Genomic DNA, 57,671 nt, shown 5'->3' on the forward strand with positions numbered 1-57,671 from the left:
GCAGCAGGATCGCGTTGATATCGGGTCCGGTAACGTTATCGGCTACGATTTTGCCAGCACCAGCGGCTACGGCATAGTATCGGCCAACATCAGCTGGGCCATCGACAAAGACTGGCAATTGGCCGTCGGAGTCGATAACCTGTTTGACAAAGTGTATGCCGAACATGTGAGCGGCAGCGGTGCTACCATTGCTGGCTACCAACAAACCGAGCGGGTCAATGAGCCAGGCCGGGTGTTGTGGTTACAATCCAACGTATATTTTTGAAGCCATTTAACGAAGTAACTCATGCTGACCTTTTTAGCGGCCCTGTACCGTCGACACAGTACCTTACTCCTTGTTGCGGCCATGCTCATCGATATTGCTATCGGCAACTATGTGATTGCCATGAGCGGCGGTATCAGCAACCCTTTTTCGACGTTATTGCTGATTTATGTGGTGTTAGCCGTACTGTTGCTGGAGTGGTTGCCGTCACTGATCGTTCTGGCCGCCAGCATGCTGGCTCAGGTTGCTCAGTTATGGGCTCATCAATGGTTAAACCTGACCCTGGATCAACATCACGGTATGGGGCCAGAATTCGTCGCTCATGCACAAGGCATGGTGATCAGTTTTGTTATCGCGGCACTGATTATCTGGGCATCCAGCCTGTGGCTGAAAACACGCTGGCAACAGTCCCGTCATTTGTTGCAAAAATTGCGCGAACGCCAGTTGCGCGACGAACAACTGTTAACCATCGGTTCTGCGGCCGCGCAGCTGACTCACGATCTGGCAACACCGGTGCAAACGCTGCAGCTGTTGCATGAAGAATTCCGTGAACAGGCACCCCATCTCGACTGGTCGTTAGCCGACCATGAGTTGAACCGGATAAGTCATTCCTTAAAGCAATGGCGGCAGGCGTCTGATGATGTGCGCCAGCGCCGTCGACATCACTTCACAATCAGAGACTTTATCAACCAGATCAACCAGTTACTTCGCGTCATCACGCCCGAGTCAAACATTACCTGGCAGGTCCGTGACGACACTCAAAATCAGCCATTAGTCTGTGACAGAACGTTAATTCCGGCGATCGCCAACCTTATTAATAATGCCATTGAAGCGTCAGCGGAGCCTGGCATTGACGTCACCGTATGCACCGAAAAGAACACCGTGCATTGGACCATCATCAACACGGTCGATCCCTCACATCCGCTGGCAAAAAACTTAGGGATAGCATTACAGGCAAGCAACAAAGGCAGTGGCGTGGCTGCCGTAATCAGTCACGCCACGATTGAACGCCATGGCGGTCAGGTTTGGTGGCGTTGTGCCAATGATCTTGCCTACACCGAAATTTTCTTACCGCTCGGCACCTCGACACCCCGTGAGTACCCACATGACGATTAAGCACTCAATACTGCTCATTGATGATGACTCAAGCTTCTGCCAGGTGTTAAGCCGACGGCTCGAACACCACGGTTATTCAGTCGATGTAATACACAGTGGTGAAGAATCACTTACCGCAACCACGGGCCCTTACGATGTCATCCTCCTGGATATGATGTTAGGCAATGAGAACGGCATCGAATTCATTGAGCCGCTTATGACTAAACACCAGCCGCAACAACTTATCGTACTGACCGGTTACGCCAGTATCGCGACAACCGTCGAAGCGATCAAACGCGGTGCCACGGATTATTTGGCCAAGCCGGTAAGTAGTCGCGAGATCATCGAACGGCTGGAAGGCAAGCCCCAGAATCTGCCCGACGATCCACAGCCCTTGTCTCCCGCACAAGTGGAGTGGGAGTATATTCAACGTGTGCTGCAACAAAATCAGGGCAATATCTCAAAAACTGCAAGAGAACTGGGTATGCATCGCCGTACCTTACAACGCAAACTCGCCAAGAAACGCCCTAACACATAAAAAAAACCGCCAGCGGAAAACCCGTGGCGGTTAGAGCATCTTCCCTAATGCATGCCCTTAATTTTAACTCGAGAGCAACGAGCTGGACTTGTTTCGTCTATGGCGTTTCTTAAAAGGTGTAACGTAAACCGACCATCGCAACGTAAGGGTCGATCTGCACGTCAACGCTTTCAATGGTATTACCGTTTAAGCGCACATCACCGGTGGTATCAATGTCAATCTTGCTGACCATAAAATGCACACCCCAGTCATTGTTAACTTTAACGTTTACGCCGGCCTGAAGCGCCAGTCCCCAACTGTTTTCAAGCGCTAAATCGACGCTATCATCAGTGCTGGCCACGCCAGTAGCAACCAGCAAGTTCTTCACTTCCGGAGAAACCTGGTCATCAAAGAAGGTCGTATAGTTGGCACCGACACCGACAAAAGGCTTGAACATGTCGCTGCCAATATCAAAGTGATACTGAGCCAGCAAGGTTGGCGGTAAATGTTTGGTGTCACCGATTTTTACACCCGCTAAAGAGCCGGTGCCGGTGATATCGTGACTGAAAGGTGTGGCAGCGACGAGTTCGATGACCCAGTTGCTGTCCAGCGCGTAATCAAAAGTTAAACCCAACTGAGTATTGGTATTAACGCCAACGCCGGTACTGTTAGCATCGAGTCCAGCAACACTTTCGACAACATTGAGCGCACCACTGCTATCATCTGGCATTACGCTGATGGCACCAACATTGACCGAAAAGTCGTTCGCCAGCGCCGAACCACTCAATAGCCCGAACAATACACCTAGAGATAAAATCGAACGCTTCATGGGTAACTCCTTGTGGTTGAATACCCATGAAGCTTATAAGGTTTTGCGTTTGATCAATTTGATCTAGATCATTTTTATCGGCGGTTATACTTCAGCGTTGTGATAAATATTTTGTACATCATCACAATCGTTCAGCATATCCATTAAGCGCTCAAACATTGGCATGTCTTCTTCGCCAATTTGCGTTGTGACGTGTGGCAGGAATTGAATCTCATCGGTGTCGAAATCGATATCTGCAAAAGCACCCGTTAGTGCCTGACGAGCCGCAGCGTACTCAGTATGCGGCGCAAACACCGTCACGACGCCATCCTCGAATTCAACGTCTGTAACATCGACGTCGGCTTCCATCAATGCTTCCAGCACCTCGTCTTCGCTGTCGTGTTTAAACGAGAAAATCGCACAGTGCTCAAAGGAGTGCATCACACTGCCTTGTTCACCGATTTTGCACTTACTTTTGGTAAAACAGTTTCGGACTTCACCAAAGGTGCGGTTCGGGTTATCGGTCAGACATTCTACGATAACCATACAGTTACCCGGGCCGTAGCCTTCATAGCGCGCCGGAGAAAAGTCTTCACCGGCACCACCTTGTGCTTTATCAAGCGCCTTTTCGATAACGTGCGATGGCACCTGATCTTTTTTCGCCCGGTCAATTAAGCTGCGCAACGCCAGATTCGCTTCTGGATCCGTTCCGCCCTGTTTACCACAGACATAAATTTCACGACCGTAGCGACTATAAACTTTGCTTTTAGCAGCTGCGGTTTTAGCAATCGATTCTTTTCGGTTTTGAAATGCGCGACCCATAACGTGTGTCTCTTTAATTTTTATTCACAGCAAAAAAGAGCCTGAATTTTACACATGCTGAGGTATTCGGTCTATTAAAAACACCCAGTGGCTTATGTCCGTTGTGCAATCCAAGCCTGTAGTTGAGTCGCTGACATCGCTCCGGCCTGTCGGGCAATTTCCTGGCCATCTTTTATCAGTAGCGTCGTTGGAATACTGCGCACCGCATATTGTTGTGCCAGATGGGGTTCGGTTTCGGTACTGATTTTTAAAAACTGAGCGGTGAACGGCAGTTGCTTTGCCGCTTGTTCAAAATGCGGCGCGTATTGTTTACAGGGTCCGCACCAACTTGCCCAAAAATCGACAACTAAGGGCATGTCTGCCGTTTGGTGTGCACGAAACTCATCGCTATTAACAACGATGGGTTCGCCCGTAAACAGCGGTGATTTACATTGTCCGCAGACCGCGCCGGCCTGAATTTTTGTTCGTACTACTCGGTTTTTCTTGTGACATGCGGGACATGCCACGATCATACTGTCTGACATTAAGACGCGTTTCCTTTTGCTTTATCGGTCGATACACCGAGCAATTTGTAGAGCAGGCAGAATTTAAAAACGGCCGTGGCCAAAATAATAGCGCCTAAAATCCACCAGAAATTGCCCGCCATTACCGACCAAACGATAATGGCGATACCCACAATCGCTCGTAAAATACGATCAATACCACCAACATTTGCCATAATAAAGCTCCTTGATCAAAACGTGACCCATAAAGTCTGTCTTTAACGTAAGTGTAGTACGCATTTTTAAGTCGGGTAAAAATTATCGCATGATAAATTTAGATTTTTCTCAACGCGTTGTCATAAACACCCAACAGCAGCCGTGGAGCCCCAGTCCAGCCCCTGGTGTTCGCCGCAAGCTATTGGAGCGCGAAGAAGCTGAGCGCGGCCGTGCGACCAGCATTGTTGAATACGCCGCCGGCGCGTCATTTAAGACCCATCAGCACCCGCTGGGTGAGGAAATCCTGGTACTGGACGGTGTGTTCTCCGATGAACACGGTGATTATCCCGCCGGAACCTATTTGCGCAACCCGCCCGGCAGTGCTCATGCTCCGTTTAGCCGAGAGGGTTGTAGGTTGTTGGTAAAACTGCATCAGTTTCGACCGGACGATGGAACCTCGGTACGGGTAGATACCCACAACAGCGAATGGCTTCCTGGTCAGGGCGGACTTGAAGTGATGCCACTCCACAGTCATGGAACCGAGCACGTTGCGCTGGTTAAATGGCCAACGAACGAAGTGTTCAAACCCCATCGCCACTTGGGCGGTGAGGAAATTTTCGTGCTGTCAGGAGAATTTTGTGACGAGCATGGCCGTTACCCTGCCGGCACCTGGATCCGTAGCCCACACTTGAGCACCCATCATCCGTTTGTCGAGGAGGAAACCATTATCTGGGTGAAAACGGGACACTTACCCATAGATCGGTAGCACCTGATGAGTAGGCTTTAAAGCGACATTTCGATGGATTGTGCGTATAATACGCGGCCAATTGCCCAAAGCCTGATTGGCCTGCTTCAGATAAAGTTGAGTGTTTTAGTCAGGTATTTTATAATAGAGGGCATTCGCAAGTTAGTAAGGTGGTCATCATGAGCGAACAAATTGATCAGGCGCTTAAGCGCAAATACGATGCTGGCTTCGTATCTGAAATCGAGTCAGAGACGTTTCCGCCTGGGTTAGATGAAGACGTCATCCGCCGTCTGTCGGCGATGAAAGACGAACCAGAGTGGATGACAGAGTGGCGCCTGCAGGCGTATCGCAAATGGCTGAAAATGGAAGAGCCCGACTGGGCCCATGTCGACTATCCGAAAGTCGACTACCAGTCCATTTCTTATTATTCAGCGCCGAAAAGCATGAAGGATAAACCCAAATCCCTGGATGAGGTTGATCCTGAATTGCTGCGTACCTACGAAAAACTTGGTATTCCTCTGCATGAGCAGGAAATGTTGGCCGGCGTGGCCGTTGATGCTGTGTTCGACTCGGTTTCTGTGGTCACCACCTTCCGCGAGAAACTGGAAGAAGCCGGCGTTATTTTCTGCCCGATTTCGGAAGCGATTAAGAAATACCCTGAGCTGGTTAAAAAGTACTTAGGCACTGTTGTACCTAAAGGTGACAACTACTTTGCGGCACTCAACAGCGCGGTCTTTACCGATGGTTCCTTTGTGTACATTCCTAAGGGTGTACGCTGTCCGATGGAACTATCCACTTATTTCCGAATTAACGAGCAGAACACTGGCCAGTTTGAGCGTACGCTGATTGTTGCCGAGGAAGGCAGCTACGTCAGCTACCTTGAAGGTTGTACTGCACCTCAGCGCGACGAAAACCAATTGCACGCCGCGGTGGTCGAGCTGGTTGCGTTGGATGACGCTGAGATCAAATACTCGACGGTTCAAAACTGGTATCCGGGTGACGAAGACGGTAAAGGCGGTATCTACAACTTTGTGACTAAGCGTGGTCTTTGTGAGAAAAACGCCAAAATCTCCTGGACTCAAGTAGAAACGGGATCGGCCGTAACCTGGAAATACCCAAGTTGCATCTTGAAAGGTGACAACAGCGTCGGTGAATTCTACTCGGTTGCGCTGACTCGCGGTAAACAACAAGCCGATACCGGCACCAAAATGATTCACTTGGGCAAAAACACCAAGTCGACCATTATTTCGAAAGGTATTTCTGCCGGACGCAGTAATAATGCCTACCGCGGTTTGGTACGAATGGGCCCGGGCGCAGAAGGCGCTCGTAACTTTACCGAATGTGACTCACTGTTGATTGGTGATCAGTGTGGCGCTCACACATTCCCGTATATTGAAAGCAGCAACCCAACCGCGATCGTCGAACACGAGGCAACCACCTCGAAAGTGAGCGACGACCAATTATTCTTATGTCAGCAACGAGGCCTGGACCCTGAAAAAGCCGTCTCAATGATTGTCAATGGCTTCTGTAAAGAGGTGTTCCGTGAACTACCTATGGAGTTTGCCGTAGAAGCCGGTAAGTTGCTCGAAATCAGTCTTGAAGGTTCAGTGGGGTAAAACATGTTATCAATTAAAGACTTGCACGCACGTGTAGAAGATACAACGATTCTTAAAGGGCTTAACCTGGACATTAAACCAGGCGAAGTACATGCAATTATGGGCCCTAACGGTGCGGGCAAAAGTACGCTTGGCTATGTTTTGTCAGGCCGTGAAGGCTACGATGTAGAAAGCGGCAGCGCAGACTTTGACGGCAAAGACTTGTTCGATATGGAAGTTGAAGAGCGCGCACAGGCTGGCTTATTCCTGGCTTTCCAATACCCTGTTGAAATTCCTGGCGTCAGCAATATGGAATTCATGAAAGAGTCGGTTAACGCCATGCGTGAAGCACGCGGTGAAGCGGCGCTCAGTTCAGCAGAATTTCTGAAAAAAGCAAAAGAAGCCTGTAAGCAAGTAGAACTGCCTCTGGATTTCCTGAAACGGGGTGTCAACGAAGGCTTTTCAGGCGGCGAGAAGAAACGCAATGAGATCATGCAAATGATCATGCTGGAACCTAAGTTGGCCATTTTGGACGAATCCGACTCCGGTCTGGACGTCGACGCTCTGCAAGTCGTCGCCAAAGGGGTGAACAGCCAACGTGACGGTAAGCGCAGCTTTATCGTTGTCACCCACTACCAACGTCTGCTGGACTATATCGAACCAGATTATGTGCACATCCTGTCAAAAGGCAAGATCGTGAAAAGTGGTGGTCCGGAGCTGGCTAAAGAAGTCGAAGCCTCTGGTTATGCATGGTTAAAAGAGGGAGAAAGCGCATGAGTCAATGGTTAGCCCACGTTATTGAGCGTGCTGCCAACGTTGACGACTGGCTGTCTCCGGTACGCGCCAATGCGCTTGCCGAGCTGAAGCAAAAACAATGGCCAGGACGTCGCACCGAGGCATGGCGCTACACGTCACTGCACAAAGTCGCCGATCTGGCGCTGAAAACCAGCAGCCAGGCGGTCGCTGAAGCGCCTCAGGTCAATGGCTTGAACAGTATCGATTTAGTCTTTGTAGACGGACGCTTGAGCACCGATATTGCGCACTTGCAGTTGCCGGAAGGCATCCGCATTGCGGCTTTGGATGCCAAGAGTGACGCGGCAGAAGCTTTGTTTGCGAACATCAAGCCAGCGCACCACTTATTCGGTTTAGTGAATGATGTACTGGCGCAACAAGGTATCGTTATCGATGTCGCGGAAGGCGCTCAGGTTGAGCAGCCGATTCGAATCGTCAATGTCTCCACTAACGGTATCGAATCGCATCAGCGTACGCTGGTACGTGTTGGTCAGGGTGCTAAAGCAACCATAATTGAACACGGTGTCGGTAACGAGCAAAGTCTCAATACCGTATTTGCCGAGTACGACATCGCTGATCGAGCCAGTCTCGAGCATTATCGTCTGGCGCTGCAGGAAGACCAGGCCATCCACGTTGGCGGTAGCCATTTCCGGCTACATAATGAATCAAAGCTGAACAGCACGCTGGTCGGTTACGGTTCACAACTGACGCGTCTGGACGTTGATATTGAGCATGCCGGCGAGCATGCCTTTGCCAAATTCAATAATATTTACTTACTGGCGCCGCACGAGCATTTTGATTTGCACAGCACCATTGAGCACGCTCAGCCGAATGGCACCACCGAAGAAAATGCCCGTGGCATCATCGGTGATAAAGCCAAAGCCGTGTTCAACGGTCGTATTCACATTCACCGCCACGCCCAGAAAACGTTGGCGGAACTCAACAACCGCAACCTACTGTTGTCACGCGGCGCACAGATTAACACCAAACCAGAGCTGGAAATCTATGCCGATGACGTACAGTGCGCACATGGCGCAACGGTTGCCGAAATCGACGAAGAAGCCCTTTACTATATGCTGACGCGCGGTATCGATAAACAGCAGGCACTGGTGATGCTCAACTTCGGCTTCGTACAGGAACTGCTGTTCCAAATGCCGAATAAAGCTCTGGCCGACTGGTTACAGCCGATTTTGCGGCAGCGTTTTGAGCGCATGATGGAGCAAAAATGACCTTAAACGTTGCCCAAATCCGTGACCAATTCCCGATACTGAAGCGTCAGGTTAATGGCCAGCCATTGGTTTATCTGGACAATGCCGCAACCACCCAGAAACCGCAGGCTGTTATCGATGCACTGGTGGACTATTACACGCAGTGCAACTCGAACGTACACCGCGGTGCTCACTATTTATCGGATGAAGCAACCAAGCGCTACGAAGCCGCTCGCAAAACCGTTGCCGCGTATATTAATGCCGGTCGCAGCGAAGAGGTTATCTGGACCAGTGGTACAACCGAGGGCATTAATCTGGTTGCCAATGGCGTTGCGCAACGTTTAAAAGCCGGCGATGAAGTCCTGGTGACGGAGATGGAGCACCATGCTGACTTAGTCACGTGGCAACAAGCCTGTAAACGCTCTGGAGCGACCTTAAAGGTGGTTCCCATTCACGACAGCGGCGAACTCAACGTCGATGCGTTCCACCAGTTATTAAGTGATAAAACCGCGTTTGTGGCGATGCCTCACGTTTCTAACGCGCTGGGTACCATTAATCCAATTAAAGAATTGACCGCGGCCGCCAAAGCCAAAGGCGCTTTAGTGCTTATCGATGGCGCTCAGGGCGTTGCTCACGGTGCCATCGATGTGCAGGACATTGGTTGCGACTTTTATGCGTTCTCCGGTCACAAGCTGTTTGGCCCAACCGGTATTGGCGTATTATGGGGACGTTACGACGTACTGGCGGAATGGCCGGTGTGGCTGGTTGGCGGTGAGATGATTGCTACGGTGAGTTATCAGGATGCAACCTGGGGGGAGTTACCAAACCGCCTCGAGGCCGGCACACCTAACATTGCCGGCGTTATCGGTCTGGCCGCAGCGATTACCTGGTTACAAGGGCTAAACGCCAAAGATATCTGGGCCCATGAGCAAGCATTGCTAAAGCGTGCTACCGAGCTTGCCGAACAAACTCAGGGCTTGCGCATCATTGGCACTGCACCGAACAAAATTGGGGTACTCAGTTTTGTGATTGAGGGTATACACCCTGCCGATATCGGCTTTATTCTGGATAAACAAGGCGTTGCGATCCGCACCGGCGATCATTGTGCACAACCGTTGATGAAACGTCTCGGTGTACCGGGCACGGCACGCGCGTCTTTCTCTATTTACAACACCATGGACGATGTTGAAGCGCTCTTTAAAGCCATCAACAAAGCCCAAATGATGTTGGCTTAACGACGGGAGGATAGTATGTCTGTCGAATCTTTTGTCCCATCTAATGCGTTGGTTTCAATGACTGACCGTGCGGTACGTTACTTTGAGTCACGGTTGAAAGATCAACCGGGGCACCTTGTCCGACTGTCGACTAAAACCAGTGGCTGTACCGGCTACGCTTATGTTTTAGACGCGGTAGATAATGCTCAACAAGGTGATGAGCTGGTAAAAATTAACGACAACATTACCGTTGCCGTGGCAGCTGACGCCATCGACGTGTTACGCAATACCGAAATTGATTACGTCAAAGAAGGCATTAATGGGGTGGTTAAATTCAATAACCCTAATGTTGTCAACGAATGTGGCTGTGGCGAAAGCTTCAGCGTCAGCTAACGGGTAAAGAAGCGTACTCATGCAACAGAAAATGGTAAATACTTTGCGCGAAGTGAAAGCGCGCAAAGTGCCGTCCGGCGAACCAAAAATCATTCCCAAGGGTGAGTTTGTTAACATCACCCAAGATCTGGGTGGCAACTATACCGTCACTTGGCAAGGTAATATGCTGCGTATCGACGGTACCGACGGGGATGCAATAGGCCGCAAGCCGGAGAAACTGGATTTCCCGGAGCCCGCCGATGGTCAGATCTCAGAACAACAAGTCTGGGACGCTCTTGAAACCATATACGATCCCGAAATTCCAATTAATCTGGTCTCGCTTGGGCTCATCTACCGTGTTGCCGTAGATCAGCAAGCTCATCAGGTTAATATCGATATGACCCTGACCGCCCCCGGTTGCGGCATGGGACCGGTATTGGTTGGTGACGTTGAGTACCGTGTATCATTAGTGCCACATGTCGACAAGGTGAACGTTAACCTGGTTTTCGATCCCCCCTGGTCTCGCGACATGATGAGCGAAGAAGCACAACTTGAAGCCGGCGTATTTTTCTAAACAGGAACATAGGCAATCATGAACTTACCAAGTACTGACGAAATTCTTGACGATTTAGCGTTCCTTGATGACTGGGAACAGCGTTACCAATACATTATCGATTTAGGCAAGGCGCTACCGGGCTTACCGGAAGAACAGCACAAAGACGAGTATTTGGTCCGTGGCTGTCAAAGTAATGTTTGGCTGATCAGTGAAGAAAAAGACGGTAAGTTACAGTTTCACGTCGACAGCGATGCGGTCATCGTGCAAGGGCTGTTAACGCTGGTACTAGCGGCGTATCACGACAAGACCGCCGAACAAATCCTGGCGTTCGATATTGATCAGTATTTCAACCAGCTGGATTTGGAAAATCACATTACGCCAACACGAGGTAATGGTTTACGCGCCATCGTCAACAAAATACAAACGATAGCCAAAGCGCATTAGTCGTCTTCTGAACGGATCTGGCGTTTGCCTGTCAGCATGGGTCGTAGCAACTGAATACGGCCCCACCAGCTCACCACAATAACCGCGACCAGATGAATCAACACGCCCGCAAACAAGCTGTGAGCCAACCATTCGTGGATGTTTTCGACCACACTGCTACCAAAAAAACGATCCGTTTCTTCCAGTAAATAGCCGGTAAAACCCTGGCCCAAAAACAGCAACCAGAACACCCATATCAATAGACCGCCCAAGGCGTTATGCCCTTGCCGTTGAGGTAGTTGACGCCGTCGCAAATGCTGGACGTGTTCGGCAATTCGTTTAGGGGTAGGAAAAAAGTCGCTGAGTAATGCCCGCCGAGGCCCGATAACTCCCCACAGTATCCGCAAAATAACCAGGGTTACCGCGCTGTAGCCCACCCACTGGTGAACCGTGTCGCCTGGCTCAAGAATGAAATAGTTAAGCACAAAGGCGATAACAATAAGCCAGTGATAACCTCGAATGAAAGCATCCCAGATAACCACTGACTTACTCATTGGCCTACTCTTTTTCTTCTTTTACAACGCTGCCATCAACGGGGTTGAAATAGATTTCGACCTTTTCGCCAGCTCGGTTTTTGCCATAAATTTCATAACAATTACCCGGCGTTACCTTGAACTCATTGATTTCATAACCCTGCTCTTTTAGCCCGGCTTGAAACTGCTCTTGGTCTATCCATTCGCTTTGCGATGCCGTAGTACAGCGTGTCACCGTTTCCTCTGCGCTGCAGCCGGCCAATAATGATACGGTCGCTGCACCAGCGAAAAGCATAAGTGCTTTCATGACTAAACTCCTGTTATGTTGGCTTCTTGTCACCTTCCCGGGCAGCTTCCATCGCCGCCATCAGGTCAGTCGATAACGAATTTAATTGCCCAGTCGGCTGAGGTAGCATGATGACTTTACTGGACGAATTATCAAATGAACCTAATACATCAACATAGTTAGTAAACTTCAGCAAATCAATGACATCACGAGACGTAATGTCATTATTTTCATTGGTCACCATCGCGATTGAGTCTCGCAGTCCTTCCGCAATGGCTCGCCGTTGTCCGGCAATACCCTCACCCTGCAGGATCTTCGACTCTTTGTCCGCTTCAGCCTGCTTCACTTTGATGATTTTCTCTGCTTCCGCTTTATGTTCCGCCGCACGGCGCTCACGTTCCGCGGCATTAATCTGGTTCATCGAATCTTTCACCGACTGATCCGGATCGATGTCGGTCACCAACGACGCAATGATCTCGAAACCATAACCTTCCATGGTGTCGCGCAACTGCATTTTTACGTCGTTTGAAATGCTGTCTTTGTTATCAAACACAGCGTCCAGATTCTGCTTTGGAATCTGCGCCCGAACCGTATCAAACACGTAAGACTGCATCTGCCATTCCGGGTTTTCCAGTTGATAGAACGCGTTATACACCGCATCAGCAGAGCTTACCCGATATTGAACCGAAACCCTTACCACAACAAAGACGTTGTCGTTGGTTTTCGTTTCCACATCAACGTCCAGCTGTCGCGTGCGCATGGATTGCTTGTGTGCCACTTGCTCGACCAACGGAATAATAAAATTGAGGCCAGGCCTCAACAGTCTGCGGTAACGGCCGAACAGTTCGATAACAAAAATGCTTTGCTGGGGGACAATACGAATCGAGCTCGCCAAAAGTGCGAGCCCGATGATAATGACCACCACCCAAGCGACCGGAAAGTCGAAGGTGTTTTGCATGGTTAATTACTCCTTAGGTAAGGCTTCATAACCCATATGGTAGAGCGTAAATCCGAAAATGTCAGAGTACTGCTCAATCGTTTTCGATACCGGCGTACCCGCTCCGTGACCCGCATTGGTCTCGATCCGGATCAACTGCGGATTATCGCCACCGGCTTTATCTTGCAACTCAGCCGCAAACTTAAAGGAATGCGCAGGCACCACACGATCATCGTGATCACCGGTTGTAATTAAGGTGGCCGGATACGCCACACCCTCTTCTACGTTATGCACCGGCGAGTAGTTTAGTAGATACTCAAACATTTCCGGACTGTCTTCGGCGGTGCCGTAGTCATAAGCCCAACCGGCGCCGGCCGTAAAGGTGTGATAACGCAGCATATCCAGTACCCCAACCGCTGGCAGAGCAACTGCAAACAGTTCTGGACGTTGAGTCATTGCGGCACCCACCAGCAAACCACCATTAGAGCCACCGCGGATCGCCAGTCGCTCAGACGAGGTATAATCTTCGTCGATCAAATACTCAGCAGCTGCAATAAAATCGTCGAAAACGTTTTGCTTCTGCATCTTAGTGCCGGCTTTGTGCCACTCTTTACCATATTCACCACCACCACGCAGGTTAGCAACCGCATACACACCACCCATCTCTAACCAGGCTGCGTTCGCAATGCTGAAGCTCGGTGTCAGGCTAATATTAAAACCACCATAGCCGTAAAGAATGGTTGGATTGCTGCCATCCAGCGTCATTCCCTTTTTGTGCGTGATGATCATAGGCACCTTAGTGCCATCTTTCGAGGTATAGAAAACCTGCTTAGAAACGTATTGGCTGGAGTCAAAGTCTGCACCAGACTCTTGATAAACAACCGACTCGCCACTCTCAGGATCCATTTCATAGATGGTCTGCGGCGTGCTGTAATTGGTAAAGCTGTAATACACTTTTTCCGCGTCTTGCTTTTCACTGAAGCCGCTGGCACTGCCTACACCAGGCAGTTCAATGTCACGCACTTTATTACCGTCGTAATCGTACTGCTCAACTTTAGAAACCGCGTCGACCATATACTCAGCAAAAATATAGCCAGCCCCCGTTGATGGGTTCAGAACATTATCGCTGTGAGCAATGAAATCCTGCCAGTTCTCGGCTGTCGGGTTGCTGGCGTCAACCGTAACAACCCGTCCGTTTGGCGCATCCATATTGGTTTCTAAATACAGCGTCGAGCCGCGACTGGTCAGTACCGAGGTGTCGTAAGCCATATCGCCGTCAACCAAAACAAGCTCGGCATCTGGATCGGAGAGATCTTTGATGTAAAGTGTGTTGCCTGACGTGGAGTTTGCCGCAGATACCACCAGGAAGCGATCATCTTCGGTGACATAACCGCCAACATAACGGTGTTTCTCTTCATCGGTGCCGCCAAAAATTAACACATCATCGGACTGTGGCGTACCCAGTTTATGGTAATAAAGTTTGTGTTGATCGGTTTTAGCAGATAACTCACTGCCTTCAGGTTTATCGTAGCTGGAGTAATAAAAACCGTCATTGCCTTTCCAGGAAATGCCGCTGAATTTTACGTCCACCAAAGGTTCTTCAAGTTGCTCACCGGTTTCGGCATCAATGACAATGATTTTGCGCCAGTCACTGCCACCTTCCGAAATCGAATAGGCCGCTATTGAGCCATCTTCACTGAAGGTCAGTTGCGCTAAGGACGTGGTGCCGTCTTCGCTAAAGGTATTCGGATCCAGGAACACTTCTGCTTCGGCATCTTCGCTCTTCTTACGATAAACAACGTATTGGTTTTGCAGCCCGTCATTCTTGTAAAAATAGATGTAATCGCCTTCAAAACGCGGCGCACTGATTTTTTCGTAATTCCAAAGTTCTGTCAGGCGTTGCTCGATTTTATCGCGAAATGGAATGTCCTCTAAGTGGGCAAAAGTCACCTCGTTTTGCGCTTTAACCCAGGCTTCGGTTTCTTCACTTCGATCATCCTCAAGCCAACGATAAGGGTCTGCTACCTGCTGTTCAAAATAGGTATCAACAACGTCGCCTTTACGTGTTTGCGGATACTGCATCTGCGCGCTCTCTTGTTGTGTTTGCTGTTCTTGCGCCTGGTTTTCGGTCGATGGTTCACTTTGCTGCGGCGAGCAGGCCATTAACACGCCGGCAGCCACTGCTGTTAGGATCATTCTCATTATTATTCTCCTGTTTTTAATTTGTTGCATTAAGTTAACAGAACTAGGCAATAAGAGGAATCTTTGCTAGAACAGTAACGGTTGAATGATAAAAAGATACGATAAATGACTGACCTTGCCGATATCCTTTGTGGTCCCATTGTCCGCGCTCTGGACAGTCAGCGTCTGTTGCTTTGGCTGGTCACCAGCCATAATAAACCCGTTACAGCGACGTTATCAGTCGCACTAAAAGAGGTCATCGAAGAGTCCGTTCAGGTCGGTACCCACGCTTACCTTCGCCGATTAACCTTGATCCCCGAACAAGCCTTTGAAAACAACCAATACATTGAATACGACATCGAAATCGGCGGGCACCAGCTACAGCAATTAGCCCCACACCTTCTGTATGAAGGGGCAAATTGTCCCGGTTGCGTTTATAAGGCTCAGATAGAACGGCTATTGCATGGCTCCTGTCGACGTCCCCACCACCCGGCAGCCGATGGTCTCGTTCGTGTCGACCATGAACTGGCAAGAACCTACCACCAGCCTGAATTACGTCCTGCACTGCTTCTACACAGCGGCGATCAGGTTTATGTCGATGATGTCGCAGGACCAATGTTGCAAGCCATCCATCAAATCATCGAGCGGCTGGAACTATTTGATGAAGTCATCGAAGGGGCCCCGATTGAGTCGTCGTTTGCGTTACGTCAGCATCAAAAAAATTTTTACGGACGCGATGCATTGCTGCCTGACACAGAAGTTAATGCGGCTATCACAAAACGGTTTTTCGGGGGTGTCCGCAAACCGATATTTACATCAAGTAATGCCGCGAACCACCTCATTACACTGAACGAAATGATCGCCATGTACCTGCTGAGCTGGTCTCCTACGCCGTGGAAAATGGTTAACCTTTACGCGCCAGCATCGCTAACCGCAAAACAGCTAAACCGATTCAATCAAGAACTCACCAACATCGACGACTTTAGCTGCAATTTAGCTCAAGTTGCTCGCGCAATGGCGAACATCCCTAACTACATGATTTTTGATGATCACGACATCACCGACGACTGGAACTTATCCGCACTATGGGAAGAAAGCGCCTATCAACATCCTTTTTCAAAGCGTATTGTCGGTAATGCACTGATCGGTTACTTGCTGTGTCAGGCTTGGGGTAACACAACGGACAAGGTTGATGAGTTAATTAAACAGGCTAACAGCATCCGAGTTAATGCTGGTACCTATGATAGCGCAGAGCAAGATGCTCTGATTGAAGAACTTTTGACCTTTGAAGGCTGGGGTTACACGATCGCTCGCACGCCAGCTGTTATTGTATTGGATACCCGCACCCAACGCTGGCGAAGCGAGAAAAGTCGGGCAAAACCTTCCGGTTTAATGGACTGGGAAGCACTGACGTCATTTCAGAGCAAAATCATCGACCACACAGCAGTGATCGTTGTATCACCAGCGCCGATGTTTGGTGTTAAGCTCATTGAAGCGATTCAGGAAGTATTCACCTTGTTCGGCAAGCCGCTATTGGTTGATGCGGAAAACTGGATGGCACACCAAGGCTCCGCAGAAGTAATGCTCAATATTTTCTCTCATCGAAAAACGCCACAACATTTTACAATTCTATCCGGTGATGTGCATTACTCTTTCGTGTATGACGTTGCTCTTAAGCACCGCAAACAAAGTCCGGAAATCTGCCAGATAACCAGTAGTGGTATCAAAAATCAATTTCCCGACTCATTGCTTGAGTGGCTTGACCGCCTTAACCGTTGGTTGTTTGCACCCTACTCACCGCTTAACTGGTTCACCAAACGACGGCGGTTTCGGGTATTCCCTCGTTTACCGAGTGAGCGGAGCGCCGGTGAACGACTATGGAACCAGGCAGGTATCGGCTTTGTCGAATTCAGTGATGATGGTACGCCAAAACACATCAAACAACTTAACGCCACCGGCGGCGAGTGTGCGTTCGAACCATCGCACCGGGCAAAAGGAGCCGAGCCATGAAGCAAACACCCCTCGATGTGCAGCGGCAACAGCGCTACGCTGCTGACCAATGCAACTATCTATTAGCCATTATCACCGATGAGGACGACGCTTCGACAGTCGCCTTGGACGATGGACAGACGGCTTGGCGTTCCACCCTGCGCTATGACGAGTTTGTTCGTAGCGCAACCGGTGAGTATGAGTTTCATGTCATTGATCCGGAGGATGGAGGTGAGCATCACCTCGTCAGCCTGATAGCAGAAGGCGGTCGGGGTGCTGAGTTTTCTGAGTTGGTCATGTTCGGTAAACATTTGATGACCTTTGACGACCGAACTGGGCTGGTGTGTGAAATACGCCGACAAAATCAGTTGGTACCTCGACAAATTTTGATGACCGGTAGCGGTGATGAAAAATTTAAAGGCTTTAAAAGTGAGTGGGCTACCTTGAAAGGCAACGACCTAATCGTCGGTAGCCATGGCAAGAGTCCCGAGCAAGAATGGATTAAAATCATTGGCCGCAATTACGCGTTAACAAGCGTGAACTGGCAGCATAACTACCAGGCTCTGCGCGAAGCCGCAGGAGTCGGTGAACAAGGGTACCTGGTTCATGAAGCCGCGGAGTGGCATCCGCTTTGGCACAAGTGGTTGTTCTTCCCGCGTAAACTATCGCGGCAACCGTTTGACCCGCAACACGACCAAACTCAATGTGGCAACAACCAGCTGTTTATTGTTTCCGAGGACTTTAGCGACATTCGCATCGTGCCGGTGGGTGAAGTCATCGGTGAACGAGGCGTATCATCGTTTAAACTGTTGCCCGGCCACCCCAACGAATGCATTGGACTTAAAAGTGTCGAAGTGGGCAACCGCACCGAGACCTATTTTTTTGCCTTTGACCTGGATGGCAATGTACTGCTATCAGATACCCTGGTCGGCGATTATAAATGTGAAGGAATCGAAATTGTTTAACGATAAAGGGCGACCTTAATCGCCCTTCTTTTGTTCGTAGCGCGCCAGCGTTTCGGCATAGACGTAGCGCACCTCTTTGGTAAAGTTTTCGACCGAATGGGAAGCCGCGCATTTGACCGCCTGCTTCGCCAATTGTTGACGTTTTTCCGGCTGTTGCAACAGCAACTTTACTCGTTCCACCCAAAGTTCCTGCCGTGCAGGTGTTTTGTACCCATTAACCCCATCGACAACCACGTCATCAATACCACTTGAACGCACGGCCACAACCGGCAACCCGGCGGCCATGGCCTCGAGAATAACCATACCCTGAGTTTCTGATTGTGAAGCAAATAAGAACGCATCGCCAAGCTGATACCAGTTGGCCATCTCCTGTGGCGGCACTGAACCGACGAACGTGACCTGCTCGGTTAACCCCAGTTGTTTTGCTTTCTCCTGCAAACGCTGCCGTTGATGACCATCGCCGATCATTAAAAAGCGGAACGGTTGCTCGCTTTGTTGCTTTAATTGCGCCAGCCCCTCCAGCATAAAGTCGATGTTCTTTTCGTTAGAAAGGCGGGCAACACTGACAAATACCGTTTCATCAGTCAGTTTTTGTTGCGCCCGCAATCGCTCGATCAGATCTTCATCACGATGCTGAAAGCGCTCAAACTCAATACCGGTGGGTTGCACATAAATGGTGCTCTTAACACCAATCATGCGCAGGTACTCTTCCGTCGATTGGGTTGGAACAATAACGCTATCGCACTTGTTAGCAAAACGGCGCACCAGAAAATGCGCAATAATGTTACGAAACAGGCTACCCGGCAAAAACACAAAATGCGCGTAATGCTCTAAGCGTGTGTGGTAGGTATAAACGACCGGTATTTTCAGGCGCCGCGCCATGTAAACACCCAATGAACCTATCCAAAAAGGGTGATGGGCATGAATAATATCGGGCTTAAACTGTTTTACTTTTTTACGGACATAACCAGAAAAAATATTGGCAAAGCGGAACTCACTTTTATCACCAAAAGAGAACAACGAGGGCATACGCACAACCAAACGCTCTTTTTTAGAATCCCCGCCGGTTTCACGGTATCTGGGCGCGACCACCAACACCTTGTCTTTTACCTGGCTTAAGCCGTGCCGCAAGCGTTCAATTGAGATAGGAACACCGCCGATAAACGGCAAATAATTATTGGTGAACATCGCCACCCGCAGGGGCTTTTTCAGCCAGGGTTCCGGGTCGATATCATAATTCGGGTAGTACTCTTTGCCGACAAAAACAGCATTGTAGAGCTTAATACTGATGGCCAAAAATAAGCTCACCAGCAAAATAAAATTGATGTAGCCAACATAGAACAGTGAGTGAATAAAAAACCAAAAGCTTTCCAGTTGCTTTAATATCGGATGCTGGCCGACCGGCAGCTCAACCACTTCATGAGAAACGCCTTCTTCAGCGTCAACGGTCACCTTCACAAAGTGATAATAGCTTTCGTCTTGATTCAGCACCAATCCGCCAGCGCCACCGGTTGTGATATACGGCGTTTTTCCTTCGATGTGCTCCCAATACATAGAAATATTGGCCGAAAAGACGCGATCAACCTCGAATTGCGCAAAGGTTGAGAGCAGCGCCTGACGAAACGCTTCGGGTTGCAAATAGTCTTCGTCATCCGCCAGCAAGAACTCTTCTTGTGGTTTAAACAACGGATGACCAATAAACACAAACCGATGTTCCGAGCGATCCGCTCTGAGAATATCGTTTAACCAGCGAAGCTGCCATTGCCAAGGCGTTTTACCGGTACTGTCGAGGAAAATAAAGCGGCTGTCGCCCGCGCTAAAGCTGTAAAAGTGCGGTCCATAGTGGTCGTAAAAGCGAAAGCTACCAAACTCTTCGTACTCGTTTTCACCAAAGGTCAATAAATACGGTTTATTAAGGTGCGACAGGGTACCCTGTAACGCGCGGTATTTATCTTCTCCACCACTACTGACGGCATTGCCGGCGGAAATCACAAAATCGATGTCACTGTCGTTTAACTTTGGAATGATGCGTCGCTCGAAAATGCCGACCGAGTTATTGATATTGCCAACCACAGCAAAGCGATAACGTTTCTGACCCTCGACTTTCGCACTGACGGCAGCCAGTTGCTCGCCATGAACCGCCGAAAACTCTGCCGTTGAAACGTTCAGATAAAGCTTGTACACCACTAAAGCGGCAACAATGACGACATTGATGTAGAACAGTAATTTTAACCAACGACGCTTGTTCATAGGTTTGCCCTCAGTGCCTGTTGAGAGCGTTGCAGTAAATAACGTTGCAAGACCAGCAGTCCAATCACCATGCCCAGATAAATCGTGAGCGCCCGCCAACTAAAGGTCACTAACAACAAGTGTTGCTTCTCAAGTAACTGATTAAAGAAACTGCCAAAAACGCCTTCGGAAATACCCGAAGCACCCGGAGTCGGCGAAAAATACATAATAAAGGTTGTCACCACTAACAAACCCAATGAGGTTAAGTAAGGTACATCATAGCCCAAGCCCCACATCAACAGCGCCGGGAAGCTAAATAATGCCAGCAAAAACAAGCCGGTATGAATCACTGATAACGCGATAGCCCACTTAGAACCGTGTCGATACTCCGAAAAACTGCGGGAAAACTTAAACAACTCACGCATCAGGCGAAAGTTCCAGGCACGCATACGTGTCTCTGATATCGCGCCAACCTTATTCAACAGCCCCACCGTCGCGGTCAACGGGTGCACCAACCACTTCGCACGCCACAACAAGATCACAAAAAAGGCCAAATACAGAAGCGTAAACATTGCTAACGCTGAGCTGATGCCATGATTCCAAGAAGAGCGCTGTAACGGCTCAAGTGTCAGCAAGAACCACGGTGCCAGCGAGAAAATAAACAAGACCGCCAGTACTGTACGAATGGTACTGGCCGCCATCGCTTTGCCCACCGATACACCCTGTTGGTGTAAATACCAAACTTGGGCGAAGCCGCCCCCGGTAGCCATCGGCGTGATATTGGAAAAGAAGATATTGATGAACACCAGCTTTGCCATGACACGGGGTTTTACCCGTACGCCCAGAGCCACTAAGGTGTAATAAAAGCGCAGCCCATCTGCGGCGAAATAAATAACCAGTAGTAGCAGACAAGCGCCAACAAACCCTGGCTTTAGCAGTTGCCCGTCAAAACTGAGGTTGCGACCGGAAAAGTGTTCAAAAACCGTGAAAAAACCGGCCAGTGTCAACCCGACAAAGAGCGCGGCAAACAAACTGAGTCGCTTCCAGGAGATCGGCTGAGGTTGCTGTTTGTCCACTAACGCTCCTTGTCATTAACAGGTTATTTGTAGGCGGGCATTAAAAATACCTCTCGGACACAATTACGAGGGTGCGCATTTAAAGCATACAGCACCGCGTCAGCAACGTCATCGGCATCCAGCTTATCCGGTTTAGGCTCGTCAAAGAACGGGGTATTCACCATTCCCGGAGCAATGGTGGTACAACGACCGTTCCATTCTTTCATTTCCTCCGCGAGATTCTGTGCAAAACCATGCACAAACCACTTGGTCGCACCATAGACCGAGCCCTTTAAGGTGGTGCGCCCGGCAGCAGAACCGGTCATCAAAAAATGTCCTGTGCTCTTGCGCAAATGCGGTAACGTTAACTTAGCGGTATACAGCAGACCGTTGATATTAACATCAACCATCGTTTTCCATTGTTGTGGATCGCCGTCTTCGGTGCCCGGCGTGCTAACTCCGGTGCCGGCATTGGCGAACACCGCATCCAACTGGCCAAAGTGCTTCACGCCCTGCTCGACAACCTCAGCTAATTCATCATAATTACCCGCATCCGCCGCGATGCCCAGTGCGTTATCACCGCCAATCTCATCCACCAATTCGTCCAGCAACGCTTTGCGTCGAGCGGTCAAAATAACACGCATTCCTTCGCTAGCGGCTTTCTTTGCGGTTGCTTTACCAATACCGCTGGACGCGCCTGTGATCAGTAACACTTTTGCCATCATTGACTCCTTCAACGCTTTTCCGATTAAGACTTAAATTCTTGACTCGCATTTTTAATAGCGGTTGCAAGGGACGTCGTTGCCTCATCCAGGCCTTTGCTGATATCAGTCCAAGCGCTTTCACTGGACTGTTTAAGTTTATCTAACTTAGTTTTAGCGACTCCCCGCAGGGCTTCCAATTCGTCGACCTTTTCCTGATACTTAATTCGAGATTCAGCATCCGCCTCCTTAGCCTTGGCTTTCAACCGCTCAATTTCAGCATTCATTTGCTCAATTTTAGCTTCTTGTTTTTGTTCAAAGGCATTTTTGTCCGTCATTCTTTGCTCCTTAACAGGCGTTTTGCTGTCTATTTTTAAGTAACGTGCTTATAAAACGTAGTCGTAAGCGCAGAAAAACGATCAGTAATCGTTCTATTTTTTGGGAAATTTCAGACAGGAAGCCACACAAATATAGAACAAAATCACTTCCATCACGTTCGCAAAAGACAACCATAACCCAGGTGACCCCGCCAGCGGAGGCTGCGATAACACCAACTGAGCGTTGGGATAGCCGTTAATCAGTAACTGCAAACTGCCGGTCATGAGTACATTGCCGCTTAAGCTGATCAACAACCCAACGGCAAGTCCGATACCGGTCGCGGCTAACAACACGCGCAACAGACCTGCGCGGCTACCATTAAGCATCGCTAGAACGCCACCCAAGCCCAGTCCTATTAAGGCGCCCTCGAAGCCCCCGGTGACGTCGCCGGGATGATGACCGAATACCAGTTGTAGCGTATCCAGTGCCGCCATTTTGAACAGCACACCGATGACCAGGCCACCACACAGCCCGCCAATCAGATAACCGAGCTGATGACCGATAAAGCGCTTAGACAACAGTGAGCTGTAACTCACCGCAGCAGCTCCGAGTAACCCGACCAGCGCCGTTAACGCAATCACCACGCTCAAACCAGAAGCGTCGAGCGCAGAGGACGTCGCTGCCCGGCCAGTGGTGGCAAGGCCAATAAACAAGCCGCCAATCAATCCCGCGAGACCGCCGCCTAACGTTGCTACGCCACCCTGCACTACCCAGGAAACCGCTTGCGGCTGATCCGTTTGTACTGGACAGACCCAGCGATAACCATGTTTAGGGACGGTTTCGATATAAATCGGTGAACGCGCATTATCGCCCAACAACTTACGCAAGTTTCGAATGCATTGAGTTAACGCTTCATCCGTGACCGCAATACCCTGCCAGACTTCGTCCATAAACACGGCTTTACTCACCAACTGGCCCGGGTTCCTGAGCAACAACAATAAGGCATCCAGGTAGCGTGGATTAATATCCATAGCTTGCCGGCCTCGGCACAGCCGACGCTCCCGGACATCTAAACTAAAGTCGGCAAAATAGTAGGTATTCACGACATCGTCATCGTTCATGATAATCTCTTAAGTCCCTTCTTGATCGCTCTCAATTATGCGCCCCGCAGGCATGATGAAACAAGCCTGCCGCAATCAGCCATAACAAAGCGAACGCGATGTTCAGCACCACGACGGGCAGTAATAACGGCACAGCACTCAACAGCAAGGCCGTCAGCACCACCGTCATTTGTGCGATAGCGGTAGCAATAAAAAGATTGCGCAACCCGTTAGCTCGCCCTCGTAACAGCAGCGCCGCAATCAACACCATCGCAACCAGCAGAGAATACAGCCCATTAATCGGATTATCTTCCGGACCAATAACCCCAACGGCAAGATTAATCCAGAGCAGTAGCAGTGACGTTAGCGTCGCCATGATAATGCCCAGCCGGTAAGACAGTGAAGCACTTAAGCGAACACCCAGCTCGATCATAAGACCGGTACCTCCAAGCAACACTCCCGCCACGATGAAGTCACTCGGAGTCCAGTCAACACCATCGCTAAACTGCATGGCAATAAGCGGTAACAGCATTAACCCGAGCACTAGACTCCAGCCAGCCACACGCCAGTAATGACGGTTCAATTTCATCATCGAATTCCTTCTGGTTATCCGTTTAAAAGTACGCATCAAAACTAGCTGGCTTTGGCAAAAAACACATGAGCAAAAGATGAGGAAACGCTGATATTTTCATTTTTTGTGTAACCACTGGTGCAAACTTCCTTTGTCATTTGGCGCTAAAACGCGTAGATTACGCGCCTATTTTTTATTCAGGTGCGTAAACGTGATCTCTGCTGCAAACATCACCATGCAATTTGGTGCAAAACCTCTATTCGAAAACATTTCTGTTAAATTTGGCGAAGGCAATCGCTACGGATTGATCGGCGCCAATGGCTGCGGCAAATCAACGTTCATGCGTATCCTCAGTGGCGATCAAGAGCCATCATCGGGCAATGTATCGACCGATCCGAACATGCGGGTGGGTAAGTTACGTCAGGATCAGTTTGCTTATGAGCAATTCAGTGTCGTCGACACCGTCATTATGGGTCATGAGGAGCTTTGGCAAGTTAAATCTGAACGTGACCGCATATACAGCTTGCCGGAAATGAGCGAAGAAGACGGTATGCGAGTTGCCGATCTTGAAGTCGCGTTCGCCGAGATGGATGGCTACACCGCTGAATCTCGTGCCGGAGAACTGCTACTGGGTGTTGGCATCCCGCTGGAATCCCATTTCGGCCTAATGAGCGAATTAGCACCGGGCCTGAAGTTGCGTGTGTTACTCGCGCAAGTACTGTTTTCTGAACCCGACATCATGTTGCTTGATGAGCCGACCAACAACCTCGACATCAACACCATCCGTTGGCTGGAAACCGTGCTCAATGAACGCCAGGCGACAATGATCATCATTTCGCATGATCGCCACTTTCTGAACAGTGTCTGTACCCACATGGCCGACATTGATTATGGCGAGCTTCGAGTTTATCCGGGCAACTACGATCAATACATGTTTGCTGCCACTCAGGCACGTGAACAGCTACTGAACGAAAATGCTCGTAAAAAAGATAAAATTGCCGAACTGCAACAGTTTGTCAGCCGCTTCTCCGCTAACGCATCAAAAGCGAAGCAGGCCACTTCGCGGGCTAAGCAGATCGAAAAAATTCAGTTGGCGGAAGTCAAAGCATCCAGCCGGGTCAGCCCATATATTCGCTTCGAGCAAGAGAAAAAGCTGTACCGGCTAGCGCTGGAAGTGGAAGGCTTAGATAAGTCGTTTGGTGAACTGCAGGTATTGAAAAACCTCAGCGCCATGATTGAAGTCGGTGAAAAAGTGGCTATTCTCGGCGCCAACGGTATCGGTAAAACGACACTGCTTAAATGTCTGGTGGACCAGTACCCGGCCGACGGAGGCCTGATAAAGTGGTCTGAAAACGTCAATATTGGCTACTACGCGCAAGATCATGCCGATTGGTTCAAGGACAATATGACGGTGTTTGACTGGATGAGTCAGTGGAAACAGCCGCACCATGATGAGCAGGCCATACGGGGTGTTCTGGGACGTATGCTGTTTTCTCAGGATGACATCAAAAAGCCCGTTAGCATCTTATCGGGTGGCGAAAAAGGCCGCATGATATTTGGTAAGCTGATTATGCAACGCCCTAACGTACTGGTAATGGACGAACCCACCAACCACTTGGACATGGAATCCATTGAGGCGCTCAACCTGGCGCTGGAAAACTACGACGGGACAGTGCTCTTTGTGAGCCACGACCGCGAGTTTGTGTCGTCACTGGCATCACGCATTATCGAGTTAACGGACAGAGGCATGCGCGATTTTTCCGGCAGTTACGATGATTACCTGAACCAACTGCAAAGCGCTTAAGAAAGTGTTCGTGGTGGCTAACCGCGAACATTTTGCTGTTATTCATTTTTTCGATGGCTTAAATAGATTATTTCGTATTAACGGACGATGGTAACACCGGCTAGTATGTGCCCATACAAAACTAGGAGAGTTAAACGTGTCCGCATTATTTGAGCCATTTGAATTAAAAGATGTTCGTTTACGTAACCGTATCGCCGTGCCGCCGATGTGTCAGTACATGGCGGAAGATGGCGTTGCCAACGACTGGCACCTGAGCCATTACACCAGCTTAGCCCGTGGCGGCGCTGGCTTGGTCATCGTCGAAGCCACCGCCGTTTCAGCGGAAGGACGTATTACACCAAACTGTACCGGGCTCTGGAATAACCAACAGGCTGAGGCTTTCGCTCCTATCGTCCAAAATATCAAAGCCGCAGGGGCCGTTGCCGGCATTCAAATTGGCCATGCAGGCCGCAAAGCCTGTGCTAACCGCCCATGGGAAGGCGACGACCATATTGCCGAAGATGATGCTAAAAGCTGGCAAACCATCTCCCCCTCACCCATAGCATTCGGCGCCAACCTGCCACGCAAACCCAAAGCCATGTCACTGGAGGATATTCAGCGCGTCCAAGCCGATTTCGTCGCCGCCGCTGAACGCGCCCGCGATCTGGGTTTTGAATGGCTTGAGCTGCATTTTGCCCATGGTTATCTGGGACAGAGTTTTTTCTCACCGTACGCCAACCAACGCAATGATCAATACGGCGGCTCATTTGAAAACCGCGCCCGTTTCCTAATCGAAACCGTCCGCGCGGTGAAAAAAGTATGGCCGGATAACCTGCCACTGACCGCTCGCTTTGGGGTCATTGAATTTGACGGCAACGATGAACAGCAACTGCGCGAATCGATTGAGCTAACCAAGCGCTTAAAAGCCGAAGGGCTCGACTTTCTTAACGTCAGCATCAGCTTTTCGACACCACAAGCCAATATCCCCTGGGGGCCTGGTTTCATGGCACCGATCGCTGAACGCATCCGCAAAGCGGCAGATATTCCAGTAGCCTCGGCCTGGGGCATCGACTTGCCACAACTGGCGGAACATACCGTTGCTCAAGGGCAGTTGGATCTGGTTATGGTCGGTCGTGCGCACTTATCAAACCCACACTGGCCGTATGAAACGGCAAAAGCCTTACGGGTTGAAAAGCCATCGTGGGTGCTACCCGCGCCCTATGCACATTGGTTGGAACGTTATTGAAAAAAGCCCGCTGATGCGGGCTTTTTAATTAATTTCCAACCGCAATTGAGCGAACTTCTTTTTTCTTGCCCGGCTGTTTGGACAAGTGAACTTGCAGCAAGCCATTTTTACACTCGGCTTTAATGTGGCTTTCATCGACATAATCTGGCAAACGAAAGCTTCTGGAAAACTGTCCATAACGGCGTTCAACACACAAGTAGTTTTCTTCTTTGTGCTCTTTTTCGTACTTCCGTTCACCACGAATAACCAGAGCACCATTGTCAATCTCCACATGAATGTCTTTATTATTCATACCCGGAACATCCATTTTAAGTATGACTTCCTTGTCGTTCTCAATAATATCTACCGGTGGATTCCAGACTGATTCAACAGGGGCTACAACCTTATCGTTGAATATATCGCTAAAAGCATCAAAAATGGAGCTGCCTCCGTTAAAGGGGTCCCAACGGGCAAGTTGGCTCTGCGAGCGTAACTGGGGGAAAATACTCATTGCTGTATCCTCAAAGATTCGACTGTCAGTAAAAATTTTTAATGTGAACGCGTTTTGCGCCAGTTAAAATTTAGTCGCTGGCTGACATTCGTCATTAGGAAAAAGTCTACATTACGGCTAGGGGTTTGCCGGAGTAATGGCTAAGTATGATGTTCCATCTCCCAAGCCAGAGCACGCCGTATCAACATCATATTGTCCGTTATACCCAGTTTCATTTTGATGTGCTCTTTGTGAGAATCTACTGTTTTTGGGCTCAAATGCAGCTCGCTGGCGATACGTTTGGTGGTGTAGCCCTGCCCCAGCAACATATAAACTTCCAACTCGCGATCTGACAAGGCCCGTTCACACGTCGTTTTACCCACAACCTGCCCGTGTAAATGCGCGCGCAATAAGACATCAGACATTTGTGGACTCAAATACAGCTGACCTTTTAAAACCTGCCGTAAAGCTCGCAGGAAAATGGCGCCACTTGCCGATTTTTGCAGATAACCATTGGCGCCTGCTCTGATCACCCGCTCCGCAAAGAACACTTCATCGTACATCGACATCACCAGGATCGGCAGCGCCAGCGCCTGTGAACGTAGTGTATGAATCAGGTGCAAACCGCTGCCTTGATTAAGACTCAGACCCATTACTAATCCATCTGGATTAAATTTACTAATCAACTGTACAGCGTCTTTTGCCGAATCCGTTTCCGCACAAACACTCATATCAGCCGTTGTGTGGATCAACGCACTAAGGCCCATCCGACAAATCGGATGGGCATCGGCTAGTAACACCGTCTTTAGAGGGTTCATGGCTTTCCGTGCACCAGGTTAATGAGCGACTCTCGTGAGAAAACTATAGACAAGCCCGTCAGAAATTTCCTGATCTTAATTTCAGCAACCCGACTAATGGCAGCGCATGGTTAACCATCTACTCTTTAGTTAATTGACCACTTACCGGAGTACCGTTATGGAAAATCAAAAGCCCAGCTTGCCTCAGGATCAACACCCTCGGGTATGGCGTTTACCCACCGAAGCCAAAAAACTTCGCAGCCCATCACGTTGCAAGCAATGTGGTGTACTCTATCAGGACGGTCGCTGGAGCTGGCATATCCATGGCATCACCGAGCCCGTACTGTCAACGCTGTGCCCTGCATGCCAACTGGTGAATAAGCACCAGGCTACCGGTTTTCTTACCCTTAACGGCGATTACTTTCTTGCACATCAGAACGAGATACTGAGCCTGATCCACCACATCGCCAACTATGAGTGTGAACAGCACCCGCTGAACCGGCTGATCGCGATCGATAAACGCGGTAATGGAATCCGCATCCGTTTTACCGACCGTCATTTACCTAAACAAATTGGCCATGCCATTGAGCAAGCTCATGCGGGAGAGCTTCGTATTAATTATGATGGAACCTTGTGCCGAGTGTCATGGCAACGCAACTAACGATGAGTTCTCGTTGTGTGACGGCTAAAGATGCCAAAAGCTGCGTGTAAAATGGGTAACGGCAATAGAATATAACGGTAAGTTACCCAGCAGCCCATAAATGTTCCAACGATGACGATGAATGCCTCAGCCCAAAGGCCTAACTGCAACGGCAACACCAGGTACGCTAATAAAACAATATAGGTTTGGTGCAGGATATACCAAGGAAATACCGCTCGGCTAAACCGTGCCAGTTTATTCTCCCGATCATTTAGATGGTGATAGCCAAAACCCAGTATTGTTGCCAACATCAGCAGCGTATACACACTGTGCAACGGTATCATCTGATAAGTCTGCATTAACACAAAACACCCCAGCGCCAGCAGCAATAGACTTACCCTGTACTGACTCAAACTGCCCCATACGCTATTCGCGGCGGGACGCCCCAGCCAATAACCAACACAAAAGAAGCTGAAATAATAAGGATGAGCAAAGACATCGTTATACAGCGCGTGAGTTTCCGGAAAATTCGGCTTAACACACATTTTTAGCCAGGTAACAAAAAGCCCCAAGCCAATATAAATAAGCATAAACCGCCACGCTGCCGGAATTTTGAGAATAAATAGAGGCTTGGTTAATACGCCATGAACGAGTTTAATGACAGCCAAAAGCAACACGGTATACATGAACAAATAAGGTAAATACCAAAGATGGTTCCATGTGAAACCAACCTCAGCGCCATCGAAAGCACCCGCGGGCCACGGCTGAAAGGTGAAATACCGCACCAGAAAGCTCAGCAATCCAGGCTCGATGCTGTGATTGGCCACCGCCTGTACATAAGCCTGCAAAGGCACCGTGAAAATCATCGCCATCAGTAGCGGGAACAAAATACGAAAAGCCCGTTGTCGGATAAACCGGCTAAGGTTTCTTTCTGGTGCAGCAAACGCGATAGCGGCGCCACTGATTAAAAATAACAACGGCATCCGCCACGCATTCACAAATTGCATCAGCGTAGCCAGACCCTCCGCAGAATGACTGCTTTTTATGTGCCAACTCCAACCCGGCACGTAAAGCATGCCACAGTGATAAAGAATTAAAATGCCGAAAGCAAGCACCCGTAACGCATCAATATCATAACGACGATTTTTCATCAGAATCTCTCCCTCACTCAAAAAAGCATCATTAGGTTCATCTGCTTACGCCCGAAGTGCCAGTAACCCGTGACAACTTGACAACGGCAGTGACGAAGTGCGGGATTTTGGGATAAACTCGCTATTTGTGGGACGAATTAAGGACGGTTTATGTCTCAGAAAAACGACCTGAACTGGTTTATCACACATAAAAAACGTGTCGAAGTCGCTCTGCTCGCACTTATTTTGTTGGTGAATGCAACCGCCAACAGCTTTGTTGTGCTGATGGAAACATCGTCTTCAGCAATGCAGTCCTGGGAACCCTGGGTTTGGGAGTTCAGCAGTATGTTGGCGCTGGCTGCTTTGCTATTGCCACTGGCCTGGTGGACAGACCGTTTGCCACTGCAATTCCGCCAGCCGGGGCGACAACTGCAGCACCATCTCATCGGCGTCATGGTGTTTACCGCGACTCATATTTTGCTGATGGTTGGAATCCGACAGGCGACCTACCATCTGTTCGATGGTCATTATCAGTTTGACTGGTCTTTTCAAAACCTGCTTTATGAACTTGCCAAAGATTTTCGCATTTATCTGCTTTTTGTAGCGTTGTTCGAACTGTACCGATTTGTCGTTCGGCGCTGGCGCGGTGAAGCGTCGCAACTCAGTAATCCACCGGACGAGACAAGTTCAAGCAGCCGTTACTTACAACAGGTGCTGGTTAAGATGCTCAATCAGGAGTTTTTGATTAGGCTTGAGGATGTATCGTTCATCCGCACGGCTGGCAATTATCAGGAACTTTACGTCAACGGTCGCGCTTATCCTCTGCGCATCACTCAGACGGCCTTGTTACAACAGCTCGATCCACAACGGTTTGTGAAAATAAACCGTAGTGAAATTATCAATTTGCTGCTGGTTAGTGAGTTTCGCCGTCGTCAAGGCAGAGATGCCGAATTACAGCTACAAGACGGTACCACGCTGCAAGTTCATCGCAATTACATCGACACCATACCGGAGTCACTCAGGGTGATTAATCCTGCGGAAGTTTAGTTAATTTTTTGTAAGGTGTCGCGCAAAATGCGCGATCTACCGAGTAATCCCCCAACCTGAGATCCTCTCGAGAATTTATTTGCTACCATCGATGCGTTACTAATAAATCTAACTAAAATAGGCAGTTAAAATATGAAACGACTGGTTACCAGCCTGCTTGTTTCTGCGGCACTCGGCGCATCTGCGTCTGATGGAACCTCAGAACGCCCTTTAATTATGCAGCCCGAACTGAGTCCGGATGGGACGCAAATCGCCTTCAGTTACCAAGGCGATATTTGGACAATGTCCACCTCGGGTAGCAATCTCACTCGTTTAACGATTCACGAAGGCTATGAGAGCTCGCCGAAGTGGTCAAACGACGGCAGCACCATCGCATTCAGTAGCGATCGTTTTGGTAATGACGATGTATTTGTTATGCCAAGCCAGGGCGGCCGCCCTGATCGCTTAACCTACCACAGCGCTCCCGATCGCATTCTCGGGTTTAATAACGATAACCAAGTGTTATTTAATACCCGCCGCTTGTACGCTGAAGTTGAGCGTGAGTGGGAAGTTTACAGTGTCGCGCCAACGGGCGAGGCAACCGAATCGCGTTTTATGGACGCCCTGGGCTTCGATGCCGTTGTCTCTCCTGACGGCAAAAAAATAGCCTTTGTGCGAGGCACTTGCCGGGTAGCGCGCGAGGACTATCGCGGCCCCGCCAACCGCAACATTTGGATTTACGACACCGAAACCGGTGAATACGAGCAGTTAACGGACTTTGATGGCAATGATTTTATGCCTCAATGGTCAGGCAACAACGAGTTGTACTTTATTTCCTCTCGCGCCGGTAAATACAACGTATTCAAGCAAAAGCTCGGATCGAAGCGAGCAAAACAAATTACAAACGAACGTGAATTCGGTGTTGAGCATTTTAGTATTGATCGGCAAGCAAACCACTTAGTGTATCAAGCTGCCGACAGCGTGAAACTGATTGCGGACGGCGACAGTCGAACGATCGACCTATCCATTGCGACGGATTTCCGCTTTGATCCTGTCACCAAAAAGTCAACGACAAACGCACTGGACGAGTACAGCGTGTCGCCCAACGGCGAATTGATTTCTTATGTTGTACGTGGCGATCTGTTCGTTAAGCGCAACGACAAGGACGATAAACGCTCAGTCCGTCTAACAACCGGAGCGGCACGAGACCGCGACGTTACTTGGTTAGACGATAATACGTTGTTGTTCGTTTCTGATCGGGACGGCCAAAACGATATTTTTGCGTTAACGTCGGCGGATGCTGATGAGCCGAATCTGTTTAAGTCGCTCAAGCATTCGGTAACCGCTGTCACACGCACCGATGCACAAGAGCGCGAGCCCGTTGTCTCGCCGGACGGCAACAAGATTGCGTACCGCGAAGGCCGCGGCAAACTGATTGTTGCAGAAGTAACAGACGGCAATTCATTAACTAACCCAACGACCCTGTTAGACGGCTGGGCAACCCCTAGCGACGTCAGTTGGTCACCGGACAGTAACTGGTTAGCCTACGCGAAATCTGACCTGTCATTTAACAGTGAAGTTTTTATCCATGCCGCCGACAACTCGCTAAAACCGGTTAACGTGAGTATGCACCCGAAAGGTGATTACAACCCTGTTTGGTCACCGGATGGCAGCAAGCTTGGCTTCACCTCAATGCGCAACAATGGTGACTACGACATTTGGTTCGCCTGGTTAACCGAGAGCGACTGGCAACGTTCAAACGAAGAATGGAAACGTGACGAGTTTGCCGACAAGAGCGCAGACAGCAAAAAAGACGACGAAACGCCTGCAACTGCGGAACCGCAAGCCGAACCCATGCAGATTGATCTGGATGGCATCTATAAGCGTCTGGTTCAGGTGACACGCTTCGCCGGTAATGAATCGGGGCTAGCGTTTGATAAAGAAGGCGAGCATGTCTATTACACCATTGGTGGAGCCGGTCGTCAGAACTTTAAAATGGACCAGGACCTGTTCAAGATTAAGTGGAACGGCGAAGACAAAAAGCACATCATTAAAGACAACAAGCGTCCTCGCAGTCTGTCCTTGAGCACCGATGGTAAGCACTTGTTTGCGTTAACCGGCAAGGGCACACTGGTTAAAGTCGACACCAAAAAGGACAAGCCGGAAACCCTGGCTACCGTGTCTCAACAAAGCATTGAACATATGGCTGAGCGCGCTCAAATCTTTGATGAAGCCTGGCAAGCCCTGAATGCTGGATTCTATGATCCTGAATTTCATGGCAATGACTGGCAGCAGCTCAAAGAGAAATACCGTCCATTAGCGCTTAAAGCATCAACCAAAGAAGACTTTCAGTACATCTTTAATTTGATGCTGGGTCAGGTCAACGCCAGCCACATGGGTCTGTATCGCGGTGAAAACCAAAAAGAAACCCAAAAGACCCAAACCGGTTTATTGGGTATCGAAGTGGTACCGACCGCTGAAGGGCTGCAGGTTACCTCAGTACTGAACAAGAGCCCGGCCGCCCGTGATGAAAGTCGTCTACAGGTCAATGACATCATCACACACGTCAATCAACGGTCAGTCAAAGACACGAACTTTTACGAGTTACTGAATGACTACGCCAAACAGCGCGTGTTACTCAATATCAAACGTGCAACTGACGACGTGGAAGTGGTGTTATGGCCAACCACCAGTTTGAGTGACGAAAAGTACGACAACTGGGTCGAAACGCGTCGCGCGCTGACCGAAGAATATTCGGACGGACGCTTAGGCTATCTGCATATTCGGGGCATGAACTGGACCAGCTTTGAACGCTTTGAGCGCGAGCTGATGGCCGCCGGTTATGGTAAAGAGGGTATCGTAATTGACGTGCGCTACAACGGTGGTGGCTGGACAACCGACTACCTTATGGCCGTGTTAAACGTGAAACAGCATGCATACACGATTCCTCGTGGCGCGACCGACAACCTGGATAAAGATCAGAAGAAGTTCAGAAACGAGTACCCTTACTCTGAGCGTTTGCCGTTATCGGCATGGACTAAACCGTCCATAGCGATGAGTAATGAAAACAGCTACTCAAACGCTGAAATCTTCTCGCATGCCTATAAGTCATTAGGCATTGGTAAACTGGTTGGTCGCCCGACTTTTGGCGCGGTCATCAGTACCGGTGCTGAACGGCTGGTGGATGGCTCGATCATCAGAATGCCATTTAGAGGCTGGTGGGTTAAAGAGTCCGACGCCAACATGGACTTTACGCCAGCGCAGCCGGATATCGAGGTATTCAATCCACCGGCGTACAAAGCCAAAAAGGTGGATCCACAGTTAGAACGTGCGGTTGATGAGTTGCTGAAGTCGCTATAAGACGTTTTATTTGTGGTTGATTAAGAGGTGGGCTCTGCAAAGGGCTCACCTTTTTTTGTCGTAAAGCACCGCAGTCCTGAAGGGCTACAGCTTAAATCGGGCATAAAGGGGGTTATGATCAGACACGGTATGGGTGTCGATCGCTAAGGTTTCTTGCAACGCAAGACCGCGATAAAAGATGAAATCAAGGGGGTGCTGTCGGTAGGTTTTTATATGATGAGGATCAACCATAATCGCTTGCTTAAGGCCGACGCTGCGACAAAATTGCAGCAAGTGCAAGCGCCGTTGGCGGCTCCAAACGTTAAAATCACCAGCCACAATAAGCGGCCCTTTGTGTCCTAATATCTCTTCTTTGATGATCTCTATTTCCTGAGAAAATTGCTGTGTGCGGACGAAGTTGATCGCATGGACATTAACCACTAATAATGAACCGCCCTCGGCTAGCGCGTGATAAGACAGCATATAACTTTTATGTGTAGCAAACATGCCTTCGCGCTTTCTGCTGAGTCGGGCTTGGGCTTCGGTAAACGCATACTGGCTTGCCGTGAGCACCCCATAAATCGAACGACGTGTTTGCATATTTGGCGCTACAGCATAAGACCAACGCGGCAGCGGCCAGTTATTTTTCGCACTCAGCTTCACTTCCTGGAGTAACAAAAATAAACAGGGGAAGTCCGCTAGAACGCGCGCCAACGTGCGCTGAAAATCGGGTTTTTCGGTAAGTTTTTGCGTATTCCAGCAGAGCACACCAAACTCTTCCCCATGATGAATGGGGTGCTCGTGAATAAATTGTTGAGGAATCATGACTTTGGGTTTAAGCACATTTCCGCCTTTGAAAAACCTGCATTCCGATTATTTTTTGTACGACATAAATTGTATACGTTTCACCAATACGGGTCATTAGTAACAGCCTTCGCCTCCGGTAAAAAAAGTCCAGAGGCTTCAGATAACTGAACAAAAAGTTCACTATAAAAAACTAAAACAAGATAATTAATGCAAAAGTTCACTAAACCGAATTGAATAGCGTAAAAGTATGCTATATTAAACAAATTATCATTCAGGCATAAAAAAAGTTCACTAAAAACAACTAACACTGGTGAAACACATGAAAAGCCACATCACAGAGTTAAAGCAGCAAGTTCATGCGCTTCTGCGTGAGATCGAGCGAATAGAAGCAAAAGAGCTTGAAGAGAAAGAGAGCTTTCCGCTCGCAGAACTGAAAGAACGTGTGACTCAGTACGTGAAAGAAAACGATATTACCATCGACACCTTTTGCGATTTAGCGATGATCAGTAAGACAACACTCTACGCTGCATTTAATTCACCAAGCTCAACGAAGTGCTCAACCATTGAGTCAATTATCGCTGTGTTTGGCAACTATACATTGTATGTTGGCCGCACCGATGCACGTTAATCGTATCGCGACCGTATTCGTCAATGGTGTGAAGGCGGGCATACTCACCGAATATCGTGCGTCGCAGGATTTATCTGCTCGAGAGTCTTATACATTTGCGTATGAATCAGACTACCTAGCAGATGGTTCGCCAATTGGGCATCATCTTCCGCTCACAAAGGCCCGGTATGAGTTTGATGCGTTACCGCCTTTCTTTACCAATTTGCTCTCAGAAGGTTGGTTAAGAACCCACCAAGCACAGAAGGCCCGACTTGATAAAAGCGATGAGTTTGGTTTGTTGTGCGCCAATGGTGAAGAACTGATTGGTGCTGTTTCTGTCGCGCCCGGTGAAGTTGACGATTTACCAAGCCAGCGTTCGGTCCAAATACCAATTTCTAAACCAAGCACTTTAAAGGACAAAGGCGTCACCATTGTTGGCACGTCACGCTCATTCAATGAGTATGCTGTTGATCATGCCAATGGCCATTCCATATCAGGTGTGCAACGAAAGCTAATGATGAAGCTAGAAGGTCACCAGTTAGTGCCGACAGCTCGTGGCGGGCAATACATTGTTAAACCCACTCCCGAAGGCGTGCCACATTGCCCTGAAAACGAATTTTTTGTCATGAGCTTAGCCAAGACGATTGGACTCAAGACGGCTGAGTGTGGCCTTGTCCCCTTTGAAGACGGGGAACTCGCTTATGTAACGAAGCGTTTCGATATTCTCAACAAGGGTGAGCGTTACTTCGTTGAGGATGGCGCTTCGTTATGTTTGGTGCACCCAAAACATAAAGACAGCGAGGCGTTAAGTTATGAAACCGTTTTAAAAAGGCTAAGCGAGACCGCAGGAAACAGCAAAGCGGTGACGCTCAACCTCTTCTTACAAGTCGTTTTTTCATACCTTGTTGCCAACAACGATTTGCACTTGAAGAATTTTTCCTTAATGCGCAAGCCCTTCGGACAAGACTCGACGATGGATATGTTAGCCCCCATCTATGACGTCCTTAGCTTAGCGCCCTATCCCGTATTTGACCACGCTTGCTTCATGTCGATTGGCGTTCTCGCAACAGAAGAGGGAGACGACGGCTATTTCAGCGACGCTTACGAGCAGTTTGGCTTCTATACCCAAAGCGACTTCGTGCAGCTTGGTGTGAATATAGGCTTACCGCAAGCACTTGTGGAAAAACAACTAAAACAGCTCATCGGCAAACTATTAAAGGTGCTCAAAAGCGGCTTTCGAACGCCGCTACCGGACAAAATGTACGCAACGATAACCGACCGTATTCGTGAGCGCTGTCGAGCATTGGAGCTGACCTTGCGTTAGGCAGCGAGGGGAAACGGTCATTTTTGACCCTGATGACCAGTGTATGCCTGTTATTAGGAAAGTGATTCGATCACGTGTTTTACGTGAAAATGGCGCACCCGACAGGAGTCGAACCTGTGACCTCTGCCTCCGGAGGGCAGTTACCGGTTCGCTGGGAAATCGTTAAAGCTCGGCTTGGTAAGGGCTTAAATGATGTTGCTGTTCCGGTCTCGCCAAGACTATTCCTACTTTTGAGCCCATTTAACGACAAAATTAGTCACAGAATACCTACCCCAAAACTATCCAGTTTTGACCACTGCCTCACGACTAAAAAATCTCACCTTCTGAGGAAAGTCTAAGTGTTGGGGTGGAAAATTTTCCACGGGCTGAGTGCTTTGAGCATAAATTTTGAGGTGGCAGCGCCTTTATTGTCAGTAAAACAGCACATAAAACGTTATAAAAATTGAAAGCTTGTTGATTAATGGTTTAAATAAACATAGCGTCTAACTCATACAAATAACTGGCAGCCTAGCAGTGTGAACTACGTATACCATCTGATAAAAATCTAATAAAGCAAAGGTATCGGTAGCAGTATGAAGTCTTACAAGGAAGTTAAGCTTGCGCGAAGCAGGCTAGGCTTTTCGTTTTTTCAACGCGTTCAAGCGGGTTATTTGTTACTAGCCATTTTATTGCTTTTCCCTCTTCAGGGCATGGCTTTTGCTGCGCAATCCATGGATCCGATATCTCCTGGGATTGGTGATGGCAGCAGCACCGAAAATTATGTCCCGCCGAAGACCTTTACATACAACTTTAACGAAATAAATAACGTTCAAACGGATGTACCATCACTCACTACTGAGTTAATGGGGGATCAAACCGATCCAGCCTCCGGCGCAAGTTCTTGGACGCAAACCGACGTGAGCCTTCCCGGTAACTTTGCCCTCGAAGTTGCCGTCAAACGTGAGTTGCTTGATGCGGGTAGTTGGCCGCGGGCGACCCGGGAGTTAGGTAACTGGAATTTAGCCATTCCGCATATTCGCTCACGGTATATTACGAATGTGGACGGTAGCTTTTCTCATACTCAAGGCTCGTTGCCGCCAGCGTGGGTGCGTGGCGAAGCTTGCTCAGCACCGCTCAACAGCAATCCGGATTTTTATAAATACATTGATGGTGCTGGTTTTGAGCTGAAAAAAGAAGACTACTGGCAGGGGGATACTATCTCTATTCCTGGCGTCGGCAGTGAACAGATCCTGCAGGACGGTACGACCAAAAAAACGGTGAATCAGTGGAAAATCGATTGCCTTGATGTAAACGGTGTCGATGCCTTTCAAGTAACGTTGCCTGATGGTACGGCCTATATCTTTTCTGAATTAAAAACCATCAAGTCGTTTAAAAAAACGTATTTAGCTTCCGAAGACATGCCCTGTTTGCAGCAATGCGCCTATCCAGCGCTTGGCGATAATACACCTAATCTAAAGTTGGCGATGTCAGTGGTGAACGTTTTTATGCAAGTCACCGAAGTGAAAGACAGGTTCGGCAATTGGGTGAAATATGACTACGATACGTACGGCAATTTAATCAGAATTTATGCCTCTGATGGCCGGGAGATTACGCTCCAGTATAGCGGCACAGATGAGCGACGGCTCAGTAGCGTTAGGGCAAATAACCGGACGTGGACCTACAGCTACCAGTCACCCAACACCTCCAGCGAATCTGACATGTACCTGTTAACAGGTGTCACATTACCCGACAGCCGCCAATGGCAGTTCGACTACCCCGACAATGGCACAACGACCCGATTCTGGCATTCATTGTTTATTGGTCGTCATGCACAAATAGATCCTTTTGACCCGGTCCAGTGCGACCCCGGCGGTGGCGGTGATTACGTGAGCATGACCCATCCAGGCGGCGCGTCTGCAATATTTAGGATTGAAGGGCGTTGTGTGGGACAGGCTGCGGTACCGAAGCTGCAAAATTTTAATCGTTTCGGTCAGGGAGCGCCGTATCAAACGTACGCGTTACCTAAGACCCATCAGCAGTACTCGCTCTCACACAAGCGTCTCGATTTACCTGACGGAACAGTGTACGAGTGGGGCTATTCCTACAATCTTAACTTTGGCTATTATTATGGTGAGTCCTCACCGTACGATATCAGCTTTAACCTCCCCGGATTACCTGCTGGAACCGATTTAAGCTTTGTCAGTGAAGATTTGGTCGATGTGAGTGCAACACTTATCACAAACCCGGACGGTAACTATCAGCTGTCTATCGCGGACCGTCGCTATGGCTATCAAAACGGTAAACAGCTGTATGCAGCAACCTATGACGCTAACTTTAACCTTGTGAGTTACACCAAGTACCACTATAGCGTGAGCCCGATGGATTATGGCAGTACACGCCAATGGGTGCATGGTATTGAAGAGTATATTGTCTACCCGTTGCCACCGGAATTTGACGGCCAGATTTATTTCGACCAGGCGGTCTCTGCAAGTAAGCACATGCGGCTTTTAGATAGGGAGCTCGTGTTAGTCGACGGGGCCACGCCCACGTCTTACAAAGAAGCATTCAGTCAGTTTAATAACTATGAAAAAGCTCAGCAGGTAAGCCAGTATGGGCCTGGTGGCACGCGGCAGATTCAGCTTGGCTTTGCACACCATAGTGGCACCTGGGTGCTGAATCAGCCCACGACAGTCGATGTGAGTCTCAATGGTGGGACGTATCAACGCTTGTCAGAAAACGTCTATTACGATGCCTTGCACAGTAATACGGCGTACCGTTTTCAGCTTAAAGAGGAAAAGTATTTCGGCACGATACGCAAAGCGTATCCGAGTTACCAGAGCGTGACCGGCGCCCGCGGGCAAATCAAAGATGTGGATTTGCATTTAGATGCGGCGGGCAGCAAGCGGCGTGTCAGTTTTAACAACTATAAGCGCGGACAGGCACAAACGGTCACCGTGCCACAGCGGTATTTAAGCGGCACCATGTCGATGACCAAAGAGGTGGATGACAATGGCTGGGTGGTCGCGACCACGGATTTTAATGGTGTACGCACCGAGTATGCCTATACCCCCGTGGGCTTGGTGCGTGCGGTTAACCTGGCGCCCGATAGTACTTATACCTACGGTAACTGGAACGATACCTTGTTTACCTATAGCTATCCGAGTTCGGGTGGACTGGTAAGAACGGCGCAGCAGTGTGTAGTGAACAACGCCATGAGCGGCTGCAGTGGGCCGACATCACTGACCACTACCCAGACGTATGACGCGCTTTATCGCTTAGTAAAGCGGCAGGTAAGTGGGGACGGCGAAAGCCGCTATCAGTTGTTCACCTATGATGCCAACAACCAAACCACGTTCGCATCCTTTGTCAGCGCGAACAGCAATGAAACTCGCGGCACCCACTCCACCTATGGGCCGCTAAAACGTAAAACATCGGTCACCACCTCGGGGCTGGGCACTACGTACTTCAATTATCTTGCGGGGAATAAAGTGCAACAGGTGAATCCTCGGGGCTTTGCAACAGTCACCACTTACCGGGCGTTTGCGACGCCTTTATATCACTACCCGACACGCATCGAATCGCCAGAGGGCGTGGTGACCGAGCTGATGTACGATACCTTTGCCAATGTAACAGCCATCACCCAGCAAGGCGGTGGCTTGTCACAAACTGAGTCACGGGTGTATGACAGCCATAACCACCTGTGTTTTGTGGGGCGGAATGACACTGGGAATGTGCAGTTTAAGTACAATTTACTCGGCGAACTCCAGTGGCAAGCGCAGGGCAATGTCAGCAGTTGTAGTGGCGCAAAACCCGCGCATGCGGTTGACCGTGTCTACGATAACCTTGGTAGCTTAAAGGCGGTCAACTACCCCGATAGTACGCCAGATGTTAGTTATACGCTGGATAACGTCGGGAACCTGGTGCAACTGGCCGCAGGCAGTGCGGTGCAAAACTATGTGTATAACAATCAAGGTGCGCTAGAAAGCGAAACTCTGACCGTGCCGGGCCGCAGTGAGTCGCTCACCGTTGATTACCGTTATAACAGTGACCTTGCGCCAAGCGCATTAGTATACCCCGTTACGCAACAGGTCGTGCATCTGTCGCCCAACGCCTTTGGTGAGCCGACGCAGGTCGCAAGAAGCGGTCAGAGCTATGCCAGTGGCATTGACTTCCATCCATCGGGGGGCGTGAAAAGCTTCACCTATGGTAATGGTGTCACGCATCAAAGCGTGCTTGATAGTGTCAGTAACCTGCCGGTACACATCTCGGATATGAAAGGCAACAACCGGATAGCATGGTTTGATTATGCCTACGATAACAACGCCAACATCACGCAGCTATTAGATGGCACCGACAGTGGCTATCATCTGAATGCGTTAAGCTATGACGGCCTGGACCGGCTCATCGGTACCTCCGGCAATAGTAAGGCTGGAAATGCCTCGGTTGACTATGATGCGCTGGGCAACATTACGCGACTGGTGACGCACAACCGCACGCTTAATTACAACTACAACACCACGCTGAACCGCTTAACGGGCGTCAGCTCCTCGGGCACTGCGGCAAAGAACTACAGCTACTTTAACTACGACGCGCGGGGCAACATCACCTACAACAGCCATGTTGGCATGAGTTATAACCTGGCCAACCAGATGACCTCAGCGCTTGGCAATAGCTACACCTACGACGGGCATAACCGCCGTGTCAAAGTGGCGGGCAACGGTGACACCCGTTACTATTTTTACAGCCAGTCGGGACAACTGCTGTTTAGTGAAGAAAACGGCATTCAAACGAACTACATTTATCTAGGCAACAAACTCATTGCCGAGGACAGCCAGGCGGTGACCACCTTTGTCCATTCGGATATGCTGGGCAGTCCGGTGGCCAGAACCAACGCCGCGGGGACAGTGCAAAGTCGCCGGCACTATAAGCCTTTTGGTGACACTTACGAGGCACCGAGCTACGACATCGGGTATACCGGCCATAAGTACGATAATGACTTAGGGCTGAGTTATATGCAGGCACGATACTATGATCCAGTGATTGGGCGGTTTTATTCTAATGATCCTAAGGGTACAGCATCTTTCCTTTCTGAAGGTAAAATTCAAGGGTTCAATAGATATGCATACGCTGCTAACAATCCTTATAAATATGTTGATCCAGATGGAAGAGACTACGAAGAAACTTTCTTATCGCTAAAGGTGCCGTTCGTGGGAGCAGTAGATGTTGGAACAGTAAGTTTTAAACCTAATGCTAACGGCCAAGGAAATACAACTTCTGGGTTGTTCGTGCGATTTAGCACTAGTGCTTCAAATGTCGATTCAGATGTCACTAAAGGCGCTGTAAAGCAGAAAGGGGCGATTGCTGGATTGACATTTGGCAAGGGAGCCGGAAGTCATACCGATCAGAACTTCGATGATCCGTCAGCTTCTATTGATGTGGGAGTTGGAGTAGGGACAGTTAGTATTGGGGATGCGTCTAGTTCAGAATCTAGCGCTACAGTAGAAATTGGCCCCTCACTAGGTGCTGATGCCACCGTCAGTAAATCTTTTACTTTAACAGGAAATGATGTCAAACAGGCGGCTCAGGAAGTAAAGTCAAAAATAGAAGAGCTAATTAGGTGATACCATGGCAAAACACAATCAATTTAAAGCGACTTTGATAGCTTTAATAATCTGCATTATTAGCTTTAACTTTGTAAAAATCGGGGGGGAGTTCTATTTCAACCCCTTCTATATATTGAGCTTTGTATTTGCAATAACACTGATCGTTAAGTCAATAAATTATGTTTGTCCTAGCTGTCAGAAAAACCAAGTAATTCGCTCATTTCTTAGTTATCGACTTCCAAAGGCGGAATGCTACTCTTGCAACTGTAAGTTAGAAAAATAAATTTACTCTAGCGTGTCGATTTGAATCCATAGCCTCGCCCTCGCGGGGCTTTGTTTTTTGCTCACATCAAGGCAAGTCGTAGCGGTTCACTATTCAGATGTGACGGTGCAAGGTTTCGTGTCAATGCCATGCTTGGTGGCAAAAGCCATCAGTTTCTTATCGTAAAAGTTCATATCCGGTTGGTAACGGCAGAAGAACTTTATTTCTGCATTTTCTTGGTCATAGATAGCCCGAATATCGTTTTCCCCAGCATCAATCGAGAAAGTACCATCGTCTAGCCGATAAGCAACCTGTCCGCCAACGAAGCATTCTTGCGTAAATGTTGTCAGCAGGCTTTCAACCTGCTCTGGCTTCACAGTTTGAAATGCGGTGCGGCAGTATGGCATAGACTTTGGCTCTTGCTGTTTTTGCTGTCTTTCGATTATAGCTAAAAACAGTATCTGAGCACGGCTAAATCCGCCGGGGTAGATTAATTACTGTTCATTGTTGTGGGGCGTGCTATGCAAAGACGCTTGTTCCTCGCTGACGGTTTTCTTGTTCCACCTTAAAAGTACTTGGCGTGCCATTTTTTGGGCGGACTGTGCCATTTGGATGAGAATTTGCACATAGATATTCCCATGGAAAGGAACATCTCAGCACCTTTAAGGGAAACGCTTGGTGACATTAAGGTGGAACACGAAAACCATCAAAGTGGAACAAAAACTATTTGTGTGAGTGAAGTATTTGTGAGTCGAAATTGACAGGTTTATTTGAAGCAAGGATGGTTATTAGCCAAGATCCAATGAAGTGTTTTGGTACAAAAAATACTTTCTGCTTCGTCGCTAAATGTAGGGGGCAAACTAAGCCCGATCTCTATAACTCTTCCTAGATCTGAGGATAGTCTTTGCTCGAATTGGTCTCTATCATATAGAGCGTCAACTATCTTGACTGATCAGCGTCAATTAACTTGACGGGTTGTCGTCATCCTTCTTGTTTAGTTTTCAGTGATGCTTTCCTCCTGTAGCTTTCCCCTAAGCACTGGATAATGGTCGCGTGATGCACCAGACGGTCGATGGCTGCAATGGTCATGCTTGAGTCATCGAACAGCGTGTCCCAGTCCTCGAACGACTGATTCGACGTAATGATCATGCTGCAACGCTCGTACCGATGAGCAATGAGCTCGAACAGGACGCTGGTTTCTTGCTCGGTTTTACGGATATAGCCGATGTCGTCGACGATAAGCACTGCGTACTTATCCAGTTTAAGTAATGCATCCTCAAGCTTAAGCTCTTGTTTTGCTTGCTGCAGATGTTGCACTAATGCGGTTGCAGAGCTGAACTTCACACGGATACCAGCTTCGATTAGGCCGTAGCCTATACTGCTGGCGATGTGAGTTTTACCAACGCCACTGGCACCGAACAAGAGTATATTAGCGCCTTGTTTCACCCAGCCGGGCCGATCTATTAAGTCATGGACCTGCGCCTTGTTAACGCCTTCTATGGCGTTGAAGTTAAAGCCGCTAAGGTGCTTGCCGGGCGGCAGTTTTGACTCACGCAGATGTCGTTGCAGTCTTTTGTCTTCGCGGCTGGCGAGTTCGGCACTGCATAACTCAGCAAGGTATTGTTGCGGTGACCACTGTTCATGGATGGCTTTCTCTGCCATAGTCTGCCAGAGTTCGCGGATTGAACCCAGACGCAGTTGTTTAAGCATTAGCGGCAATGAGGCGGTGGCGTTATCCATGATTACCTCCGTGCAGCAGTGATTGGTACTGACTCAGTGCGTGCTGATGAACGGTCATCTTAGGTATGGCTGCTGGCGGGCACGTAAATCGCTCTTCGCAGTCATAAATGCTCGGCACGCGACCATGCTCGATTTCGTTCATTACGAACTCGCCGAGTCGTTGCTCATGTCCAGTTTTACTGGCTAGATGAAGCAAGCGGACGATGTAGTAGCAGGCTTTATCTGCCATCATCGTGTCGTTCACGTGTGACCAGATATGTTTGTAGTTGTCGCTGGGTAACAGCTCATCACGCATTGTGAATGGCGGAACGCTCTGGGCTTTTTAACCAGTGCGTCTATGACATGCCGGTAATTGACGCTGCGTACTCGCTTAGACCCCTGTGCATAGACTCGTGGTAACGTATCAGTAAGGACAGTGCCCAGGTAAAGCTCCAGGCGGCTATCATAGAGCCTGACCAGCAAGCGACTTCCAACCAGTCGAGATGGCACGGTATAGGTCACGCGTTTCAAGGCGATGGTACTGGTGCGGCTTACCCTCAGGTAATGTTCAGTGTAATTGACGCTGGTGTGCACAGGAAGCGGCTGTAATTGTCGCTGCTCTTGGGCTAGCTTATCAGCAACCCGACGGTTACGGCGCTCGATAATACTTTGTACGAACGCCTCATAATCAGATCTTGAGGTAAAGTCATAGCTACCACGTATTCTTAATGCTTGCTCCAGTTGAGCTTTAATGTGGCGATTCGGTGACTCGATAGCGCCATTTTCCTGCGCAACTCCCCGATTATTTCGGGAGGCTTTGAAGCCATAATGGCGCATTAGCTCGGTAAAGCGTTCAGTGAAGTCATCCTGCTCGGTACGGTTTTTATACGCTGCGCTTAAGCTGTCAGTGCGGATTTCAGCTGGCACGCCACCTGCTGCAATCAGAGCGTTCTGCAGACCATCAGAGAAAGCGGCAAAGCTCTCACCACCATAAATAACCTGAGCAAACGCCCAACCACACGCTGGCAACCGGAAGTGGAATAACTGATGTTGTAGCACTTCACCCAGAATACTGACCGGATATTGGACTTTTGTGAAGTCCGCAATTCCTAACCTGCCTAGCTCATGATGTTGGACAAAGACGACATCGCCTGAACCAGCGTTAAGGTGTCGCCACTGCTTAACTCGGCGCTCCAGTGTACGTCGGGACGAAGGATTGAATTTATCTTGGTAGTGTTCGCATAAGTGGTCGTATATACCGACCGGCGTGATGTCGCTATCTTTTTCTAGCAAAGGGATTACAACGCTATCCCAAATTGATTCCAGCGGGTCAGGACGCGTTCGCCAGCTTCGTTGACCATTTTTAGGTTGAAGCGCCTGCTTTTCGATGCGATAGCCGGAGCTTTCAGAGATACCAGCTTTTGCCGCAGCTACCTTCTGAGTGTTGTTCTTTCTGAATTTCATATAAAGATTAACCTGTTGATCTGTAACTTGCTTTCCCGACACAGCATTACCTCCGTTTTGCTGTATCGAACCCTATCAGATCAACCGGTCAAGATAATTGTCGCGGACCGGTCAGGTTAATTGTCGCTTAATACTATCACCCGACGAAGAAGATGGTGTCAGCAGTTCGTTGAGCATTATTCCCATATCCAGCATTTTCAGTGTTCGGTATTTATAGCCAAACAAAAATAGAAAAAGTGCATAAGCATATTGCTCGGCTGTCGTTGGCCTTAAATGCTTGCACTCTCTGATTTGGTTGAGTGTGATAAAAAGCAGTGCGTTGAGCGAGTCGAGTGATCTCGCTTCAAACTGTGTTTGCCTTTGACTAGGGTACGATTGCTTTAAAGCGCTGAGCGGTATTTCATCTAAGCAGTGCCAGCTAAACAGCTTTCTAAATAATTTCCCTCCGTATTGAATTGCAAACTGCTTCAGCGATGACTCTATCGTAACTCGATGGTCGATCAAAGACCAAAGCGGGTGCTTTAAGATATTGGCGGTTGGATAATTCACACCATCAAAGAATAAGTCGATGGTATTCGACTGTGTCATTGCTCTGCCAGCAAATAACTTGTACCAAAAGTTTGGATATTTCAGTTGGGTAGTGTCCTTTGAATCGTAGTCCAATGATTCGATGAAACGCACCATTGAAGGATGGTTATTTTCTTCGAGATGCCTCTGAACAGCAATTTGTCCTGCAACCGATCGCATTACTGGAGACAACGCTAAATATCGACTTTTTATCTCCGTGCGCCTGTCCTCAGTCAGTGGGTAAAAAGCCTCCCAACTCCAGAAATTATTGAGTTCAATAGATGAAGTATTATTCATTCACTGACCTTTCTATTTGAAGAATATTAAACGAATTTTCAATAAATACAGCATATTAAGTATCTCCGCTCATTGAGTCATCAGGACGAATCTGGTTAATAAATCGACAATGTTTATTTCAAATTTTGAGTATAGGCTAATTGTCACCGTTAGTTTGATATGGAGGATGACAAACATTGAGTGACGAAGAACGAGAATTTCTGGCCATGCAGCTTGAGCAAGATTTGTTGAAGTTATACGGCTCACCAATTCTCACCATTGAGCAATTACAACGAGCTTTGAACTACCGAAGCGTGGCTGCGGTGAAACAAGCCATTCAAAGGCAAACGTTGCCCGTGCATATTTTTGAGCTTCCTAACAGAAGAGGACGATTTGCGCTGGTGAGAGATGTCTGTAAATTTTTGGCTAGCCAAGCCTGCGCGAGGGAGGACTGAGCAATGTAATTCGCTAACTAAAAAATTTTATTGGCGCAAATAGAACAAAAGCCCTCAGAGCGGCAACTCTAAAGGGCTTTTTGGTTGAGCATCGAATCGAAACTCGATACTGAATCATTGTTCTTGATGTGACATTTGTCAAGTTTCCTGCTGTTGAAAAGAAAGCTTTGGTCGCCTGCGCCTCTTTTTACCTATTGAGAGGACATCAAAATGATGAATGTCAGCACTATCCGAGCCGTCGTGAGGGCTAAGTTCGTGAAGCCCGACATCACTGTCAGAGAGCAGGCGGCTTTCGCTGGAGCATCGCCTTCAGCAACGCACCGTCTTAACAAGCGTTGTCAAAAACTCAAGATCGATCATCTGTTACTTGAGCAGCTAAGCAATAAGGAGGTTGTCGAAGTGCTTTTGTACTCCGACCATCGGACATCTTGTAAACGTGAGCCAGACTACAACGAAGCGCTACGCGAGTTAAGCAAAGCGCGAGGCAAACGTAAAAGCAGAACTGTTCTTTACCTTGAATACCGGGCTATCGACCCGGCAACGGCTATGAGCAAGACTCACTACTTTCGGATGCTTAATAAAGTCATGAAGCGCGTCAAGGTAGTTATGAAGCAGCATCATGTGGCTGGTGAAAATATGTATATCGACTATGCAGGCACAAAGGTATTTTACAAGGTCGGTGGCGAGAAAGTATGGGTGAAAATCTTTGTCGCCACGTTAGGTGCGTCAAAGAAATTATTTGCTTTCGCAACAGAAGGAGAAAAGACAGTTCATTGGATTGACGGTATGACAAAAGCCGTCACTTACTTCGCCGGTTGTACTGAGACGGTGACAATGGATAACGCAAAAGCCCTAGTCAGCGAGCCGGGTCTTGTAGCTAATCTCGTTGATAACGTGATGTTCTGGGCTGAGCACTACGGCTGTTTGATCAACACCTGTCGCGTCGGTCACCCCCAAGATAAGTCCTTGGTAGAAAATGGGGTCAAGTTTATTACACAGCGTGTTTTAGTGCCGATGTTGAACATGACGTTTTTCGACATAAACGAGATCAATCAGTACATTCTAAAAGAAGTCGAGAAGCTCAATAATGAGTGCTTCCAAGGGTTTGATATTTCACGCAACGATCTCTTTGAGGAAAATGAGCGGGGTGCGTTGCGCCCTTGCCCTGCGACCCCTTATCGTATGGTAACTGATCGCCAAGTTAAACGCGTCAAACCGGATTACCATTTTGAATATGGTAACCATGACTATTCCGTACCCTATACGCTTGCTGGAGAGTCCGTTGATATCGTCGTGACTCAAAATGAAATCGGCATCTATCACCAAAACCGTTTTGTTTATAAGCACCACCTCAGCAAAAACAAAGGTGGGTCTACGACCATTCCTGAGCACATGTCAGCCGAGCATCTGGCCGATTTCAGTATGTGTGACAAAAAGGCCAATATTAAGTGGGCTGAGGACACTGGTGAACAAGTTCAGGCAATTGTTGAGAGCTGGTACTCGCAGACAAAGAACCCGCAGTCCCGGCCCATCGCTAAGCGCTGTCGAGCACTAATGAATTTGGTTCAAAAACAAGGGAGTAACCTTGTGAACCAAGCGTGTGAATATGCGCTTCGTCATGACATGGATAAGCCCAGTGAAATCGAATTGATTATTAGCGCTCAAAAGGCGGAGGGTGGCTTCGAAAACCTTCCGTCTCGTGTTGAATTGCACGGCAACATTCGCGGTAGAGACTACTACGGAGATAACTATGATGCTTAAAAATAAGATAACGTCTAATCTGTCAGAGTTAAAGCTCCACGGTATGGTCAGCGCTCTTAAGCAACAGTTCAGCAACGACAATTATGAGGACAAAGGCTTTTTGCAGCGATTGGATGAGCTAGTTGTTGAGCAGCTTAATGTCACTTCAAATGCGCGTACCGCAAGGATGATGAAGCAAGCCGCAATACGTTTTCCCGCTGCTTCCATCGGCGATATTAACTACTCCCTTATGCCTTCTCTAAAGCCTGCTGTTGTCAAGGAGCTGGCTGAACTTGAGTGGCTGAAAAATCACCGTCATATCATTATCACAGGGCCGACAGGAACAGGTAAAACGTCCTTGGCAAGCGCTTTCGGTAATGCTGTTATATCAAGTGGCATTCCTGCTATTCACTGCCGTTTTAAAACGCTGATCCTTAACCTTGCTGCCGCAGACACAGATAAGCGAGCCGCAACGTTCAGAAGGAGAGTCGAGAAAGCACCACTTCTTATCATTGATGATTGGGGAACCGCACCTTTATCAGTGACCGAGCGCCATTCACTTTTTGAGTTGATTGAGAAGCGTGACCAAAACTCGTCCCTGTTGATCACATCGCAATTTGCAATTGTTGAGTGGCATGATGCCTTCGGTGATGCAACCGTTGCAGATTCTACGCTTGATCGGATTGTCCATAGTGCTCACAAGATTGTTCTAAAAGGAGAGTCGATCAGGAAGTTATTGGGACTTCGGGGGAGCGCGAAATGAATATGTCATCTAGCAACCCGTACTTGAACGTACTGGGTCAACTCAATCTTGACGAGTTGAATATTCAGCAAGCATTCGATTATTACCGCCAACGTTATCAGCAAAGCGAGCTAGCACAGCAATTCGTCGCTAAAAGCTGCGCTATCGACGACGATGTGAAGGAACATTTTTCGGTTGGATATTGTGATCGTACCATGGGCAAACATATCCCGAAGGCTAGAACCTATGAGGGAGCCGCGATAAGAGGAAGCCTTCAACGCGCTGGACTAGTGCGCGCAACTGGACACGAACTGTTCAGGGGCTGTGTTGTGTTTCCGACGTATCATGAAAACGGGAGTGTCATTTCTGCGGTTGGTTATCGTGTCGGAAGGGTTCGTACCTCTGATAAACTGGTTGTCTATTGGCGACGGCCTGAGCCGAACGCTTTTGTGGACGTCGGGCTATCACTTGCCAGAGAGCTTATTCATGGTCAAGCCTTCCACTAAGCGTATCTGGCGATGTGCCAAGTACTATTTTGAGCTTTGTCTCGCCAAGGGGCAAAGCTCAGATACCATCAGAGGCAAGCGCAGCGGGCTTAAAAAGTTTTTTCTCTGGTGCTTGGGGCGTAACGTTACTCGCGTAGACCAAATCAATTTAGACCTGATGGATGGCTATGCGGCGTATCTCAATGCTTATCGAAAGCCATTGGACAATAAACCCCTGTGCGCAGCACAGAAGCGTAATCTTCTGACGTTCGTGAAAACCTTTGTGAAGTACCTGTACATTAAAGGGTTACTATCGGCTAATCCCCTTCAGAATATTGAGCTTCCATCAAAAGGTGAGCAGATCCCCAAAGCACTCTACACCGAGGAGGAAATCGAAGTCATACTTGAGCAACCGCTGCTGTTCGGCATTAAAGGACTGCGCGACAGGGCAATACTCGAAACCTTTTTTGCGACAGGCATACGTCGCGGTGAGCTTGTTAAGCTCAATGTTGACGATATTGATTTCTCAGCAAAGCTCGTTCGTGTTCATGGGAAGGGAAAGAAAGAGCGCCTAGTGCCAATCAGTCAGCGGGGCTGTGAATGGGTCGCGTTCTACATCGGAAAAATCCGCCCCATGTTTGCCTTCATTGGTTCCGGGAAAGCGTTATTTCTGGCGAACAATGGGAAGCGCTACATACCCGGAAAGCTGTCAGACATGGCTTCTCAATATGTGAAGCTTGCCGGGTTTGACCGCACCGGAGCTTGTCACCTGTACCGCCATAACACAGCGACAACGATGCTGGATAATGGTGCAGATTTAAGGCATATTCAAGAGATGCTTGGCCATGCAAGTATTCTGACAACTCAATTGTACACGCATGTAAGCCGTAAGAAACTTTCTCAAGTCTATCAGGACACTCATCCCTCAGCGCGAGGCGGTAGCGGGTTGTTTTGATGATTTAAAACAATAGTTGACATTGTGCATTCAACCCATCAAAATGATAGGTATCAGGTTGATAGGTTTTTGATGAATAAAAACAACCCTAAAGGCGTAAACGAATTTCCTCTGTCGGAGGAAACCGCCAGAAAGATAATGAATGATCTGGCAACGAATTATACTCACAGGATTCGATGGAGCAATCACGTCAAGGAACGCATGAGGGAGCGAGGGGTTACTACTGGACAAATAATCACCTTACTTAAGAGTAAGCATTCAGTATTCAGAGAAGGCCCGTATCCAGAAGTGAACGGAGACTGGAAATTTAACTTGAAAGGGTTAGCAGCAGGCAAGGTTATTGAATTGACTGTTGCACTTAAGAATCATCATGACAGTCCTATGTCAGTTCTGGTAACTGTATGGCTCGATTAAGAGGTTGGTATGTACCATTACATTGAAAGCGGTTTATCAAATATATATCTCAAAAATGGTTTTACCGTTGAACACATCGATGGTGAAGAATATACAAGTATTGATGATATGAATGGGCTGCATAAAGCGATAGGACAGGCTGTTGTGGACAGCAGAAAACCACTTACGCATGAAGAATTTAAGTTTTTGCGTATTGAGATGAATATTTCTCAGAAAATGCTTGGCACACGTTTTGGTGTGGATGAGCAGACAATTGCCCGTTATGAAAAAGGCAAGACAAAAATTCCTCGAACTACAGACGCGGCTTTAAGAACACTGTACATGGAAAGCCAAGAAAAAAATAATCCAGTGAGCTATTTTCTTGATCTACTGGCGGACACAGAAGCAGAGGAAGCTGCAAAAGAAATTCGCCTAGAGGAAATAGAAGATCACTGGGAAGTTGCCGCCTAGATACTTTAGGGCGGGTCAGATTATGAGGGCTGTCCTATATAAATTCTGGTTCCTACATCGTACTAATTTATATGCAGGCACGATACTATGATCCCGTAATTGGGCGGTTTTATTCGAATGACCCTGTTGGATTTACAGGTGAAATTGACACTTTCAATCGATATTCATATGTGGCAAACAATCCATATAAGTATACTGACCCTACAGGTGAAGAAAAAATATCCTTGGGATTAACCGGTGAAGCAATGTTATTTGCTGGAGCCAGAGTAGGCTTTTCGGTAAGTTTTGACACCGAAACTTTAGAGATTGGTGCGACGTATACGGCTGGGCCTAGGCTAGGAGTCGGCGTTGGAGTAGAGCCTAGTTTAACTATTGAACAGAGTGGTGAAGTTGCCCAAGACTCTTCTAACTCCGAAATCGCGGTGACTGCTGATGTAACTGTTGGTGCGATTTCTTATGGAGGAGAAGTAATGTCGGAAAACACCCTTAGTGGAGATGTTAAAAACCAAGCTAGCTTTGGCGAGCCCAAAGGAAAAGTCGGCTTGGGTGCCTCGGTAGGTGTTGAATTTAAAGGAGAAGTAACTTCCGACGCTGTCAAACAGGCAATAGACAAAATAAAGAAAACTTTTGAGTGATGTATGACTATCAAAAATAAAGAAACTTTAAATTTTTATACTGAAGCCCCTGCAAGATTAGTGATTTTCTCGTTTTTTTCTGCTGGGGTGTATAACATGTACTACTTTTACAAAAATTTTTTGAAAAATAGTGACGCCTCATCGCAATTGGTACTAGTTGCAAAATCAATCCTGTATCCGTTTTTCTGCTTTGGCTTGTTAAAAAAAGCGAGTACAAATACTGGAGATGATTCCAAATCTAGCGTAAAAGTTGTGCTTTTGTGGGGGGCGCTTTTCATTTTTGTTTATGCAGGTGGATTGTTGCAAGGGGATTTAAAATATCTAGCTTTCGCTACATTTATACCCCTACTTGGTATCAATTCCCTATTTAAGCGTGCAAACTCGCGGATATAAATAAATCAATTTGAATCCAAAGCCTCGCCCTCGCGGGGCTTTGTTTTTTGGGTGCTCAATGCGGTAGGCTTCAATAATTAAGCTATACTGCTAACACACTGTATTAGATAAATTTTATTGATGCTTTACTATGGCTCGTAGTGTCGATTAATGTATATGCAGGCACGATACTATGATCCAGTTATCGGGCGGTTTTATTCGAATGATCCGGTGGATGCGTTGGGCCACATGCAACGTGGTAATAGTATTGCTCGTGGATTTGGCAGATATACATACGCAAACAATAATCCATATAAATATGTTGACCCGGATGGCGAATTTGGATTGTTGGGAGCTGCTATCGGAGGAGCAATTGGAGGACTTTCATCAATAGCTGTTCAAGCTTTTACTGGTGATAAGCAAATAAATTGGTCAACTGTTGGAGCTGCTACGCTAACTGGCGCGGCAGTGGGCGCAACAGGTGGATTAGCTGGTGCTGCCGCTACAAAAATTGGACTTACAGGTGCTGAGGCTGCGGCGACAGTACTTACTCCCTCCGCTGGTGTTGCTGCTGTCGGGGGCGGATTGACCCAGATGGTTGAAAATACGGCGAATGGTGACCCCATACAACAAGATGTTGCGAAAGCGTCTGGTGTGAGTGCCGCAGGCACGGTAATTGGTGGTGTAGCGGGAGAAAAAGCGGTGAAAGCCCTAACAAACTCAACAAATTTAGGGCCAGCAGGAAGTCTCGCTGGAGGTAAAGCTACAGCCGAACTAATTGTTACAGGCACTCAAGAAGTTATAAATCAAGCGGCTTCTAATACGTGTGTCGGAGACGACTGCAACTAGTTATAGATTGTGAAATTAATCGAGTTAATATTGCAGAAAATGAGATCGTATGAACCTTTATTTTAAGTGCATAAAATCTGGAATTTGGAAAGCGAGTTTGCTGTTTTTAGTGTTTTTGTTGCTTGCAGTTTTTGTGGCATTAATCGACGACAGAAATGACACGAGCTTCCTATTAGATTTTGACTTTTATATAAATATGATAAAAAGCCCTCTCATTGTAGGCATCTATATCATTCTGGCCATAGTGTTTTCGGTCTTATCAATTATGACACTGAGTAAAAGTAATTAGTAATGTTAATCCTGCCTTTATGCAGGACGTTGTTAAAAACTGACGCACTACAGAGTCTTTTTGTCTTCATTTAGCGTGTCATGTAGTGGTTAGAGGAGAAGCTCATATGGATTCAGGTCTACTAGGCGGTATTATAGGGGGAATAGTATCCATTGCCTTATGCAGCGTCGTTTCGACAAGAATTAGCCATAAATCAAACAATGGGCAACTAAAATTCGGTTTAATTGTATCTATCCTGTTTTGGGTTTGCTTATTTATTATTGGAATTTGTCTTTACAGTTTGATTTTCACAGACATTAATTATGAAAGGGATCTGTTTCCCATAATTGGTCTGATTGTGGGTTTCGGCTTGGCGGCTGTGTACTCATTTGGAGAAGCATATAAGGTTAAAGGCAGCTTCAATTCTCAAACGATAGAGTTTCATACTCCTTGGACTGGGAGTAAACATGAAAAATGGACAGATTTGGAGTCAGCGAAATTCAACGCTAGTGCGAATTGGTACACTTTAAACTTCAAAGGCGGTTCGAAAATTCGGCTTTCAGCTTTAATGCAAGGTCATGGGTTGGTCATCGACCATGTAAAATCTTTGGGCTATTCCGTTAAGTAAATTATGAATAATGTTTTGAATCCATAGCCTCGCCCTTTCGGGGCTTTTTTTTGACATCAACCGTGCAGACTACAAAGACTCAACTATACTGTTAAGTTACTGTACTAGTTATACTTTATTGACAATGTATTATGGCTCGTAGTATCGATTAATGTATATGCAGGCACGATACTATGATCCAGTCATAGGTCGTTTCTATTCGAATGATCCGGTTGGGTATACTGATGCTAATCCAGTCATGTCATTCAACCGATATATGTATGCAAACAATAACCCATATAAATATAAAGACCCTGATGGTGAATTTATACAATTTGCTATTGGTGCTGCTGTTGGATTTGCAAGTGAGGTAATAACCCAAATAGCTTCAGGTGGAAGTGTAAGTGATTGGGGAGAGGTAGCCATGCAAACTGGTATTGGCGCTATCTCAGGAGGAACAGGCGGTGCGGCAGGTAAGTTAGCGAGTAAAGCTATCGGTGCATTAACAAAACCAGCTTCGGCAATGGGAAGCGGTGCTTCAAAGGTTGCAACTGAAGGTATAAGTGGTGCTGTATCAGGTGCTGTGACGGGAGCAACAGGAAGCTCATTAACACAATTATCCCAAACGGGCAGTATAGATGGTGGACAAGTTCTGGAAGCTGCTGGTAAAGGTGCAGCTCTTGGTGCTGTGTCAGGTGGAACTAGCGGACAATTTCAAGCAAATGCTACTCAAAAGACTCTTGGGAATTCTCGTGCGCAAACTATGTTCACCAATACTCAGCCGGGAGCTACTGCTGGTAACGTAGCAGGTAATTCTGTTAATGCAGTATCCTCTGTTGCAGATAATGTCGCTTCAGGATGCGAGAGGCAAGGAGGGTGTTAATGAGACCAAGTAATAAAAAGTTGCTATTTCGGTATTTATTGTTATTTCCCATATACAATGTGGTGGGAATTGCTGTTGGTAGCTATGTTCTCTATTTGCTTTTCGGTTGGGAGAAAAGCTACGCAATAGCATTTTTCAAAGTTGGAGCGGTTTTCTTAGTTTTACTGTTCTATCTATTGAATATAAGGACTTTGATAACTGCAATATCAGGAACGTTCAGCTCAAAGAAATCACTTTGAATCCAAAGCCTCGCCCTCGCGCGGCTTTGTTTTTTTCTCACATCAAGCCAAGTCGTAGCGGCTCACTATTCAGATGAGACGGTGCAAGGTTTGGTGTCAATGCCATGCTTGGTGGCAAAAGCCATCAGTTTCTTATCGTAAAAGTTCATACCCCGTTGGTAACGGCAGAAGAACTTTATTTCTGTATTTTCTTGGTCATAGATAGCCCGAATATCGTTTTCCCCGGCATTAATGGAGTAAGAGCCATCGTCGAGCTGATAAGCGGATTGTCCTCCAACAAAGCTCTCTTTGGTCAATGAAGAGAGCACCTCTTCAACTCGCTTTGGTGGTACAGCTCGAAAGTTAGTTTGGCAGTAAGGCATGAACACCGACTCTGGTTGCTACAGCTGTTTAGAGATTATAGACAATAATCGGGTCTGAAGATTGCTTTTTCTGTCAGAGGGTGCTTGTTCCACGTTCACGGTTTTCGTGTTCCACCTTAAAATCTCTTGCTGTGCCATTTCAGGGTTCGAGGTGTGTCATTTGGGCGGTAATTTCCACCTAGATATTCCCATGGAAAGGAACATCTCAGTACCTTTAAGGGAAACGCTTGGTGACATTAAGGTGGAACACGAAAACCATCAAAGTGGAACAAAAACTATTTGTGTGAGTGAAGTATTTGTGAGTCGAAATTGACAGGTTTATTTGAAGCAAGGATGGTTATTAGCCAAGATCCAATGAAGTGTTTTGGTACAAACCATACTGTCTGCTTCGTCGCTAAATGTAGGGGGCAAACTAAGCCCGATCTCTATAACTCTTCCTAGATCTGAGGATAGTCTTTGCTCGAATCGGTCTCTATCACCCGACGAAGAAGATGGTGTCAGCAGTTCGTTGATTAATTGTCCAGATTGTACCGCCTTTGAGCGCAAAACAGTCATGAGCCGCAACAAATGGTAGCACCTGCATAAGCAACTGAACCTGGCGATAATAAATACTATTTCTATCCATGATAATTTACATCTCCTTGGGAACCGTAATTTGCCATTTGTTTTCCAGGCGACCATTTACCGCTACGACTCTCTTACCTGCTCCTAAGTCGTAATCCTCTGACTTCAAGTATTTAAACCAAGGCTGTTGATTACGCTCCGCTAACCAAAAAAATAACCGTTTCACTTTTACATTAAGACAGCCTTTTAACAGCGTATCCAACTTACGAGGTGACAAGTTATGTAACCCCTGAAGAAGCGCGTCAGCATGCTCGAAACTGACGTGCTTAGGCACCTCGTTGAGTACTTCCAGATAGGCTTTTTCAACACACGAATACGTTATTTCCGGCAAACCTTTTACCCATTCATAATGACGGAACACACTTTGGTCGAGCAGTAATGACTCAGGCCACAGGCGCTTCGTGCCATGCCATGCAAAAGTAGCTCCCACATCTATCTTATTAACCCATGCCGGGAGCTTGTCGGGAGAATATAAGTCAACTATAGGATTACCACGTTTGTTTACGAAATGGCTTACGCCGTTTACCGCTAACGCACTCAACCCACCGACATGAACAGGAAGCTTAGCCATTTGCTGCAGT

56 protein-coding genes and 2 pseudogenes (2 of these 58 running past the window's edge) are annotated in these 57,671 nt (G+C 48.0%); 33 read left to right on the forward strand and 25 right to left on the reverse strand.

Translation table 11 applies throughout. From position 1 onward, the window contains the following. The 3 genes in view from CWE23_RS06095 to CWE23_RS06105 are tightly spaced (at most 21 nt apart) and all read left to right on the forward strand, a layout consistent with a single transcriptional unit that may run on beyond the window. On the forward strand, positions 1-265 hold the 3' end of the coding sequence (locus tag CWE23_RS06095) for a TonB-dependent copper receptor (protein ID WP_126819755.1). It extends 1,748 nt beyond the left edge of the window; 265 of the gene's 2,013 nt are visible here — the last part of the coding sequence; its start codon lies beyond the left edge, outside the window; the stop codon is at positions 263-265. 21 nt (positions 266-286) lie between these two features. Continuing rightward, positions 287-1,378 (forward strand): histidine kinase, encoded by a 1,092-nt coding sequence (locus CWE23_RS06100; RefSeq protein WP_126819756.1) that lies wholly within the window; start codon positions 287-289, stop codon positions 1,376-1,378. Next, a complete protein-coding gene (locus CWE23_RS06105) occupies positions 1,368-1,895 on the forward strand; it encodes a response regulator transcription factor (protein ID WP_105305370.1) in 528 nt (175 codons plus the stop codon). The genes CWE23_RS06100 and CWE23_RS06105 overlap by 11 nt, the downstream gene beginning before the upstream one ends. Positions 1,896-2,004: 109 nt before the next feature. Here the strand turns inward: CWE23_RS06105 and CWE23_RS06110 are convergent, their stop codons facing one another. The 4 genes from CWE23_RS06110 to CWE23_RS06125 form a co-directional block, all read right to left on the reverse strand. After that, positions 2,005-2,703 carry an OmpW/AlkL family protein gene (locus CWE23_RS06110; RefSeq protein WP_105305369.1) on the reverse strand — a complete coding sequence of 233 codons (699 nt, stop codon included), beginning with the start codon at positions 2,701-2,703 and terminating at the stop codon, positions 2,005-2,007. An 84-nt stretch (positions 2,704-2,787) separates the two neighbouring features. Then, positions 2,788-3,504, reverse strand: a complete 717-nt coding sequence (locus CWE23_RS06115; RefSeq protein ID WP_105305368.1) for a YebC/PmpR family DNA-binding transcriptional regulator — start codon at positions 3,502-3,504, stop codon at positions 2,788-2,790. Positions 3,505-3,596: 92 nt separating this feature from the next. Next, entirely contained in the window at positions 3,597-4,028 is a 432-nt protein-coding gene (trxC, locus tag CWE23_RS06120; RefSeq protein ID WP_105305367.1) for a thioredoxin TrxC, read from the reverse strand. Next, positions 4,028-4,222, reverse strand: a complete 195-nt coding sequence (locus CWE23_RS06125) for a YgaP family membrane protein (protein ID WP_241970544.1) — start codon at positions 4,220-4,222, stop codon at positions 4,028-4,030. The genes trxC and CWE23_RS06125 overlap by 1 nt, the downstream gene beginning before the upstream one ends. Positions 4,223-4,311: 89 nt before the next feature. Between CWE23_RS06125 and CWE23_RS06130 the strand changes: the two genes are divergently transcribed. The 8 genes from CWE23_RS06130 to CWE23_RS06165 all read left to right on the forward strand — a co-directional run bounded on the left by CWE23_RS06130 (position 4,312) and on the right by CWE23_RS06165 (position 11,128). Then, positions 4,312-4,968, forward strand: a complete 657-nt coding sequence (locus CWE23_RS06130; RefSeq protein ID WP_126819757.1) for a cupin domain-containing protein — start codon at positions 4,312-4,314, stop codon at positions 4,966-4,968. A gap of 158 nt (positions 4,969-5,126) precedes the next feature. Next, the gene (gene sufB, locus CWE23_RS06135; RefSeq protein WP_105305364.1) at positions 5,127-6,563 is read left to right on the forward strand and encodes a Fe-S cluster assembly protein SufB; all 1,437 of its coding nucleotides are present in this window, start codon (positions 5,127-5,129) and stop codon (positions 6,561-6,563) included. A 3-nt stretch (positions 6,564-6,566) separates the two neighbouring features. Then, entirely contained in the window at positions 6,567-7,319 is a 753-nt protein-coding gene (gene sufC / locus CWE23_RS06140) for a Fe-S cluster assembly ATPase SufC (protein WP_105305363.1), read from the forward strand. Then, positions 7,316-8,563 (forward strand): Fe-S cluster assembly protein SufD, encoded by a 1,248-nt coding sequence (gene sufD / locus CWE23_RS06145; protein ID WP_126819758.1) that lies wholly within the window; start codon positions 7,316-7,318, stop codon positions 8,561-8,563. Before sufC ends, sufD begins: the two co-directional genes overlap by 4 nt. After that, on the forward strand, positions 8,560-9,777 hold the full coding sequence (locus CWE23_RS06150; protein ID WP_105305361.1) for an aminotransferase class V-fold PLP-dependent enzyme: 1,218 nt from the start codon (positions 8,560-8,562) through the stop codon (positions 9,775-9,777). The genes sufD and CWE23_RS06150 overlap by 4 nt, the downstream gene beginning before the upstream one ends. A 15-nt stretch (positions 9,778-9,792) precedes the next feature. Continuing rightward, a complete protein-coding gene (locus CWE23_RS06155; RefSeq protein WP_105305360.1) occupies positions 9,793-10,149 on the forward strand; it encodes a HesB/IscA family protein in 357 nt (118 codons plus the stop codon). Positions 10,150-10,168: 19 nt separating this feature from the next. Further along, entirely contained in the window at positions 10,169-10,702 is a 534-nt protein-coding gene (sufT, locus tag CWE23_RS06160; RefSeq protein ID WP_105305359.1) for a putative Fe-S cluster assembly protein SufT, read from the forward strand. Positions 10,703-10,720: 18 nt separating this feature from the next. After that, a complete protein-coding gene (locus tag CWE23_RS06165; protein ID WP_105305358.1) occupies positions 10,721-11,128 on the forward strand; it encodes a SufE family protein in 408 nt (135 codons plus the stop codon). Here the strand turns inward: CWE23_RS06165 and CWE23_RS06170 are convergent. The 4 genes from CWE23_RS06170 to CWE23_RS06185 are packed head-to-tail and all read right to left on the reverse strand — an operon-like array spanning position 11,125 to position 15,065. Then, a complete protein-coding gene (locus tag CWE23_RS06170; RefSeq protein WP_241970545.1) occupies positions 11,125-11,661 on the reverse strand; it encodes a cytochrome b/b6 domain-containing protein in 537 nt (178 codons plus the stop codon). The genes CWE23_RS06165 and CWE23_RS06170 overlap by 4 nt on opposite strands. A 4-nt stretch (positions 11,662-11,665) precedes the next feature. Beyond that, on the reverse strand, positions 11,666-11,947 hold the full coding sequence (locus tag CWE23_RS06175; protein ID WP_105305357.1) for a PepSY domain-containing protein: 282 nt from the start codon (positions 11,945-11,947) through the stop codon (positions 11,666-11,668). A gap of 13 nt (positions 11,948-11,960) precedes the next feature. After that, positions 11,961-12,884: an SPFH domain-containing protein gene (locus tag CWE23_RS06180; RefSeq protein WP_105305356.1), complete on the reverse strand. Its 924-nt coding sequence runs from the start codon at positions 12,882-12,884 to the stop codon at positions 11,961-11,963. Between the two features lie 6 nt (positions 12,885-12,890). After that, complete coding sequence (locus CWE23_RS06185; RefSeq protein WP_105305355.1) at positions 12,891-15,065, reverse strand: prolyl oligopeptidase family serine peptidase; 2,175 nt, start codon at positions 15,063-15,065, stop codon at positions 12,891-12,893. Positions 15,066-15,170: 105 nt separating this feature from the next. Between CWE23_RS06185 and CWE23_RS06190 the strand changes: the two genes are divergently transcribed. Continuing rightward, positions 15,171-17,054, forward strand: coding sequence for a metallophosphoesterase family protein (locus CWE23_RS06190; protein WP_126819759.1), 1,884 nt, complete (start codon positions 15,171-15,173; stop codon positions 17,052-17,054). After that, the gene (locus CWE23_RS06195; RefSeq protein WP_105305354.1) at positions 17,051-17,998 is read left to right on the forward strand and encodes a hypothetical protein; all 948 of its coding nucleotides are present in this window, start codon (positions 17,051-17,053) and stop codon (positions 17,996-17,998) included. Before CWE23_RS06190 ends, CWE23_RS06195 begins: the two co-directional genes overlap by 4 nt. A gap of 15 nt (positions 17,999-18,013) precedes the next feature. On the opposite strand, the gene CWE23_RS06200 is transcribed toward CWE23_RS06195, so the two are convergent. The 6 genes from CWE23_RS06200 to CWE23_RS06225 all read right to left on the reverse strand — a co-directional run bounded on the left by CWE23_RS06200 (position 18,014) and on the right by CWE23_RS06225 (position 23,993). Then, positions 18,014-20,248, reverse strand: coding sequence for a glycosyltransferase (locus tag CWE23_RS06200; protein ID WP_126819760.1), 2,235 nt, complete (start codon positions 20,246-20,248; stop codon positions 18,014-18,016). Continuing rightward, positions 20,245-21,303: a lysylphosphatidylglycerol synthase transmembrane domain-containing protein gene (locus CWE23_RS06205; RefSeq protein WP_241970546.1), complete on the reverse strand. Its 1,059-nt coding sequence runs from the start codon at positions 21,301-21,303 to the stop codon at positions 20,245-20,247. Before CWE23_RS06205 ends, CWE23_RS06200 begins: the two co-directional genes overlap by 4 nt. 23 nt (positions 21,304-21,326) lie before the next feature. Beyond that, positions 21,327-22,004, reverse strand: a complete 678-nt coding sequence (locus tag CWE23_RS06210) for an SDR family oxidoreductase (protein ID WP_126819862.1) — start codon at positions 22,002-22,004, stop codon at positions 21,327-21,329. A 26-nt stretch (positions 22,005-22,030) separates the two neighbouring features. Next, positions 22,031-22,321 (reverse strand): sll1863 family stress response protein, encoded by a 291-nt coding sequence (locus CWE23_RS06215; protein ID WP_126819761.1) that lies wholly within the window; start codon positions 22,319-22,321, stop codon positions 22,031-22,033. A 93-nt stretch (positions 22,322-22,414) separates the two neighbouring features. Further along, positions 22,415-23,422 (reverse strand): winged helix-turn-helix domain-containing protein, encoded by a 1,008-nt coding sequence (locus tag CWE23_RS06220; protein WP_126819762.1) that lies wholly within the window; start codon positions 23,420-23,422, stop codon positions 22,415-22,417. A 31-nt stretch (positions 23,423-23,453) separates the two neighbouring features. Continuing rightward, the gene (locus CWE23_RS06225) at positions 23,454-23,993 is read right to left on the reverse strand and encodes a hypothetical protein (RefSeq protein ID WP_126819763.1); all 540 of its coding nucleotides are present in this window, start codon (positions 23,991-23,993) and stop codon (positions 23,454-23,456) included. Between the two features lie 190 nt (positions 23,994-24,183). Here CWE23_RS06225 and CWE23_RS06230 point away from each other — a divergent pair, with 190 nt between their 5' ends. After that, complete coding sequence (locus tag CWE23_RS06230) at positions 24,184-25,776, forward strand: ABC-F family ATPase (protein WP_126819764.1); 1,593 nt, start codon at positions 24,184-24,186, stop codon at positions 25,774-25,776. A gap of 136 nt (positions 25,777-25,912) precedes the next feature. Further along, complete coding sequence (locus CWE23_RS06235; protein ID WP_126819765.1) at positions 25,913-27,001, forward strand: NADH:flavin oxidoreductase/NADH oxidase; 1,089 nt, start codon at positions 25,913-25,915, stop codon at positions 26,999-27,001. A gap of 28 nt (positions 27,002-27,029) precedes the next feature. Here CWE23_RS06235 and CWE23_RS06240 read toward each other — a convergent pair whose 3' ends face one another. Both CWE23_RS06240 and CWE23_RS06245 read right to left on the reverse strand, forming a co-directional pair. Further along, positions 27,030-27,491 carry an Hsp20/alpha crystallin family protein gene (locus CWE23_RS06240; protein ID WP_126819766.1) on the reverse strand — a complete coding sequence of 154 codons (462 nt, stop codon included), beginning with the start codon at positions 27,489-27,491 and terminating at the stop codon, positions 27,030-27,032. A 140-nt stretch (positions 27,492-27,631) separates the two neighbouring features. Beyond that, complete coding sequence (locus CWE23_RS06245; protein WP_105305344.1) at positions 27,632-28,288, reverse strand: response regulator transcription factor; 657 nt, start codon at positions 28,286-28,288, stop codon at positions 27,632-27,634. A 157-nt stretch (positions 28,289-28,445) separates the two neighbouring features. Between CWE23_RS06245 and CWE23_RS06250 the strand changes: the two genes are divergently transcribed. Further along, entirely contained in the window at positions 28,446-28,928 is a 483-nt protein-coding gene (locus CWE23_RS06250) for a BCAM0308 family protein (protein WP_105305343.1), read from the forward strand. Here the strand turns inward: CWE23_RS06250 and CWE23_RS06255 are convergent. Further along, a complete protein-coding gene (locus CWE23_RS06255) occupies positions 28,925-30,058 on the reverse strand; it encodes an acyltransferase family protein (RefSeq protein WP_126819767.1) in 1,134 nt (377 codons plus the stop codon). The two genes, CWE23_RS06250 and CWE23_RS06255, sit on opposite strands and share 4 nt — an antisense overlap. A 150-nt stretch (positions 30,059-30,208) precedes the next feature. On the opposite strand from CWE23_RS06255, the gene CWE23_RS06260 reads away from it, so the two are divergent. Continuing rightward, positions 30,209-31,084, forward strand: coding sequence for a LytTR family DNA-binding domain-containing protein (locus tag CWE23_RS06260; protein WP_126819768.1), 876 nt, complete (start codon positions 30,209-30,211; stop codon positions 31,082-31,084). Positions 31,085-31,216: 132 nt separating this feature from the next. After that, positions 31,217-34,423, forward strand: a complete 3,207-nt coding sequence (locus CWE23_RS06265; protein ID WP_126819769.1) for a S41 family peptidase — start codon at positions 31,217-31,219, stop codon at positions 34,421-34,423. An 84-nt stretch (positions 34,424-34,507) separates the two neighbouring features. Here CWE23_RS06265 and CWE23_RS06270 read toward each other — a convergent pair whose 3' ends face one another. Then, the gene (locus CWE23_RS06270; RefSeq protein WP_241970547.1) at positions 34,508-35,245 is read right to left on the reverse strand and encodes an endonuclease/exonuclease/phosphatase family protein; all 738 of its coding nucleotides are present in this window, start codon (positions 35,243-35,245) and stop codon (positions 34,508-34,510) included. 283 nt (positions 35,246-35,528) lie between these two features. Here CWE23_RS06270 and CWE23_RS06275 point away from each other — a divergent pair, with 283 nt between their 5' ends. The 3 genes from CWE23_RS06275 to CWE23_RS06290 all read left to right on the forward strand — a co-directional run bounded on the left by CWE23_RS06275 (position 35,529) and on the right by CWE23_RS06290 (position 42,740). Beyond that, positions 35,529-35,837 carry a hypothetical protein gene (locus tag CWE23_RS06275; protein ID WP_105305339.1) on the forward strand — a complete coding sequence of 103 codons (309 nt, stop codon included), beginning with the start codon at positions 35,529-35,531 and terminating at the stop codon, positions 35,835-35,837. After that, positions 35,812-37,140 (forward strand): type II toxin-antitoxin system HipA family toxin, encoded by a 1,329-nt coding sequence (locus tag CWE23_RS06280; protein ID WP_126819770.1) that lies wholly within the window; start codon positions 35,812-35,814, stop codon positions 37,138-37,140. Before CWE23_RS06275 ends, CWE23_RS06280 begins: the two co-directional genes overlap by 26 nt. Before the next feature lie 572 nt (positions 37,141-37,712). Further along, positions 37,713-42,740, forward strand: a complete 5,028-nt coding sequence (locus CWE23_RS06290; protein ID WP_126819771.1) for an RHS repeat domain-containing protein — start codon at positions 37,713-37,715, stop codon at positions 42,738-42,740. Positions 42,741-43,094: 354 nt separating this feature from the next. On the opposite strand, the gene CWE23_RS06300 is transcribed toward CWE23_RS06290, so the two are convergent. From CWE23_RS06300 to CWE23_RS06315, 4 genes and pseudogenes are all read right to left on the reverse strand, one after another. After that, on the reverse strand, positions 43,095-43,391 hold the full coding sequence (locus tag CWE23_RS06300; RefSeq protein ID WP_126819773.1) for a hypothetical protein: 297 nt from the start codon (positions 43,389-43,391) through the stop codon (positions 43,095-43,097). 574 nt (positions 43,392-43,965) lie between these two features. Continuing rightward, complete coding sequence (gene istB / locus CWE23_RS06305) at positions 43,966-44,724, reverse strand: IS21-like element helper ATPase IstB (protein WP_126819774.1); 759 nt, start codon at positions 44,722-44,724, stop codon at positions 43,966-43,968. Then, positions 44,717-46,209 (reverse strand): annotated as a pseudogene (istA, locus tag CWE23_RS06310) (IS21 family transposase). Before istA (CWE23_RS06310) ends, istB (CWE23_RS06305) begins: the two are co-directional and overlap by 8 nt. A gap of 69 nt (positions 46,210-46,278) precedes the next feature. Beyond that, positions 46,279-47,031, reverse strand: a complete 753-nt coding sequence (locus CWE23_RS06315; RefSeq protein ID WP_126819775.1) for a hypothetical protein — start codon at positions 47,029-47,031, stop codon at positions 46,279-46,281. Between the two features lie 176 nt (positions 47,032-47,207). On the opposite strand from CWE23_RS06315, the gene CWE23_RS06320 reads away from it, so the two are divergent. The 12 genes from CWE23_RS06320 (at position 47,208) to CWE23_RS13895 (ending at position 55,865) form a co-directional block, all read left to right on the forward strand. Beyond that, the gene (locus tag CWE23_RS06320; RefSeq protein ID WP_198678806.1) at positions 47,208-47,465 is read left to right on the forward strand and encodes a hypothetical protein; all 258 of its coding nucleotides are present in this window, start codon (positions 47,208-47,210) and stop codon (positions 47,463-47,465) included. A 210-nt stretch (positions 47,466-47,675) separates the two neighbouring features. Continuing rightward, the gene (istA, locus tag CWE23_RS06325) at positions 47,676-49,226 is read left to right on the forward strand and encodes an IS21 family transposase (protein WP_126819776.1); all 1,551 of its coding nucleotides are present in this window, start codon (positions 47,676-47,678) and stop codon (positions 49,224-49,226) included. After that, positions 49,216-49,968 carry an IS21-like element helper ATPase IstB gene (gene istB / locus CWE23_RS06330; protein ID WP_126819777.1) on the forward strand — a complete coding sequence of 251 codons (753 nt, stop codon included), beginning with the start codon at positions 49,216-49,218 and terminating at the stop codon, positions 49,966-49,968. Before istA (CWE23_RS06325) ends, istB (CWE23_RS06330) begins: the two co-directional genes overlap by 11 nt. Further along, complete coding sequence (locus tag CWE23_RS06335) at positions 49,965-50,453, forward strand: hypothetical protein (protein ID WP_126819778.1); 489 nt, start codon at positions 49,965-49,967, stop codon at positions 50,451-50,453. Before istB (CWE23_RS06330) ends, CWE23_RS06335 begins: the two co-directional genes overlap by 4 nt. Continuing rightward, complete coding sequence (locus CWE23_RS06340) at positions 50,434-51,387, forward strand: tyrosine-type recombinase/integrase (protein WP_126819779.1); 954 nt, start codon at positions 50,434-50,436, stop codon at positions 51,385-51,387. The genes CWE23_RS06335 and CWE23_RS06340 overlap by 20 nt, the downstream gene beginning before the upstream one ends. 72 nt (positions 51,388-51,459) lie before the next feature. Continuing rightward, positions 51,460-51,801, forward strand: a complete 342-nt coding sequence (locus CWE23_RS06345) for a DUF4258 domain-containing protein (protein ID WP_110576454.1) — start codon at positions 51,460-51,462, stop codon at positions 51,799-51,801. Positions 51,802-51,810: 9 nt separating this feature from the next. Further along, a complete protein-coding gene (locus CWE23_RS06350) occupies positions 51,811-52,251 on the forward strand; it encodes a helix-turn-helix domain-containing protein (protein ID WP_126819780.1) in 441 nt (146 codons plus the stop codon). Between the two features lie 71 nt (positions 52,252-52,322). After that, on the forward strand, positions 52,323-52,886 hold the full coding sequence (locus CWE23_RS06355) for an RHS repeat-associated core domain-containing protein (RefSeq protein WP_126819781.1): 564 nt from the start codon (positions 52,323-52,325) through the stop codon (positions 52,884-52,886). A 3-nt stretch (positions 52,887-52,889) separates the two neighbouring features. After that, the gene (locus CWE23_RS06360; protein WP_126819782.1) at positions 52,890-53,279 is read left to right on the forward strand and encodes a hypothetical protein; all 390 of its coding nucleotides are present in this window, start codon (positions 52,890-52,892) and stop codon (positions 53,277-53,279) included. Between the two features lie 150 nt (positions 53,280-53,429). Then, positions 53,430-54,107 (forward strand): RHS repeat-associated core domain-containing protein, encoded by a 678-nt coding sequence (locus tag CWE23_RS13890; protein ID WP_241970549.1) that lies wholly within the window; start codon positions 53,430-53,432, stop codon positions 54,105-54,107. A gap of 395 nt (positions 54,108-54,502) precedes the next feature. Beyond that, on the forward strand, positions 54,503-55,003 hold the full coding sequence (locus tag CWE23_RS06370) for a hypothetical protein (protein WP_126819783.1): 501 nt from the start codon (positions 54,503-54,505) through the stop codon (positions 55,001-55,003). Positions 55,004-55,154: 151 nt separating this feature from the next. Next, on the forward strand, positions 55,155-55,865 hold the full coding sequence (locus CWE23_RS13895) for an RHS repeat-associated core domain-containing protein (protein ID WP_241970550.1): 711 nt from the start codon (positions 55,155-55,157) through the stop codon (positions 55,863-55,865). Positions 55,866-56,169: 304 nt separating this feature from the next. Here the strand turns inward: CWE23_RS13895 and CWE23_RS06380 are convergent, their stop codons facing one another. The 3 genes and pseudogenes from CWE23_RS06380 to CWE23_RS06390 all read right to left on the reverse strand — a co-directional run. Further along, entirely contained in the window at positions 56,170-56,412 is a 243-nt protein-coding gene (locus CWE23_RS06380; protein WP_126819784.1) for a hypothetical protein, read from the reverse strand. Positions 56,413-56,992: 580 nt separating this feature from the next. Beyond that, positions 56,993-57,091 (reverse strand): annotated as a pseudogene (locus CWE23_RS06385) (nucleotidyl transferase AbiEii/AbiGii toxin family protein); the annotation flags it as partial. Between the two features lie 6 nt (positions 57,092-57,097). Further along, positions 57,098-57,671, reverse strand: the 3' portion of a protein-coding gene (locus CWE23_RS06390) for a type IV toxin-antitoxin system AbiEi family antitoxin domain-containing protein (RefSeq protein WP_241970551.1). It continues 221 nt past the right edge of the window; only the last 574 of its 795 coding nucleotides appear in the window; the start codon falls outside the window, past its right edge; the stop codon is at positions 57,098-57,100.

The organism is Idiomarina aquatica, from assembly GCF_003987185.1.
Classification (GTDB): Bacteria; Pseudomonadota; Gammaproteobacteria; order Enterobacterales; family Alteromonadaceae; genus Idiomarina; species Idiomarina aquatica.

Coding starts and splice junctions, on each gene's coding strand:
- istB (WP_126819774.1), bottom strand. CDS start 44,724: ATGGATAACGCCACCGCCTCATTGCCGCTAATGCTTAAACAACTGCGT.
- CWE23_RS06150 (WP_105305361.1), top strand. CDS start 8,560: ATGACCTTAAACGTTGCCCAAATCCGTGACCAATTCCCGATACTGAAG.
- CWE23_RS06200 (WP_126819760.1), bottom strand. CDS start 20,248: ATGAACAAGCGTCGTTGGTTAAAATTACTGTTCTACATCAATGTCGTC.
- CWE23_RS06210 (WP_126819862.1), bottom strand. CDS start 22,004: ATGGCAAAAGTGTTACTGATCACAGGCGCGTCCAGCGGTATTGGTAAA.
- CWE23_RS06180 (WP_105305356.1), bottom strand. CDS start 12,884: ATGCAAAACACCTTCGACTTTCCGGTCGCTTGGGTGGTGGTCATTATC.
- CWE23_RS06315 (WP_126819775.1), bottom strand. CDS start 47,031: ATGAATAATACTTCATCTATTGAACTCAATAATTTCTGGAGTTGGGAG.
- CWE23_RS06105 (WP_105305370.1), top strand. CDS start 1,368: ATGACGATTAAGCACTCAATACTGCTCATTGATGATGACTCAAGCTTC.
- sufC (WP_105305363.1), top strand. CDS start 6,567: ATGTTATCAATTAAAGACTTGCACGCACGTGTAGAAGATACAACGATT.
- CWE23_RS06370 (WP_126819783.1), top strand. CDS start 54,503: ATGGATTCAGGTCTACTAGGCGGTATTATAGGGGGAATAGTATCCATT.
- CWE23_RS06260 (WP_126819768.1), top strand. CDS start 30,209: ATGTCTCAGAAAAACGACCTGAACTGGTTTATCACACATAAAAAACGT.
- CWE23_RS06350 (WP_126819780.1), top strand. CDS start 51,811: ATGTACCATTACATTGAAAGCGGTTTATCAAATATATATCTCAAAAAT.
- CWE23_RS06280 (WP_126819770.1), top strand. CDS start 35,812: ATGTTGGCCGCACCGATGCACGTTAATCGTATCGCGACCGTATTCGTC.
- CWE23_RS06190 (WP_126819759.1), top strand. CDS start 15,171: ATGACTGACCTTGCCGATATCCTTTGTGGTCCCATTGTCCGCGCTCTG.
- CWE23_RS06130 (WP_126819757.1), top strand. CDS start 4,312: ATGATAAATTTAGATTTTTCTCAACGCGTTGTCATAAACACCCAACAG.
- CWE23_RS06275 (WP_105305339.1), top strand. CDS start 35,529: ATGAAAAGCCACATCACAGAGTTAAAGCAGCAAGTTCATGCGCTTCTG.
- CWE23_RS06220 (WP_126819762.1), bottom strand. CDS start 23,422: ATGAACGATGACGATGTCGTGAATACCTACTATTTTGCCGACTTTAGT.
- CWE23_RS06170 (WP_241970545.1), bottom strand. CDS start 11,661: ATGAGTAAGTCAGTGGTTATCTGGGATGCTTTCATTCGAGGTTATCAC.
- CWE23_RS06345 (WP_110576454.1), top strand. CDS start 51,460: ATGAATAAAAACAACCCTAAAGGCGTAAACGAATTTCCTCTGTCGGAG.
- CWE23_RS06100 (WP_126819756.1), top strand. CDS start 287: ATGCTGACCTTTTTAGCGGCCCTGTACCGTCGACACAGTACCTTACTC.
- CWE23_RS06110 (WP_105305369.1), bottom strand. CDS start 2,703: ATGAAGCGTTCGATTTTATCTCTAGGTGTATTGTTCGGGCTATTGAGT.
- sufT (WP_105305359.1), top strand. CDS start 10,169: ATGCAACAGAAAATGGTAAATACTTTGCGCGAAGTGAAAGCGCGCAAA.
- istA (WP_126819776.1), top strand. CDS start 47,676: ATGATGAATGTCAGCACTATCCGAGCCGTCGTGAGGGCTAAGTTCGTG.
- CWE23_RS06125 (WP_241970544.1), bottom strand. CDS start 4,222: ATGGCAAATGTTGGTGGTATTGATCGTATTTTACGAGCGATTGTGGGT.
- CWE23_RS06215 (WP_126819761.1), bottom strand. CDS start 22,321: ATGACGGACAAAAATGCCTTTGAACAAAAACAAGAAGCTAAAATTGAG.
- CWE23_RS06340 (WP_126819779.1), top strand. CDS start 50,434: ATGGTCAAGCCTTCCACTAAGCGTATCTGGCGATGTGCCAAGTACTAT.
- istB (WP_126819777.1), top strand. CDS start 49,216: ATGATGCTTAAAAATAAGATAACGTCTAATCTGTCAGAGTTAAAGCTC.
- CWE23_RS06225 (WP_126819763.1), bottom strand. CDS start 23,993: ATGATGAAATTGAACCGTCATTACTGGCGTGTGGCTGGCTGGAGTCTA.
- CWE23_RS06115 (WP_105305368.1), bottom strand. CDS start 3,504: ATGGGTCGCGCATTTCAAAACCGAAAAGAATCGATTGCTAAAACCGCA.
- CWE23_RS06175 (WP_105305357.1), bottom strand. CDS start 11,947: ATGAAAGCACTTATGCTTTTCGCTGGTGCAGCGACCGTATCATTATTG.
- CWE23_RS13895 (WP_241970550.1), top strand. CDS start 55,155: ATGTATATGCAGGCACGATACTATGATCCAGTCATAGGTCGTTTCTAT.
- CWE23_RS06290 (WP_126819771.1), top strand. CDS start 37,713: ATGAAGTCTTACAAGGAAGTTAAGCTTGCGCGAAGCAGGCTAGGCTTT.
- CWE23_RS06245 (WP_105305344.1), bottom strand. CDS start 28,288: ATGAACCCTCTAAAGACGGTGTTACTAGCCGATGCCCATCCGATTTGT.
- CWE23_RS06250 (WP_105305343.1), top strand. CDS start 28,446: ATGGAAAATCAAAAGCCCAGCTTGCCTCAGGATCAACACCCTCGGGTA.
- CWE23_RS06360 (WP_126819782.1), top strand. CDS start 52,890: ATGACTATCAAAAATAAAGAAACTTTAAATTTTTATACTGAAGCCCCT.
- trxC (WP_105305367.1), bottom strand. CDS start 4,028: ATGTCAGACAGTATGATCGTGGCATGTCCCGCATGTCACAAGAAAAAC.
- CWE23_RS06255 (WP_126819767.1), bottom strand. CDS start 30,058: ATGAAAAATCGTCGTTATGATATTGATGCGTTACGGGTGCTTGCTTTC.
- CWE23_RS06300 (WP_126819773.1), bottom strand. CDS start 43,391: ATGCCATACTGCCGCACCGCATTTCAAACTGTGAAGCCAGAGCAGGTT.
- CWE23_RS06185 (WP_105305355.1), bottom strand. CDS start 15,065: ATGAGAATGATCCTAACAGCAGTGGCTGCCGGCGTGTTAATGGCCTGC.
- CWE23_RS06265 (WP_126819769.1), top strand. CDS start 31,217: ATGAAACGACTGGTTACCAGCCTGCTTGTTTCTGCGGCACTCGGCGCA.
- CWE23_RS06240 (WP_126819766.1), bottom strand. CDS start 27,491: ATGAGTATTTTCCCCCAGTTACGCTCGCAGAGCCAACTTGCCCGTTGG.
- CWE23_RS06155 (WP_105305360.1), top strand. CDS start 9,793: ATGTCTGTCGAATCTTTTGTCCCATCTAATGCGTTGGTTTCAATGACT.
- sufB (WP_105305364.1), top strand. CDS start 5,127: ATGAGCGAACAAATTGATCAGGCGCTTAAGCGCAAATACGATGCTGGC.
- CWE23_RS06165 (WP_105305358.1), top strand. CDS start 10,721: ATGAACTTACCAAGTACTGACGAAATTCTTGACGATTTAGCGTTCCTT.
- CWE23_RS13890 (WP_241970549.1), top strand. CDS start 53,430: ATGTATATGCAGGCACGATACTATGATCCAGTTATCGGGCGGTTTTAT.
- CWE23_RS06355 (WP_126819781.1), top strand. CDS start 52,323: ATGCAGGCACGATACTATGATCCCGTAATTGGGCGGTTTTATTCGAAT.
- CWE23_RS06335 (WP_126819778.1), top strand. CDS start 49,965: ATGAATATGTCATCTAGCAACCCGTACTTGAACGTACTGGGTCAACTC.
- CWE23_RS06195 (WP_105305354.1), top strand. CDS start 17,051: ATGAAGCAAACACCCCTCGATGTGCAGCGGCAACAGCGCTACGCTGCT.
- sufD (WP_126819758.1), top strand. CDS start 7,316: ATGAGTCAATGGTTAGCCCACGTTATTGAGCGTGCTGCCAACGTTGAC.